The organism is Falsiroseomonas sp. CW058, assembly GCF_050563535.1.
In the GTDB taxonomy this organism is placed as follows: Bacteria; Pseudomonadota; Alphaproteobacteria; order Acetobacterales; family Acetobacteraceae; genus Falsiroseomonas.
Genome location: NZ_JBNXUO010000012.1, coordinates 54943 through 112613, shown reverse-complemented (window position 1 = coordinate 112613; position 57671 = coordinate 54943). Strand labels below are relative to the sequence as shown.

The following is a 57671-nucleotide window of genomic DNA, read 5'->3' as shown; positions in this document are numbered from 1 at the left end:
GCGCGACATTGGCCAGCAGTTCCTGCAGCGCGCCGAAGGGGCAGAGCCAGCCGCAGAAGACCCCACGCCCCCAGAAGATCAGCGCCGCTGCCACGCCGCACCACAGCAGGAAGATCAGCGGCGCGGTCAGGAAGTAGTCCCAGCTGAAGCCCGTCAGCAGCGAATTGGTGAAGGTCAGGACGTTGACGACCGAGAGTTGCGCATTCGCGTACCAGCCGAGCCAGACCAGCGTCCACAGCAGGAAGCCGCGCCGCACCCAGCGGTACAGCGCCGGGCGCCGCACCAGCTGGTCCTGGAAGAAGAAGATGCCGGTGAGGATGAGCAGCGCGACGATGGTCACCGCGACATCCCAGGTCTTTGCCCGCCAGATGCGCTGCCACAGCGGCTCCTCGATGTCGCCCTGCACCGCCGTGGCGGCCCCCGCGCCGGCCGGCGGCGCCGGCGCGGCAACGGGCTGCGGCCGCACCAGGTAGGGCTCCGGCAGGCGGTAGCCCAGTTCGAAGGGCAGGAAGGCCTTCTCCCGCACGCTGATCGACCGCTGGACGAGCAGCTGCAGCTGCCACGGCTCCGTCACGTCCAGCTCGAAGTCGCGCGGCACCACGAAAAGGCCGATCTCCGGCAGGCGCGGCGCGCCCGCCGCCTCGATCGCGCCGAGCCGGGTGTGGTCGTGGTCGCGGAAGCGCAGGGTCCGGCCGTCCTGCTCCACCGCGATGCGGTCGAAGATGCCGCCGCGCACATAGCCCGATCCCTTGAAGGAATAGGCGCCCTCGCCCGCCACCAGGATCGCCTGCTGGCCGGGGGCGAGCCGCGCGGCAAGCCGCTGGTAGCCGGCATCGCCGAGCAGGCTGCGCCCGATGGCCGGCACGCTGACCGGCGCGGCGTAGAGGTCGATGAAGGTCTCGTCCGGGTCGCCCGGCTCCGGCATCGCGGCAGCGGCGTCGTTGCCGCTGCGTTCGAAGGCGGCATTCACCTCGCCGGTCGAGAGGTGCAGCCGCCGCACCGATCCGTCGCCGACCAGCGCCTCCCAGTCCCGCACCTCGCCGGCATCGGGCGCGAGTGTCGCAGCTTGCGGCACGGCCGCAGCGACGCCCGCGGCGGCAGGGCCGAGCCGCCCGGCGCGGATCAGCCGCACGGCGGAACGCACCACGCTGTCGGCCATGACCAGCACCGTCACCGTGGCGCCGCTGACGATGTCGGCCTGCGGCGGCCGCATCTCGCCCCGCGCCACCGCGGGCATGGATGCGCCGATCAAGCGGTTCATGGAGTCGACCACGCGGCGTTCCGGGATGCCGATCAGCACGATCGGCTCCTTGTGGTCCACCAACCGGATGCCGCGGATCACGCCGTCCATGTCGGCTGCGACCAGCATGTGGATGGGCTTGCCGGAATAGCCGGTGGCGTCCGTGACGTCGCTGTTGAGCCACACCCACCCGACCTGGCGCCCCGCGGCAAGGGCGGGCGCCATCGGCGGCTCGCCTTGCGGCGGCCCGAGGCTGTCGGCACCCGGCATCACCTCGCCCGCAGGCTGGTCGCGCAGGAAATCCGCAAGCCGCGCAGCCCCGGCGGGACCGGCGATGCCGAGGATGAGCAGCGCGACGAGAAATGCGCGCAGGAGCCCCCCGGCCACGCGACGCGGCAACGATACCCCCGCAACGCAGGGCAGCGCGTGGTCGAACAGATCGCCTTCCTCGGCCTCAGCGGCCCCGTGGTCCCTTGGCCGGCGGCGCGCCTCGCCCCCGACGGACCCCCGAACGCGGGCGGTGGTGGAGCGTTGCCGCCCGCGTGATCCCGATCGCAAATTAAATGGAGCCGACCGATGTCGCTGCTGAAGGCCGAACCGCCGGACGCCGTGCGTTCGCTGCCGGAACTTTTCGCGCTGGCCCATGCCATGGAGGAGGAGGCGGCGACGCGCTATGCCGCGCTCGCCGACAGCATGGAGGCGATGGGCCTGGCACGCGTCGCCGCCGTGTTCCGCGACCTGGTGGAGGAGGAACGCGGCCACGCCCACCATGTCGACGAATGGTCGCGCGGCGTGACGGGCAGCGGCCCGAGCCCCGCGCAGCTGCGCTGGACACCGCCCGAGACGATGGACGAGGACGAGGCCCGCGGCTTCGCCTCCTCCCACCTCGCCAGCGCCTACCGGGCGCTGTCGATGGCGGTTCGGAACGAGGAACGCGCCTTCGCCCTGTGGACCTACATCGCCGCGCGTGCGGAAAGCCCCGAGATCCGGCGCGCGGCGGAGCGGATGGCGGAGGAGGAACTGCGCCACGCCGCGCTGCTGCGGCGCGAACGCCGCCGCGCCTTCCGGGAGGACCGGCAACCCGGCGCGCCGCGCGGCCACCCCCTCGCCCGCGCCGCCGCCGCCGAGGCGCGGCTCGCCACGATCCTCGGGGCGCTTCCGGGCGACGGGACCCGGCTGGCCGCGGAGGCGCGGGCGATGGGAGAGGAGGCATCGGAACTGGCCGAGGAGGCCGGCGCCGCCGCTGCGCCGCCGCCATCCGGCACCGACGGGATCGAGGAGGCGCTCCGCCTCGCCGAGCAGGCCTCGGAGGCCTATCTGGATGCGGCCGATGCGGCGCGCGAGGACAGGCATCTCGGGCGGTTGCAGTCGCTGGCCGAACGGGCGATCGCGCGCATCGCCGTGCTGCGCCGGGAAAACGCCGGCGGCGTCCCGGCTGCGGGATGAACCCCGCCGCCGGCGGGCCGTTCTGCGGCGAGGCCGGGCGGTTGCCCGCCCCGGACACCGGAGCATCGGCGATGAGCATGGCTACCCGACTGGTCGCGGCCCTGGCCGCGGCGATGGCGACCGCGCCCGCGCAGGCCCAGACGGCACCCGGGGCACCGCCGGTCGCGACCGGCCGCACGGAGGAGAGCGCCGCGATGACCGGCACCGCCGGCCGGCGCGGATCGGAGATGGCGACCCGGCAGGAATTCCTGCGTCTGGCCGCATCGAGCGCGATGTACGAGGTGGAGACGGCGCGCCTGGCGCTCGAACGCTCGCAGGACGCGCGGCTGCGGCAATACGCGCAGGAGATGCTGGACGCGCACCAGCCGGCGATCGAGGAGCTTCGCCGCATGGTGCGCGACGAGGGCAGCCTGCGCGGCATGCAGCTGTCCGAGGAGCTGGGCGAGCAGCACCGCACCTGGCTCGACCAGTTGCGGCAGGCCCAGGGCGACAGCTTCCGCGGCCTGTATGTGCGCCAGCAGGTGCAGGCGCACCTGATCGCCGTGGACATGTTCCGCAACTACAGCCAGGCCGGAGACGACGAGGCGCTGAAGCGCTGGGCGGCGGATCGGCTGCCGCGGCTTCAGGACCACCTCCGCAAGGCACAGGCGCTGGACGCCTGACCGGACGGCCCGGCGCCGGCACGGGGGCAGGCGCGCCTTCCCGTCCCGGGCCGGGGGTTGCCGGCGCGCGTCAGCACCGGCAGGCGGGGGTCGCTCATGTTGACTTGATTGTCGACAATCTTGGTGGTTTTTTTGCTTACACGCTTGACGGCAGCAGTCGGGTCTTCCTACCCTTCCTGAAAATGCCGGCCCCGAACGGCAGGCGGCGGAAACCCCGTCGCATCCCGTGCGGGCCAGGCGGCAGGGAGGAGCGCGCGGCACATGATGAGGAGACGTGCAGTTCTCGGCGGCATCGCCGCAGGCCTCGCCACCCCCGCGCTGGGCAATGCGAACTGGCCGCATGACCGCATCACCATCGTCACCTCCCTTCCTGCGGGAAGCACCGTCGACGTGGTCTCGCGCATCATCGGCGACCACTTCACCCAGATCTGGGGCAGGCCGGTCATCGTGGACAACCGCGGCGGCGCCAACGGCATCATCGCCTGCGAGATCGTGGCGCGGGCGCGGCCGGACGGGCTGACGCTGCTCGGCACCTCCGCGATGACGCATGCGGCGAACCCGGCGCTCTACGACCGCCTTCCCTACGACCCGATCCGCGACTTCATGGCGATCGGGCGCTTCAGCCGGGCCTCGCCCTTCGCGCTGATGGTCAACCGCGGGCTCGGCACGCCGACGCTGCGGGACTTCATCGCCCGGCTGAAGCGCGAACCGGGGCGGCACAATTTCGGCGCCGGCACCGTGCCTGCCCGCATCGCCTCCGAACTGTTCAAGCAGGAAGCCGGCGTCGAGATCGAGCATGTCGGCTACCGAGGCAACCAGCAGGCCTTCCCCGACCTGCTGGAAGGCCGCATCTCGATGATGTCGGTCGACGTGGTGGGCGCCAAGCCGCTGGTGGAACGCGGCACGGTCGATTCCCTGGTGCAGACCGACGCGCCGCGCCATCCCTCGCTTCCCGGCATCCCGACCTACGAGGAAGCGGGGCTGCCCGGCTTCCGCTTCACCACCTGGTCCGGCTTCTACGTCCCCGCCGCCACGCCGCCCGACATCGTCGCCAGGCTCGGCGAGGGCATGCAGGCCGCGCTCGACGACCCCGACACGCGGGCGAAGCTGGATGCGGCCGGCGCGCTGCGCGGACCACGCTTCACCCCGGCCGAGTTCCAGGACTTCACGGCGCGGGAGATGGAACACTGGGGCCGCATCATCCGCCAGGCCGGCATCCGCCTTCAATAAGGCCGCGGGGGAAGGAGATCCTGTGCTCACGCTGACGGAAGACAGGGCGAAGGCCTGGCTGCGCGCGCGCGGGCTGCCGGTGCCGGCGGGCCAACCCGCATCCGACCCGGAGGCGGCGGCCCGCGCGGCGGAAGCCCTGGGCGGCGCCGTCGCCGTGAAGGCGCTGATCCCGACAGGCCGGCGCGGCAAGGCCGGCGCCGTGCGGCTGGTGGACGGCCCGGACGCCGCACGCGACGCGGCGCGCGCCCTGCTCGGCACCGAGGTGCTCGGCCACCCCGTCGCGCAGGTCTATGTGGAGGCGCGGGCGGAGATCGCGGAGGAGCTGTACCTCGCCTTCACCCTCGATGGCCTGCCGCCGCGCGTGCTCGCCAGCCGCCAGGGCGGCGTGGAGATCGAGGAGGTCCACCGCCGCGCGCCGGAGGCGGTCGTCCAGGCGGAGGTGGATCCGCTGCGCGGCCTCCAGGTCTGGGAAGCGGTCGACCTGTGGGACCGCGCGGGCATCGCCGGCGCGGCGCTGCTGCCGCTCGCGCAGCTCACCGTCGCGCTGTGGGAGGCGTTCCGGGATGCGGACGCGACGATGATGGAGGTCAATCCCCTCGCGCTCGACCACGCGGGGCGGCCGGTGCTGGTGGGCGCCATGCTCGGCGTGGACGAGAGCGCGCTGCCCCGCCATCCCGAATGGGAAGGGCTCGACGACGGCAGCCTGATCAGCGCCTGGCGCGGCTTCAACGCGCGCGAGCGTGCGGTGGCGGAGGCGAACCGGCGCATCAGGGGCGGCGCGATCCGGTACACCGAGGTGGAGGGCGACATCGGCTTCGTGGTCGGCGGCGGCGGTGCGGGGCTGCTGCAGCACGACCTGATGCTGGCCCTGGGCGGCCGCCCCGCGAACCACACCGACACCAATCCCGGCCCCGGTGCGCGGGAGAAGCTGAAGACCGTGGTGCATGCCGTGCTCGACAACCCCGCGACCCGCGGCATGCTGTTCAGCTTCAACCACCAGCAGCTTGCGCGCTGCGAGGCGAAGATCGAGCCGCTGGTCGAGGCGCTGCTGGAACGCGGCGTCGACCTGGCCCGCTTCCCCGTCGTCGTCCGGCTTTGCGGACCGGGCGAGGCGGAAGCGCGGGCCATCGCCGCACGGGCCCCGGGCCTGCACTACATGCCGCCGGGAAGCTCGCTCGACCGCGCCGTCGCGCGGATCGTCGAGCTGACGCGGCAGGACGCGACGGAGCAGCGGCCTTGAGCATCCTGATCGACGAGACGACGCGGGTCCTGGTCCAGGGCCTGACCGGCGCGCAGGGCCGGCGCGACACCGAATTCTGCATGGCGTACGGCACGCGCATGGTGGCCGGCGTGACGCCGGGCAAGGGCGGCGCGGAGGTGCTCGGCGTGCCCGTCTTCAACACCGTCCGCGCCGCGCTCGCCAGCCGCCCGGCGGACGCGGCGGTGATCTACGCCCCGCCGCTCGCCACCCGTGACGCGGCACTGGAAAGCCTGGATGCCGGGCTGAAGCTGCTGGTCGTGCTGGCGGAATTCGTGCCGCGCCACGACACCGCCGTCATCGCCGCCGCGGCCCGCGCGGCGGGGGCGGTGGTGGTGGGCTGCAACACCAACGGCATCATCTCCCCCGGCCGCTCCAAGCTCGGCGGCATCGGCGGCGAACGGCCGGAGGAGGTCTTCCTGCCAGGGCGCATAGGCATCGTCTCGCGCTCGGGCGGCATGTCGGCGGAACTCGGTCTCACGCTGAAGGCGGGCGGGCACGGGGTGTCCACCTGCATCTCGATGGGCGGCGACGTCATCCCCGGCACGCCGATGGCCCGCCATGTCGAGCTGTTCATGCGCGACCCCGGCACCGATGCCGTGGTCATCTTCGGCGAGCCCGGCACGGACAACGAGCGCGGCGTGGCGGAGATGCTGCGCGCCGGGCGCTGCCCGAAGCCCGTCGTCGCGCTGCTCGCGGGGGAGTTCCAGGAACGCTACCCGCCCGGCGTCAGCTTCGGCCATGTGGCGGCGATGATCGCGAACGACGACGACCGCGTCTCCGCCAAGCGGCGGATGCTGCGGGACGCGGGCGCGCATGTGGTGCGGCGGCTCGACGAGATCGCGCCGCTGCTGGACCGCCTCCTGCCGCGAGGCGGCGGCATCGCGGCACTGGAGCGCAGCCATGGATGACGAGACCGGACCCGCGCCCGACGCCGCCGGATGGGCGCCGGAGTTGGAGGAACTGCGCCGCCGCCGCGCCGCCGCGGAGGCGATGGGCGGGGAGGAGGCGGTGGCGCGCCAGCACGCGCTCGGCAAGCTCGACGCGCGGGAACGCGTCGCCGCGCTGCTCGACCCCGGCACCTTCCGCGAGATGGGGCGCCTGACGGGCAAGGGCGCCTATGCCGAGGACGGGACCCTGAAGGGGTTCGTGCCGTCCAACGCCATCATCGGCACCGGGCGGATCGACGGGCGCAAGGTGTCCGTCTCCGCCGACGACTTCACCATACGCGGCGGGTCGTCGGAATCCACCATCTCGGAGAAGTGGATCTACGCCGAGCGCCTGGCCTTCGAGATGCGGATGCCGCTGGTCCGGCTGGTGGACACCGCGGGCGGCAGCGTGAAGCTGCTGGACCAGCAGCAGAGCACGAAGATCCCGGGCTACCCGACCTGGCCGGTGGTGCCGCTGCTCTCGGCCGTGCCGGTCGTCGGCGTCGCGCTCGGCGCCTGCGCGGGCCTCGGCGCGATGAAGGTGCTCGCGTCCCATTTCTCGGTCATGGTCCGCAACACCAGCCAGGTCTTCGCCGCCGGCCCGCCGGTCGTGAAGCAGGCCTATGGCGTGGACATCGACAAGAACGACCTCGGCGGCTACCGCGTCCATTCGCGCCGCAGCGGCATCGTCCACAACGACGCCGCCGATGAACGCGAGGCGCTGGCCCAGGTGCGCCGCTTCCTCGGCTACCTGCCGCGCCACGCCTGGGAAGCCCCGCCGCGCATCGCGGCGACCGACGATCCGGGCCGGTCCGAGGCATGGCTGCGCGATGCCATCCCGCGCGACCGCCGCAAGACCTACGACCCTCGGAAGATCCTGGACGCCGTGCTCGACCAGGGGTCCATCTTCGAGATCGGGCGCCACCACGGCGGCTCCATCATCACCTGCCTCGCCCGCCTCGCCGGCATCCCGGTGGGCGTGATGGCGAGCGACCCGCGCGTGGCCGCCGGCGCCATGACCGCCATCGCGGCGAACAAGGTGGAACGCTTCATCGAGCTCTGCGACACCTTCCACCTGCCGATCGTCAACCTGGTCGACCAGCCCGGCAACATGACGGGGCTGGAGGCGGAACTGGCCGGCACGCTGCTCGGCGCGCTGCGGGTGCTGAAGGCGACGGAGCGGAGCGGGGTGCCCTGGGTGTCCGTCATCCTCCGCCGTGCCTTCGGCCTGGCGGGCGGGCTGCACGGCCGCAAGCACGGGACCGACGGGCGGTCGATCAACCACCGCTTCGCCTGGCCATCGGCCCGCTGGGGCTCCATCCCGATCGAGGGCGGCGTCGCCGCCGCCTACCGGCGCGACATCGCCGCCGCGCCCGACCCGGCCGGGCGGCGGGCGGAGCTGGAGGAGCACTACAACCGCCTCGCCTCCCCCTTCCGCACGGCGGAGCGGTTCGGGATCGTCGACGTGATCGACCCGGCGGAGACGCGCGCCCTGCTCTGCGACTGGGCGGAGGATGCGTGGGAGGTGGTGGTGGCGGGGGTTGCCGGACGCCCGCCCCTCAGCCCCCGCTGAGCGGGGCCGCGCGGGGCGGCTCCACCTCCCCCATCGCGACGCGGCGCACCCCTGCATCCGTCCCGAGCAGGAGCGCCCCGTCATGGTCGAGGCCGACCAGCCGTCCCCGCAGCAGGCCGCCGTCGTGCCGGACGGCCATCTCCCGCCCCGCCCCGCCCGCGCGGTCGACCCAGGCGGACCGCAGCGGGTCGAAGCCGTCCCGCCAACGTTCCATCCAGCGCCCCACCGCGGCGACCACCACCGGCAGCGCCGCCGCCGGCTTCACCACCCTTCCGCGCGCGGCCAGCGATGTCACGGGATAGGGTGCCTCCGGCGGCGCCGCGGCGAGGTTCAGCCCAATGCCCATCACCAGCCAGCCCAGCATCCCGCCCGCGGCCCCGGCCTCGCAGAGGATGCCGCCGAGCTTGGCGCCGTCGAGCAGCAGGTCGTTCGGCCATTTCAGCCCCGCCCGGCCCGCCCCGGCCAGCAGGGCATCGACCGCATCGGCGGCGGCAAGCGCCCCCACGAAGCCGAGTTCCGGCGCGCGCGCCAGCGGCACCGCGGGGCGCAGCAGCAGCGAGACATGCAGGTTGCCCGGCAGGCTCTGCCAGGTGCGGCCGTGGCGGCCCCGGCCGGCATGCTGCGTCCCGGCCCAGACCACGGTGCCGTGCGGCGCGCCGGCGGCGGCCAGGGCCTTCGCCTCGTCGTTGGTGGAGCCGACCGCGCCGCGGGCATCGAGCCGGAAGCCGTCGGGCAGCCTCACAGCACGAAGGCGCTGTAGTGCTCGAGGGCGAGCCGCGCGCTGCGCAGCTGCGCGCGCTTGCACGCCTCCGCCGCGTCGGGGTCGCGCGCGGCGAGCGCGGCCAGCACGGCGCGGTGCTCGGCCAGCGCCTCGCGCGGGCGGTTGGTGACCAGGACGAGGCGCCGCATCACCGCCGCCGTCCGGTCGTAGAGCGGCGCCAGGGTCGCGGTCAGCACCGGGTTGCGCGCCTCCTCCAGGATGCGGGTGCGGAGCCGTTCGTGGCGGGCGACATAGCCGGTCGCGTCCCCCGCCTCGACCAGCGCCTCGGTCGGCGCGCCGAACAGCTCGACCAGCTTCCTCCAGCTTCCCGGCGCGGCGTTCTGCGCCGCGAGCCGGGCGGCCATCCCCTCCAGCGCCTCGCGCACCTCGAACAGGTGGCGCAGCTCGCCGAGGGTCGCGCGGCGCACCACCGCGCCGCGGTTGGGCCGGCGCTCGACCAGGCCGCGTTCGTCCAGCATGGCCAGCACTTCGCGGATCTTGGCGCGGGAGGTCGCAAATTCCGCGGCGAGGCTCATCTCCACCAGCGGCACGCCCGGCGCGATGTCGCCCTGCACGATCCGCCGGCGCAGCACCTGCAGGATATGCGCGGCGCTGGCGGCGGGATGGCCGTCCGGCTCGGCCGGGGCGCCCTCATGCGGGCTGGTGGTCGCGGGGGTCTTTCGCTCCATGCCCGGGGTACTAGGCCAGAGACCCAGCATTGTCAACAATGTGGTCGACTATACTGCATATCGTGTTGACGACGAGATCGGCCGATGCTCTCCTGCACCCGCCGGACCGCAAGAGCCCGGCAGGGAAGAAGGAAACGTCCCCCTTGGCCGAGCCATGCGCCGCATGACCGCCACGCCGGCCGCACCGCCGGCGGCGGAGCCCCGCTTCCGCCGGGTGCTCGTCGCCAACCGGGGCGCGGTCGCGATGCGCGTCATCCGCGCGCTGCGCAGCCTCGGCATCGGCGCCGTCGCCGTGCATTCGGATGCCGATGCCGGCGCCCCCTGGGCGGAAGCCGCCGATGCGGCGCGGCGGATCGGCCCCGCCCCGGCGCGGGAAAGCTACCTCGACCAGGATGGCCTGATCGCGGCCGCCATCGCCGAGGGATGCGATGCCGTCCATCCCGGCTACGGCTTCCTGTCCGAGAATGCGGGTTTCGCGCGCCGCGTGCGCGCGGCGGGCCTCGCCTTCATCGGCCCCGATCCCCGCTGGATCGAGGCGATGGGGGAGAAGACGCAGGCGCGCGCGCTGATGGCCGCGCATGGGATGCCGGTGGCGCCCGGATCGCCGCCGCTCGGCCCCGACCCGGACGAGGCCGCCGCGGCGGCCGCGGCCATCGGTTACCCCGTGCTGGTGAAGCCCGCTTCGGGCGGCGGCGGCATCGGCATGGTCGCCGCGAAGGACCGGGCGGCGCTGCTGCAGGCGGTGGAGCGTGCGCGGTCCGCCGCCGCGCGCAGCTTCGGCGAGGCTACGATCTACCTCGAGAAGCTGCTGGAGCGCCCGCGCCATGTCGAGATCCAGCTTCTCGGCGACCGCCACGGCGCGGTGCGGCACCTGTTCGAGCGCGACTGCTCCCTCCAGCGCCGCCACCAGAAGGTGATCGAGGAGGCGCCGGCCCCCGGGCTGCGCCGCGAGGTGATCGACGGCCTCGCCGGGCGCACGGCGGCGATGCTGGCCGCGCTCGGCTACGACAACATCGGCACGGTCGAGATGCTGATGGGCGCTGATGGCGGCTTCGCCTTCCTCGAGATGAACACGCGGCTCCAGGTGGAGCATGCGGTGACGGAGATGGTGCTCGGCCTCGACCTCGTCGCGGCGCAGATCCGCGCCGCCGCGGGCGTCCCGCTCTCTGCCATCCTGCCGGACGGCCTCGCGCCGCGCGGCCATGCGATGGAGGCGCGCATCTACGCCGAGGACCCGCGGACCTTCTTCCCCTCCCCCGGCACGCTGGCGCGCTTCCGCCTGCCCGCCGGCACACCCGCGCTGCGCATCGAAACCGGCTATCGCGAAGGAATGACCGTGACGCCGCATTACGACCCGCTGCTCGCCAAGGTGATCGCGCATGGCGGCGACCGCGCCGCCGCCATCGCGCTGCTGGCCGACGCGCTCTCGGCCTGCGAGGTGGAGGGGCTGAAGACCAACATCCCCTTCCTGCTGCGCGCGCTCGTCGATCCCCGCTTCGCCGCCGGCGAGGTCCATACCGGCCTTGCGGCCGAACTCCAGGGCTGAGGGGGCACGGCATGGCCATGGACGACCTCCTCGCCGACTACGCGGCCCGGCGCGAAAGGGCGCTCGGCATGGGTGGGCCGGAGAAGCTGGCCAGGCGCCGGGCGGAGGGGAACCTCAACGCGCGCGAAAGGCTGGACCGGCTGCTCGATCCCGGCAGCTTCCACGAACTCGGCCTCTTCGCGCGCGGCATCCGGCCGGAGGTCGCGGACCGCACGCCGGCGGATGGCAAGATCGCCGGCTTCGGCCGGATCGACGGGCGGCCGGTCGCGGTGGTGTCGAACGACTTCACCGTGCTCGGCGCCTCCTCCAGCGCGATCAACGGCAAGAAGATGCGCCATGTGAAGGAAACCGCGTCCCGCCAGGGGATGCCGGTGATCTTCCTGGGCGAGAGTTCCGGCGCGCGCATGCCCGACCGCATGGGCGCGGCGGGCCGCGCCATGCTGGGCCAGGACCCCTTCGAGTACCGCCGCCTGCGGGAGACGCCCTGGGTCTCCCTCCTGCTCGGCGCCTGCTACGGGTCGTCCACCTGGTACACGGTGCTGTCGGACTTCGTGGCGATGCGCAAGGGCGCGCTGATGTCGGTGGCGAGCAACCGCGTCACCTCCGCCGCCATCAACCAGCCCGTGGACCCGGAGGCGCTGGGCGGCTGGAAGCTGCATGCCGAGGTGACGGGCCTGGTGGACGTGGTGGTGGACACGGACGATCAGGCGCTCGACGCCGCGCGGCGCTTCCTGTCCTACCTGCCGTCCCACCACGGCGAGGCACCGCCGCGGGCGCCGGTGCCCGAAGGATCGGACGCGGCGGCGCGCGGCGTGGCGGAGCTGGTGCCGCAGCAGCGCACGAAGGTCTACGACATGCGCCGCGTCGTCGCCGCGATCTCCGACCTCGGCAGCGTGCTCGAACTGAAGCCGCGCTTCGGCAGGTCCGCCGTGACGGCGCTGGCGCGGCTGGGCGGCCGGCCGGTCGGCTTCATCGGCAACAACCCGATGTTCAAGGGCGGCGCGATCGATGTCGACGCCTGCCGCAAGATCACTTCCTTCCTCGTGCTCTGCGACAGCTTCCACATCCCGGTCGTCTTCCTGGTGGACCAGCCCGGCTTCCTGATCGGGCAGGAAGGCGAGAACCGCTGGGCACCGGGGCGCATCATGAACTGGCTGAATGCGCTGTCGCAGGTGACGGTGCCGAAGGTCTCGCTGGTGCTGCGGAAAAGCTACGGGCAGGCCTATCTGAACATGGGCGGCGGGCGGAATTCGGATGTCGTCGCCTGCTGGCCCACCGCCGATCTCGGCTTCATGGACCCCGCCGTCGGCGTCAGCGTGCTGCACGGCGTCCGGCGCGAGGACGACCCCGAGCGTTTCGCCGCGCTGGTCGAGGAGCTGCGCCGCGACACCGAGGCCTGGGGCCTCGCCGCGCTCTACGAGGCGCATGCCGTGATCGACCCGCGCGACACGCGGGACTTCCTGTGCCGCACGCTCGACATCCACGCGCTGCGCCCGACGGCCGGCCTGGGCGAGCGCCGCCTGGCCAACTGGCCCACCAGCTTCTGAGGAACGACCCATGGCCCGCATCGAGGTGAAGTCGGAAATCTCCGGATCGGTCTGGAAGGTCCTCCTCCGCCCCGGCGACCGGGCGGAGGAGGAGGAGCCGATCATGATCCTGGAATCCATGAAGATGGAGATCCCCGTCATGGCCCCCGAAGCCGGCACGGTGCGGGAGATCGCGGTGCGCGAAGGCGATGCGGTGTCCGAAGGCAGCCTCGTGGCGGTGATGGAAGCCTGATGCCGGAAGGCGGCACCCGGGCGGCGGCCGATCCCGCGGCCGGCCCTCGCGACGCGCTGGACGAGGCCGCGGCCAAGCGGCTGCTCGCCGCCCATGGCATCGCCGTGCCGCGTTCCGCGGTGATCAGCGCCGGGGGAGATCCCGCCGCGGCGCTGGCCGGCCTTTCGCCGCCCTTCGCGCTGAAGGTCATGGCCCCAGGCCTGCTGCACAAGAGCGACGCCGGCGGCGTGCGGCTGCGCCTGCCCGACGCCGCGGCGGTACGCGCGGCGCGGGATGCGATGCTCGCCAGCCCCGTCATCGCCGCCCATGCCCCGCAGGCCTTCCTGGTGGAGGAGATGGCGCCGCCGGGGCACGAGGTGGTGGTCGGCGGCATGGTGGATGCGCGCTTCGGCCCGGTGGTCATGCTCGGCCTCGGCGGCATCTTCGTCGAGGTCTTCGCCGACATCGCCTTCCGCATCTGCCCGATCCGCCGGCACGAGGCGCGCGACATGCTGGAGGAGCTGAAGGCCCTGCCCGTCCTGCGCGGCGCCCGAGGCGGCGTCGCGGCGGACGAGGACGCGATCTGCGACGTGTTGCTGCGCCTCGGCGGCGCGGGGGGGCTGATGGCGGACCCCGCCCTCGGCATCCGGGAGATCGACATCAACCCGCTGATCGTCTCCGCCGCCGGCGCGGTCGCCGCGGATGCGCGCATCCTGCTGGGCGCGCCGCGATGAGCGTGCTGGACGCCTTCGCGCCGCTGTTCACACCGCGCAGCGTCGCCGTGCTCGGCGCCTCGCCGGGGGGCGGCGGGCTCGGCAACGCCTTCATCCGGCGGCTGCGCGCCTTCGGCTATGACGGCGCGATCTGGCCCGTGCACCCGTCCGCGGCCGAGGTCGAGGGGCTGCCAGCCTTCCGGAGCCTCGGCGAGACGCCGGGGGTGGTGGACTACGCCATCGTCGCGATCGGCGCCGAACGCGTGCCGGACGCCATCGCCGCCGCGCGCGGCCGAGTCCGCTTCGCGCAGGTGATGTCGAGCGGCTTCGCCGAGGTGGAAGGCGGCGCGGCGCTGCAGGACCGGCTGCTCGCCGCCGCCGCCGCGGCGGGCGTGCGCATCCTCGGCCCGAACTGCCTCGGCACCCATTCGCCGCGCGGGGGCCTGACCTTCTTCGACGGCGTCGATCCCACCCCCGGCAGCATCGGCATCCTGTCGCAGAGCGGCGGCCTCTCGCTCGACATCCTGCGGCGGGGGCGGGTGCGCGGGCTCGGCCTCAGCGCGCTGGTCACGATGGGCAACTGCGCCGATCTCGGCACCGCGGACCTGCTCGACTACCTGCTGGCCGATCCCGCCACGCGGGTCATCGGCCTCTACCTCGAGGATGCGCGCGACGCACGGCGCATCTTCGACCTGCTGCGCGCCACGCGCGGCGCGAAGCCGGTGGTGCTGCTGAAGGGCGGCCAGACGCGCGAAGGGCAGCGCGCCGCGGCGTCCCACACCGGCTCCCTCGCCTCCGACCACCGGCTGTGGATGGCGATGGCGCGGCAGGCGGGCGTGGCCATGACGGACACGCTGGACGGCTTCCTCGACGCGCTGCTCGCCTTCCAGCTCCTCGCGCCGCGCGCGGACAGCCCGCTGCGGCGCGTCGCGCTGTTCGGCAATGGCGGCGGCACCAGCGTGCTGGCCACCGACGCCTTCGTCCGCCACGGCTTCGACGTGCCGCCCTTCGGGGGTGAGGCGCAGGCGGCCCTGGGGCGGCTGAAGGTGCCGCCGGGGTCGAGCCTGGCCAACCCCATCGACGTGCCGGGCAACGCGCTGCGGCTGGAGGAGGGGCGCGTCGCGGAGGGCATCCTGCGCGCCGTCTACGCCCATGCGGCGCCGGACGCCGTCGTGATGCACCTGAACATGCCGGTCCTGCTCGGCTACGCGGAGGTGGACCTGCTCGGCTCCCTCATGGCCTCCGCCCTGCGGGTGCGGGCGGAACACCGGGGGGGCGGGCATTTCGTACTGGTCCTGCGCTCCGACGGGGACGCGGCGACGGAGGAGCTGCGCCGCACCTATCGCACACGCGCGCTGGCGGCCGGCATCCCGGTCTTCGACGAACTGCCGGCCGCCGCCGCGGCGCTCGCCGCGCTGCGTGCGCATGAGGCGTTCCTGGCGCGCGAGGCCCTGGCGCGGGACGCGCCGGACTGAAACGGCGCGGGACGCGCCGGACTGACGGATGACGAAGCACACGGGGGAAGCGATGCACAGGCGGACACTCCTCGACATCGCGTGGTGCGCCTCGGCCGCCGGCGCGCTCGCCGCGCCGGCCAGGGCGCAGGCGCCGGAGGCCTGGCCGGCGCGCGCTCTCCGCCTCATCGTCCCCTATCCCGCCGGCGGGACGAACGACCAGGTCGCGCGACCCTATGCCGACTTCCTGCGCCAGCGCATCGGCCAGGCCGTCGTGGTGGAGAACCGCCCGGGCGCGCAGACCAACATCGGCAGCGAGGCCGGCGCCCGTGCCGCGCCGGATGGCTACACGCTGCTGTTCGGCCAGGCCTCGCTCGCCATCAACGCGGCCGCCGGTCCCTTCCCCGGCTTCGATGCGCTGACCGCGCTCGCCCCCGTCGGCGGCATCGGCCGCATCCCCTACGTGCTCGCGACGCGCCCGGCCTTCCCCGCCCGCGACCTGCGCGAGGCGATCCTGCTCGCCCGGCGGGAGCCCGGGCGCTACACGGTGGCGAGCGCGCAGCTGGACTTCCAGGTGGCCGCGATGAACCGCCGGTCGAACATGGAATTCGAGCATGTCGGCTATCGCGGCGGCGCGCAGGCGACGACCGATGCCATCGCCGGGCGGGTGGACACGGTCTTCGCGCTGACCCCCGTGCTGCTGCCGCACATCCAGGAAGGGCGGCTGCGCGCCCTTGGCGTCACCGGCCCGCGCCGCGCCGCGCTGCTGCCGGGCGTGCCCACCTTCCTCGAGACGGGGGAGTCGCAGGTCAGCGCCGTGAACTGGTTCGGCATCTTCGTCCCCGCCGAGACGCCGCGCCCCATCGTGGAGCGGCTGGCGGCGGAGACGCGCGCCTTCGCCGAGGACGCCGGCGTGGTGCAGCGCCTGGCCGCCATCGGCGTCGAGATCGAGCCTTCGACGCCGGAGGAACTCGGCCGCACCCTCGCGGGGGAGACGGCCGCCTACCGGCAGATCGCGCAGGAGATCGCCTGGCGGCCCGTTGGCGAACGCTGACGCGGCGGCACGGTCACATGTCGAGGAGTGGCGGAAGCCCCCGGCCCGCTTGCGCTAGGCTCGCCGCCAGACACGGTCACGGCTCTCGGGAGGAGCGGATGGACAAGGACGACAAGGCGGGTGGAGGGCAGGCCCTGCCCGGACGCCGCGCGCTTCTGCGCGGCGGGGCGCAGGCCGCGGCGGCTTCCGCGGCGCTCGCACCCGTGGCGGCGCTGGCCCAGGGGGCGGCATCCAACCTGCCGCCCAACGTGCCGGAATGGATGCGCGTCCAGGGCCGCCCCACCATGTCGCCGCCCTATGGCCTGCCGTCCCGGCACGAGGCGAATGTGGTGCGCCGGGCGCGCGAACGGTCCCCGACCGACACCGCGGCCTCCAGCCGCACGCCCATCCAGGACCTGCAGGGGATCATCACGCCGAACGGGCTGGTCTTCGAACGCCACCATGGCGGCGTGCCGGACATAGACCCCGCGCAGCACCGCCTGATGCTGCACGGCCTGGTGGAACGGCCGCTGATCTTCACCATGGATGACCTGCGGCGCTTCCCTTCGGAATCGCGGATCCACTTCCTCGAATGCTCGGGCAATTCCTCCTCCGAATGGCGGCGCTCGCCCATCCATTCGGTGCAGCTCGCGCACGGGCTGATCAGCTGCTGCGAATGGACGGGCGTGCGGCTGCGCACCCTGCTGGAGGAAGCGGGCGTGAAGCCCGGCGCGGCCTGGCTGCTGGCGGAAGGCGCGGACGCCGCGGCGATGACCCGCAGCATCCCGCTGGAGAAGGCGATGGACGACGCCATGGTCGTCTACGCCCAGAACGGAGAGGCCCTGCGCCCCGAGCAGGGCTACCCCATCCGGCTCGCCCTGCCCGGCTACGAGGGCAACATGTGGATCAAGTGGCTGCGCCGCCTCGAACTCGGCGAGCGTCCCTTCCAGACGCGGGAGGAGACGTCGAAATACACCGACCTGATGCCGGACGGCACGGCGCGGCAGTTCACCTTCGTGATGGAGGCGAAGTCCCTCATCACCCACCCCTCCTCCGACCGCCCGCTGCGGGGGGCCGGGTTCCACGAGGTCTCCGGCCTCGCCTGGTCCGGCCATGGCCGCATCGCGCGGGTGGATGTCTCGACCGATGGCGGGGAAAGCTGGCGGCCGGCGGCCCTGCAGGAGCCGGTGCTGCCGCGCTGCCTGACGCGCTTCCGCTTCGCCTTCGACTGGGACGGCCGCCCCTGCGAATTGCAGAGCCGCGCGGTGGACGAGACCGGCTACGTCCAGCCGACGCGCCGCCAGCTCATCGCGGCGCGCGGGACCGAAAGCCTCTACCACTACAACGCGATCCAGGGCTGGAAACTGTCCGCCGCCGGGGAGATCACCAATGCGAATGCATGAAGGCTGCCTGCTCGCCCTGGCCTTCGTCGCCGTCGCCGCGCTTCCCGCCGACGCGCAGCGCCGCTTCGGCTTCGGCACCCCCGCGACGGAGGCGGAGATCCGGGGCTGGGACATCGACGTGGCGCCCGACGGCAGCGGCCTGCCGGAAGGGCGCGGCAGCGTGCGCGAGGGCGCGGCGATCTTCGCCGAGCAATGCGCGTCCTGCCACGGCGAGGCTGGACAGGGCGGGCAGATGGACAGGCTGGCCGGCGGCCAGGGCTCGCTGACGGCCGCGCGGCCGATCCGCACCATCGGCAGCTTCTGGCCCCACGCCACCACCATCTACGACTACGTGAACCGCGCGATGCCCTTCAACGCGCCGCAGTCGCTCGCGCCCGACCAGGTCTATGCCGTCACCGCCTACCTGCTGAACATCAACGGCATCCTGCCCGGGGATGCAGTGCTGGACGCGCGCAGCCTGCCCGCGGTGCGAATGCCCAATGCCGGCGGCTTCACCGGCCCGGACCCCCGACCCGACATCGCCAACACCGCCTGCGAACGGAACTGCGGCGGCCGCTGATACGATCGGTCGAATGCTTCGACCGATCGCATGCTTTTCCTGTACCCTCAATCGCCGGGCGCCGGCATCCGCCGGCTGGGCTTCGCGGCACCTGCCGCGGCGGCCATTCGGCCGCTCGGCCTGCTGCGCAGGCCGGGTGGGTCAGTGCATGACGCCGGGGGGACGCGGCGCCTACGCCGGGTCCGCGCGCGGCCCCGCGCCCGGGCGGGCGCGGACGACGGTGACGCTGCACGGCGCTTCCGAGGCGACTTCCGCGCTGACGCTGCCCAGCACCTTGCGGCGCAGCGAATTGGTGCGCGCGCCCATCACGATGTGGTCGATGCCGTTCACCCGCGCATGTTCCAGGATGGCCGCGGCGGGGTTCACCGCCTCCAGCACATGGAAGGTCGCGCGGCCTTCGGGCAGGCCGAGCGGCTGCGCCCAGTGGCGCAGCTCCACCAGCCGCTGGAGGTGCTTGTTCCGCCCCTCCTCGTCGAGCGTGGTGTCGAGCGCGATGCGGTTCTGCCGCAGCACGTTGAGGCAGGCGAGCCGCGCGCCCGGCAGCGTCGCCAGGATGTGGCCGACGGTGACGCGCAGCGCCTCCTCCAGCACCCGGTCCGCGCCGAGGTCGACGGCCACCGCGACGATCGGCGCCGCGTCGATCTCCTCCGCCGGGTCGGCGCGGCGGAAGCTCGGCCGGTGGTCCGGGTGGAAGCGGCGCTGGAAGGTCCTGGCCCATCCGTCCTGGCTTTCCTTGCGCGCCCGCGCGGTGAGCGCGACGCTGTCAGGGTTGCGCAGGTCGTAGGCAAGCTGCGCGGCGGTGGGGTGGCGCCGTTCCGGCAGCACCTCCAGGCAGCGCAGGATGATCTCCTGCAGCCAGTCGGGGCAGTCCCGGCGCAGCTTCCGCGGCGGCTGCGGGTCGCGCCACAGCCGGCGCTTCAGGCCTGACAGGCGCTGCGGGTCGCCATGGGGCCGCGTGCCGGTCGTGAAGAAATACAGCATCGCGCCGAGCGCGAAGAGATCGCTGCGCGGCTCGCTGCGGATCCCCATCACCTGTTCCGGCGCCATGTAGGGCGCGGTGCCGTAGGGCAGGCGGAACTCCTCCTCCATCAGGTCGGGCAGCTGGGCGTGGCGGGACAGGCCGAAATCGATCAGCACCGCCTCCCCGCTCTCCCGCGTCAGGATGTTGGAGGGCTTCACGTCCAGGTGCACCAGATGCTGCCGGTGCAGCGCATCCAGCGCATCCGCCACGCGCGCGCCGATCTCGGCCACGCGCTCCACCGGCAGGGGCAGCTTCTCCACCAGCGGCAGCAGGCTCGCCCCCGCGATGCGCTCCATCACCAGGTAGGGCTGCACGTCGAAGCCGCCGGCCGCGACGAAGCGCGGCACATGCGGCCCCGACAGGCGCGGCAGGATCATCTGCTCCATCTCGAAGGACACGATGGCGGCCGGGTCCTCCCCCTCCGCGATGCGCGGCACCTTCATCAGCATGGGCAGGTCGTGGTCGGGATGCGTCACCTCCCACAGCGCCGCCATGCCGCCGACATGCACGGCGGCGCCGATGCGGAAGCCGTCGATCTCCTCGCCTTCGGTCAGCCTCGCTTGCGCCACCGCTCAGCGCCCCCGGTAGAGGCGGGAGGCCAGCACCTCCGGCAGGCCGGCGTCGCGGATCTTCTCGGCCGCCGCCTCCACGTCGTAGGGCACGCGGTGCAGCGTCAGGCTGTTCGCGGCCACGTCCAGCATCGCCCAGGCCGCCGCCGGGTCGCCGTCGCGCGGCTGGCCGACGGCGCCGAGCACGGCCAGCCACCGGCGCGGCCGGGTGAAGGGCACCGGCGCATCCGTCACCGGCCGGAAGCTCACCAGCTTGGCCGCCGCGGTCAGGCCGTAGAGCGCGGGAACATGCACATGCCCGCACAGCACGACGCGCGCGGACACGGCGTCCAGGCTGCGGCGCGCGTCCTCGGCGTCGCGCACGTAGTGCCAGCGGGCGGGGTCGGCGGCATCGGCATGGACGTAGAGCCGGTCCTCCTCCTCCACTTCCAGCGGCAGGGCGGCGAGATAGGCCTTGCGGCCCTCGTCCAGCACGCCGCGGGTCCAGGCGGCGGCGGCGGCGGCATCGGGCGTCATGCCGCCGCGGTCGGCCACCGCGGCCTCGTCATGGTTGCCCTTCAGGACGATGGCGCCCTGCGCCGCAAGTTCCCGCGCCCGGTCCACCACCCAGGCCGGATCGGCGCCGTAGCCCACCAGGTCGCCGAGGATGACGATGCGCTCCGCCCCGCGGCGCGCGGCGTCGCGCAGGCAGGCCTCGAAGGCCTCGCGGTTGGCATGGATGTCGGTCAGCAGCGCGATACGCATGGCGGCTCCTCCGCCCCGGCCGTGGACACCCCCGGCCTTGCTTGCCGCGGACTAAAGCAGGGCTTCATGCGCCCGGATAGGGGCCGAGCCGCGCGGCGAAGCGGCGCGCGCAGTCGAGCCCGAAGGGCGTGGGCGCGAGCGCGGGCGGGCGCTCCACCACCTCCGGCAGCCCCATCCGCCAGCCGGTCATGCGCTTGCCGTAGCAGAGGAACATCGCGACCCCCTGCATGGCGAAGGCGATCATCGGCAGGATGCGGGCGTATCCAGCCTCCGCCGCGTCCTGCTCGCCGGCCGCCATCAGGTCGAACACGCGGGCCTGGATGTCGGCGCATTCCGGCGCCGGGATCATCCCCGCGCAGCCCGCGCGCAGGCAGTCCGGCAGTTCCAGCCCGGCGCGGCCGTTGAAGACCGTCAGCCGCCCTTCCGTCACCTCGACCAGGCGCTGCACGTCCACCGCGCTGTCCTCGGCCTTGACGAGGGTGACGTTGGGATGCCGCCGCGCGAGCGTCGCCACGCCCGCCGCCGACAGGCCGACGCCGATATAGGCCGCGGCGTTCTGGATGCCGAGCGGGATGGCGCTGCGCCGCGCGACGAGATCCGCGACCCGCCCGTACCACGCGATGTACTCGGCTTCCGGCAGGCCGCGCACCGGCGGCGGCTGGAGGATGCACCAGGCGGCGCCGAGCGCCGCGGCATCCAGCACGAAGCGCGCCGCCTCCTCCGCCGTCGCCTCGGCCACGGTGACGGCGAGCGGCACGCGGCCGGCGATCTCCTCCGCGCTCCACCGCACCACGTCGCGCTTCTCGGCCGCATCGAGCTTGTTCACCTCGGTCGCGAGGCCGAGCACCGCGAGGCCATGCGCGCCACCCGCCAGGCAGCAGCGGACCTGCCGGCGCATCGCCTGCTCGTCCAGCCGGCCATCGGCGCCGAAGAAGGCGTAGAGGATGGGGTAGATGCCCCGGAAACCCGTGCTCATGCGGTCCCCTCCAGCGCGCGGATCGCCCGTTCGGCCAGCACGTCGGGCGGGGCGTCCACATCGAGCATGATGGCGCCTTCCTCCGGCGCCGGGGGCTCCAGCGTCGCGAACTGGCTGGCAACCAGGCTCGGCGGCATGAAGTGGCCCTCCCGCGCCGCCTGCCGCGCCGCGACCAGCGCGGCATCGCCATGCAGGAACAGGAAGCGCGCCCCGGGCGCCGCCGCGCGCAGCCGGTCGCGATAGGCGCGCTTCAGGGCGGAACAGGTCACCACGCAGCCGCGGCCGCGATGGGCGGCCAGATGCGCGCCGATCGCGTCCAGCCAGGGCCGGCGGTCGTCATCCGTCAGCGGCTGCCCCGCGCTCATCTTCGCGATGTTGGCCGGGGGGTGGAAGTCGTCCGCGTCGCGGAAGGACAGGCCGAGCCGCCCGGCCAGCAGCGTGCCGAGGGTGGACTTCCCCGCCCCGCTGACCCCCATGACGACCAGCAGCGGCGCGGTCATCTCGGCTCCAGGTGGCCGCCGAAGGCGTTGCGCATCGCACTCAGCGCACGGTCGGCGAAGGGTCCGTCCTGGCGGGAGCGGAAGCGCGCGTAGAGCGCGGCGGACAGCACCGGCGCGGGCACCGCGCTGTCGATCGCCGCCTGCACCGCCCAGCGCCCCTCCCCGCTGTCGCCGACCCGGCCGGTGTAGCCCGAAAGCTCCCCGTCCGCCGCCAGCGCCTGCGCCGTCAGGTCCAGCAGCCAGGAGGCGACGACGCTGCCGCGGCGCCAGGCCTCGGTGATGTCGGGCACGGGCAGGTCGAGGCGCTGGTCCTCGGGCAGGCGGTCGCTGCCCGCCTGCTGGAGCAGTTCCAGCCCCTCCGCCATGGCCTGCATCATCCCGTACTCGATGGCGTTGTGGACCATCTTGGTGAAGTGCCCGGCGCCGTTCGGCCCGCAATGGACGTAGCCGCGCGGCGGGCGCGGGTCGCCCGCCGGGTCGCGCCCCGGCGTGGGCGCCGCCGTCCCTTCCCCTGGAGCCAGCGCGGCGAGGACCGGATCCAGCCGCGCGACCTGCGCCTCCGGCCCGCCGATCATCAGGCAGTAGCCGCGCGCCAGCCCCCAGACCCCGCCCGAGGTGCCGATGTCGAGGAAGTCGATCCCCTTCGCGCGCAGCATCGCGGCGCGGCGGATCGCGTCCTTCCACATGCCGTTGCCGCCATCGATGGCGACATCGCCCGGCGCGAGCAGGCCGGCGAGTTCCGCCAGCGCGGCCTCCGTCGCCTCCCCCGCCGGCAGCATCACCCAGACGGTGCGCGGCGCCTCCAGCCGGCGCACCAGGTCGGCAAGGCCGGACGCGCCCTCGGCCCCTTCCGCCGCCAGCGCGGCGACGGCGGCGGGGTCGCGGTCCCACACCACCGCGCCGATGCCCGCCCGGGCCAGCCGCCGCACCAGGTTGCCGCCCATGCGGCCCAGCCCCACCATCCCGAGCCGCATAGGGCCATCCTTCCTCCGCCGCCGCCCATCCGCCGGGCAGGGCCGCCAACAAGGCCCCCAGGATGCGGGCGGCCGCGCGCCGGGACAAGCCGCGTGGGCCGCGTGTCAGCCCTTCCGCCGGATCGCCATCAGCACGCGTTCCGGCGTGGCGGGCAGGTCCAGCGCCTCCACCCCGATCGCGTCCTTCAGCGCGTTCCAGACGCTGGTGGCCAGCAGCAGCGGCGGCTCCCCCACCGCCTTCGAGCGGAAGATCGTCTCCGACCGCGCCGGCGCGCCTTCCAGCAGGCGGACGTTGAAGGCCGGCGGCACGTCGCGGCTGCCCGGGATCTTGTAGGTGGAGGGGCCGACGGTGCGCAGCCGCCCCTGCACGTCCCACCACAGCTCCTCGCAGGTCAGCCAGCCCATGCCCTGCACGAAGGCGCCCTCGATCTGGCCGCGGTCCACCGCCGGGTTCAGGCTGCGGCCGCAATCCTGCACGATGTCCGTGCGCAGGCAGCGATGCTCGCCGGTCAGCGTGTCCACCACCACCTCGCTCACCGCGGCGCCGTAGGAGAAGTAGAAGAACGGCCGGCCGCGCATCCTCTCCCGGTCCCAGTGGATGTCGGGCGTGCTGTAGTGCCCGGTGGCCGAGAGCGAGACGCGTTCCAGGAAGCAGAGCTTCGCAAGCTCGCCGAAGTCGAGGAAGCGGTTGGCGCCGACGCGCTCCGCCCAGGCGCGGTTGTCGGCGAAGACCACCTCGCCCGGCGCGATCCCCCAGCGCCGTGCCGCGACGCCGGCCATGCGGTCGCGGATCGCCGTCGCCGCATTGTGCGCCGCCCAGCCATTGAGGTCGCTGCCCGTGCTGGCCGCGGTGGCCGCTGTGTTCGGCACCTCGGCGGTGCTGGTGGCGGTGATGGCGACGCGGTCGAGGTCGACGCCGAAGACCTCGCACACCACCTGCGCGACCTTCACGAACAGGCCCTGCCCCATCTCCGTCCCGCCATGGTTCAGCCGGATGGACCCGTCGGAATACACATGCACCAGCGCGCCCGCCTGGTTCAGGTGCATGATCCCGAAGGAGATGCCGAAGGCCAGCACCATGCTGCCGAGGCCCCGCCGCAGCGTCGGGTGCGCGGCATTGAAGGCCGCGATCTCGCCCCGCCGGCGGTCCCATGCGGAATCGCGCCGCGCCTCGGCCCAGACGCGGGCGATGAGGTCGCCTTCCAGCTTCTGGCCATAGGGTGTCTCGTCGCCATTGCCGGGGATGCCGCAGAAGTTGCGCGCGCGCACCTCCTCGGGCGTCATGCGCAGGGCGGCGGCGACGCGGTGGACCACGTCCTCCATCAGCAGCGCGCCCTGCGGCCCGCCGAAGCCGCGGAAGGCGGTGTTGGAGACGGTGTTGGTCCTCGCCGCCAGCCCGGTGATCCGCACATCCGGCACGTCGCAGCAGTTCAGCGCGTGGGTCACCGCGCGGAACACGACGCCCGCCGACATGTCGAGGCTCCAGCCCCCATCCGCGGCCAGCAGCGCATCCAGCCCGAGGATGCGGCCGCTGGCGTCGAAGCCGGCGGTCCAGCGATACAGGAAGGGATGGCGCTTGCCGGTCGCGGTCATGTCGGCGCGGCGCGGCAGGCGCAGCTTCACCGGGCGGCCGGTGACGCGGGCCGCGATGGCGGCCGCGGCGGCCACCCAGCTCGCATTGCTCTCCTTGCCGCCGAAGCCGCCGCCCATCCGCCGGCAGGTGACGGTGACGCGGCTGTAGCCGCAGCCCAGCACGCGGGCGACGACATGCTGCACCTCCGACGGGTGCTGGGTGGAGGAGGTGACGGCCATCTCCCCATCCTCGCCCGGCGTCGCGATGGCGACCTGGCCTTCCAGGTAGAAATGCTCCTGCCCGCCGGCGCGGAACTCGCCCTCCATCCGGCGCGGCGCGGCGGCGATGGCCGCAGCGGCGTCGCCGCGCGCCAGCACCTGCGGGGGCACGACGTTGCGGCCCAGTTCCAGCGCGCGCTCGATCGTCAGCACCGGCTCCAGCGGCTCGACCTCGGCGCGCACCGCCTGCGCGGCGCGCAGCGCGGCGTCGCGGCTGGTCGCGACCACCATCGCCAGCGGCATCCCCGCGAATTCCACCACCGGGTCGGCGAACAGCGGCTCATCCTTGCCGATCGGGGCGATGTCGTTGACGCCCGGCAGGTCCCGCGGGCCGATCGCGGCGACCACCCCCGGCATGGCGCGCGCCGCCGGGAGGTCGAGCGAGACGACGCGCCCATGCGCCACGTCGGACAGGACAAGCGCGGCATGAAGCAGCCCCGGCACCTCGCCCATGTCGTCGGCGAAGCGCGCCTCGCCGGTCGCGTGCTTCAGCGCGCTGTCGTGCCGCAGCGCGGCGCCGGCTCCCTTGCGCGGCAGGCCCTGCGTGCCGTCCATCAGACCGCCTCCGCGAAAGCCGCGACCTCGGCCGGCAGGTCGGGGCGCGTGGCGCGCAGGTGCAGCCGGCGCAGCAGGCCCCCCGCCACCGCCAGGCGGTACTCCGCCGTGCCGCGCCAGTCGCCGAGCGGCGCGAGGTCCGCGGCCAGCGCCTCCGCCGCCGCCTCCACCGCCCCGGCATCGAAGGGGCGCCCCGCCAGCGCCGCCTCGGCGCGCGAGGCGCGGACAATTGTGGGACCGACGCCGCCGAAGGCCAGCCGCGCCTCGGCAACCGCTCCGCCGGCCATCCGCAGCCACATCGCGGCGCCCACCGTCGCGATGTCCTGGTCGTGGCGCTTGCTGACCTTCTCGCAGGCGAGGACCACGTCCGGGCCTGGCCGCGGCAGATGGACGGAAAGGATGACCTCATCCGCCGCCAGCGCGTTCCGCCGGTAGCCGGTCAGGAACCCGTCCACCGGCAGCGCCCGCACGCCGCGCACCGAGGCGACCCGCACCGTGGCACCCAGCGCGACCAGCGGCGGCAGCGCATCCCCGATCGGCGAGGCGGTGCCGAGATTGCCGCCGAGCGTGCCGAGCCCGCGGATCTGCCGCGACCCCAGCCGCGCCATCAGCGCCGCGAAGGGGGCGAAGCCGGCTTCCCGCCGCAACACCGGCAGCAAGTCGCCATAGGGCACGGCAGCCCCGACGGTCACGCCCGCCTCCGCCACCTCCACGCCGCGCAGCTCGGCGACGTCGAGCAGGCAGATCACCTCGGCCGGGACCTCCCGGTGGTCGGAGACGCGCAGGGACAGATCGGTGCCCCCCGCCAGCAGCCAGGCGGCGGGATGGGCGGCGCGCAGCGCCAGCAGCTCGGGCAGCGAGGACGGCAGGTGGAAGACCTGGCCCGGCGCCTCGAACCGCGCGCCGCCGCGGGACCGCGATGCGGGCGGCAGCGCGGGCGGCGCCGCGCCGTCATCGGCCAGCGCCGCGAAGACGTCGAGGATCGGGCGGTAGCCGGTGCAGCGGCACAGGTTGCCGGCCAGCGCCTCGTGCACCTCCCCGCCCTCGCGCGCATGGGCCCAGGCGGTCATCACGATGCCCGGCGTGCAGAAGCCGCATTGCGTGCCGTCGCTCTCGGCCATCGCGCGCTGGATGGGGTGCGGCGCGCCGTCGGGGCCGCGCAGCCCCTCCACCGTGCGGATCGCGCGACCATCCAGCTGGCCGAGCAGGGTGAGGCAGCCATTCACCGGGACGCGGCGGCCATCCGCCTCCTCCAGCACCACGGTGCAGGCGCCGCAGTCGCCTTCCGCGCAGCCCTCCTTCGTGCCGGTCAGCCCGCCGGCGCGCAGCCAGTCGAGCAGCGAGGCGGTGGGGGAGGTGCCGGGCGGCAGGCTCACCTGCCGCCCGTTGAGGACGAAGCCGATCGCGGTCATGGCGCCGAGTTAAGCAGACCCCGCGCCGCGGTCGAAGGGCCGTCGTCAGGTGAAGACGATGTCCCCCGCGCCCAGCGTCGAGACACCCTGGAGGAAGATCACGTCACCGGCGCCGAAGCTCAGCTCCAGCCCCGCCATGTCCCAGTAGACCTTGGCCGTCCGCACCACCCCCCCGGCGGTGATGCCGGACAGTTCCAGCCGGTCCGTGCCCGGGGTGAAGTCCACCACCCAGTCCCAGCCATCGCCCCGGGCATAGGCCACCGTGTCCGCGCCGGCGCCGAGCGTCAGCCCGTCATGGCCGCGGCCGCCGGACAGGCGGTCATTGCCCGCCAGGCCCTGCAGGTCGTCGCTGCCCGCGCCGCCGTTCAGCGTGTCGGCCCCGGTGCCGCCCTTCAGCCAGTCGTCGCCCACGCTGCCGTTGACGAGCAGCCCGGCCGGCGGGGGCGGTGGCGGTGGCGGTGGCTGGGTGGTGCCGCCGCCCCAGGTGACGTCCGCGGCGCGGAATGCCGTGACGCCCTGGAGGAAGATGCTGTCCCCGGCGGCCAGCCGGATCTCGGTGCCCGCCATGCCCCAGTAGGTCTTCGCCGCGATCACCGCCTCGCCGGCCGCGTAGCCCTGCATCAGCAGGCGGTCCGTGCCCGGGGTGAAGTCCACGATCCAGTCCACCCCGTCGCCGCGCGCGAAGACCACGGTGTCGGCGCCGGCGCCGAGGGTCAGGCCGTCATGGTCGCGCCCGCCCGCCAGCACGTCGTTGCCCGCGCCGCCCTGGAGGTCGTCGGACCCGGCCCCACCGGTCAGCGTGTCGGCACCCGCGCCGCCCTTCAGCCAGTCGTCGCCAGCCGTGCCGGGCACCACCATGTCGATGGCGGTGCCGCCCGAGCCCGGCGGCAGGGCGAGCCCCCCGGCCGCCACCCAGATCGGCAGGCCCTGGTCGTCATAGACGGCATTGCCGCGCGCGCTGCCATCCGCGCCCGTCAGCCGCCCATAGCCATGCGCGTAGAACAGCCGCCCTTCCGCGGGCAGCGCCGCGGAGAAGGTCAGCAGCAGCGTGTCGGCATCGACGATCGACGCCGCGGTGGCCTGCATCGCCCCGCCGTCGAGCCGCACCGTCCAGCCGAGGCCGGAGGCCGCATCGGCATCGAGCGCGCGGAACCCGCCGGCGGCGTCGTGCAGCACGTCGATGCGCAGCTGGTTGGCGCCCACCCGCGTGGCGGCGACGACCTGCGGTCCCTCATCGGCGATGTTCCCGCCCGCGAGGGCGACCGGCGAGCCCGCCTTCGCATATTGCGCGAAGGCCTCCGCCACCGCGCGCGCGCTCCTCAGCGCCGTCTGCATCGCGTCCTGGGCGTCGATGTGCCCGCCGCCATAGGCGCCGGCGAAGTCGCCATCCATGTCCACGTCCTGGATGCGGGCGGCGATCGCGGCGTGGAAGCCGGCATCGGCGGCCAGCTGCTCCATCCCGCGGCGGATCGCCTGGGTGCCCTCATCCGTGCCGAAATAGTCGGGGTTGCCCCAGTAGGGCATGGCCGACACGAACAGGTAGGGCGTGGTCGCCGCGCCCTGGCCCAGCGCGGCGCGCAGCTGCGCCGCGTCGAAGCGCACGGCGGAGACCCATTCCTCCGTCGTCAGGTCGAAGCGCGTGCTGTCCGATTCGCTGTGCAGCCACAACACCGCGGTCGGGTCGTCGCGCCGCGTCGCGGGAAGCCCGCGCGCGGTGGCCAGGATCGACTGCTCCAGCTCCGCCAGGTCCCAGCCCTGGCGCCAGTCGCCGTTGCGCGGCAGGAGCCAGTCGCCGATCAGCCTGGTGCCGCCGAAGGCGGTGGCGGCGCCGTCCGACCCATCGCTGTCATAGACCAGCCGCACCCGGTCGTTGACGCCGTCGAAGCCCAGGAGACGCTGCACCTCGCTCACCAGGGCGGGGCCGGCGCCGCCTTCGTATTCCATGAGGAACATGGCGTTCGACTGGCCACGCACGAGCAGGTTCAGATCCATGGCCGACCTCTGGATGGGGTTGGTTGGAGGCACCGGGTGATGCGGGCCGCGCCGCAGGGTGGCGCCCGCCGGGAGCAAAGTTATTCCAATAACGTATGTAGTATAATGTCGATCCGGCGCACATTGGCGTGCACCACATCATCCTGGCGTCATCGGCAACCCCGGCGCCGATGCCGCGCCCGCGCCGGAAGGGGCAATCAAGCGAAGACGAAGTCGGTGGCGGCGATCCTCGCCGAGACGCCCTGGAGGAACATCTCGTCGCCGCCGCCGAAGTCGAGGTCGAGCCCGACCATGCCCCAGCGCGTCTCGACCGTCTGCACCACCTGGCCGGCGGTGATGCCCTCCAGCCGGATCTTCTCGACACCCGGCTGGAAGTCCACCACCCAGTCCGGCCCGTCGCCGCGGGCGAAGGCGAAGGTGTCGATGCCCGCGCCGCCGGTCAGGCCGTCATGGTCCCGACCGCCGCGCAGCAGGTCGTTGCCGCCGAGGCCCTGCAGGTCGTCCGACCCCGCCCCGCCCGAGATCGTGTCCGACCCCGCCCCGCCCTGCAGCACGTCCGCGCCGGCGGTGCCGTTGAGCACCAGCCCGCCCGATGCGGGCGGCGCGGTGGAGGCGCGGAAGCTGCCGGACAGGCCGAGCTGCGCCGCGGTGACGAGGCCGATCCCTTCGAGGAACAGCGTCTCGCCACCCGGCAGGGTGAGCCGCAGGCCGGACACCCCGCCCTCGGTCGTCACCGCCGCGGTCACCTGGTCGGTCGTGACATTGGTCAGCCGCACCCGGTCGGTTCCGAGGGCGAAGTCCGTCACCCGGTCCGCGCCTTCGACCGGGCCGAAGAACACGATGTCGAGCCCGCTGCCGGTGGAGATCACGTCGTCCCCCGCCTGGCCGCGCAGGTGGTCGTTGCCCGCGCCGCCCGAGAGAATGTCCCCCCCGCCGCCGCCGAGCAGCATGTCCGCCCCGTCCCCGCCCAGCAGCGTGTCGTCGCCGAGCCCGGCATTCAGCGTGTCGTTGCCGCCATTGCCGGACAGGCTGTCGCCGAGGTTGCCGCCGCGCAGGCTGTCATTCCCCGCGCCGCCGCTCCGCGTCACGCCGGACGGGCCGGGCGGCGGAGGCGGCGGCGCGGTCATGCCCGAAGGCACGAGCCCGTCGGCCGCGACCCAGATCGGCAGGCCCTGATTGTCGTAGACCGCATTGCCCCGGCCCGCGCCGTCCGCGCCCCAGAGCCGGCCATAGCCGTAGCCGTAGTAGAGCTTCCCATCGGCCGGCAGCGGGCCGGAAAAGGTGACGAGCAGCGTGTCGGCATCCTCGATGATCACGCCGCGGCCATTCACCAGCCCGCCCGAGCCGACGACGGTCCAGCCGATCCCGCCCGCCGCATCCGGATCCAGCGCCTGGAAGCCGGTGGCGTTGTCGTGCCGGACATCGACGCGGAGCTGGGTGGTGCCCACGGGCGTGGCGCGCACCACCTGCGGCCCCTCGTCGGCGATGTTCCCGCCCGCCGCCGCGACCGGGGAGCCGGGCTTCGCATAAGGCGCGAAGGCCTCGGCGACCGCGCGCGCGCTGCGCAGCGCGGTCTGCATCGCGTCCTCGGCGTCGATGTGGCCGCCGCCGTACTGGCCGGCGGCGTCGCCATCGACATCCGTGTCGATCATCCGGGCGGCGATCGCGGCGTTGAAGGTGGCATCGGCCGCGAGCCGCTCCATCCCCTGGCGGATCGCGTTGTGGCCCTGTGTGGTGCCGTAGTAGGGCATGGCCGAGATGAACAGGTAGGGGATCGTCCCCGCGCCCTGCCCGAAGGCGGCCCGCGTGGTCGCCGCGTCGAAGCGCACGGCGGACATCCACTCCTCCGGCGTCAGGTCGGCGCGGGCGCTGTCGTATTCGCTGTGAAGCCACAGGACCGCGGTCGGGTCGTCGCGCTGGGATGCGGGAAGCGAGGCGATCTCGTTCAGCAGCGCCTGTTCCCGCCCGGCGACGCTCCAGCCCTGCCGCCAGTCGCCATTGCGGGGAGCGAGCCAGTCGCCGATCAGGGCGGTGCCGCCGAAGGCGGTGCCGCTGTTCCAGTCGTACCAGTCATAGACGATGTTGACGCGGTCGTTGACGCCATCGAAGCCCAGCAGGCGCTGGACCTCCTGCTGAAGGGCCGCCTGGCCCGCCCATCCGTTGCTGTCCATCATCAGGATCGCGTTGGACTGGCCGCGGACGAGCAGGTTCAGATCCATGCCGGCATCTCCGGTGCAAGGTGCTGGCACCGGCCAGGGCACGGTGCCGGACGGCGCGGAACCGCCGCCCGAAATATTATCTGGATGTATACATCCGCTAAGTCACCGCACGAGCGGCGAGGCAGCCCTAACATTTTCGTTCAAACCCCTCCCCCGGTCGCAGGCGCTGCGCGGGCCTTCGCGCGGCGGGCGAAACAGGGGCGGCGCGGCCCGTCAATGCGGGTCGTCGCCCCGCGGCTGCGCCAGGCCGAGGAAGCTCGACGCCAGGCGGTGCAGCCCGCGCAGCGGCACCGGCAGCCAGACCGGCCGGTGGGCGGCCTCGTGCCCGACCTCGTAGGCGGCCTTGTCGATCAGGAACAGCTCGAGCGCCGCCGCCGCACCCGCGGGCGCCGGCCCGGCCTCCGCCTCCCAGGTCGCGCGGTAGGCGTCGAGGAAGGCGGCGCCGGCGGCCTCGCGCCAGGCGGCGATCAGTTCGGCCCGCCGGCCGGTCGGCGCCGCGGTGGCGGTGCCGCTCTCCTCCGTGGCGGCGGCGACGGCGGCGGCGTAGTCGAAGCTGCGGAGCAGCCCCGCCACGTCGCGCCACGGGCTGCCCTTCGCGCGGCGCGCCGCCAGCGGCCGGCCGGGCTCGCCCTCGAAGTCGAGGATCACCGCGTCGCCCGGCGCGACGAGCACCTGGCCGAGGTGGAAGTCGCCATGGATGCGGGTGGCGACCAGCCCCGCCGGCGCGGGCACCCGCGCGCGGATGGCGGCCAGCAGCGCATCGCGCTGGCCGACCAGCCGTGCCGCCATCTCCGCCTCCGGCCCCGCCGGCACCGCGCCGGGCCGCGCCAGCAGGTCCAGCGCCCGGCCCACCCCTTGCGCCGCCTCCTCCGCCCAGCGTCGCGCGGTCGCGGCGTCCACCGTCTCCGGCGCGAGGTCCGGCTCCTCCGCCGGGCGCGCCAGCAACAGGTGCATCTGCGCCAGGCGCCGGCCGATCGCCTCGGCCAGCGGCAGGTAGCCGGCCAGGGGGGCATCGGGCGCGGCCTCGGTCAGCGCCGTCTCGTCCACAGTGCGGGCCAGCCAGTCCAGCGTCCAGGCCCAGGCATCGCCCTGGTTGCGGGCGAAGGCCTGCAGGATCATCAGCGTCTGCGGCGGCTGGCCATCGGCGCCGATGCGCCGCACCTCCCCCAGCAGCGCCGGCGTGCCGGCATAGCCCATGCAGGTCAGGTGCCGCGCCATCTCGGCTTCCGGATGGGGGCCGGGCAGCACGCGGCGGAACAGCTTCAGCACCACCGCCTCGCCCAGGATGACGGAGGTGTTGGACTGTTCGGAGCCGAGCCGCCGCACCTCGGCCGCCGCGGGCAGCGCCAGCGCGGCCAGCGCGGCCGAGCCCTCGAAGACGATCTCGCCCTCGGGCGTCGCGATGCGGCGGCCGTCGCGGCAGGCGGCCAGCACGGCATGGGCGAAGCCGTCGGTCGCCGCGGCGTCGGTCAGCAGGCCGACCCGCGCCCCCTGGCGCAACCGCGCGAGGGCAAGCTGGCCGGCGGGCTTCGCCGCCTCCTCCTCGCCGATCCGCGCGAGCGGCACGGCCCAGCGTTCGCCGCCCGCCTCCACCTCGGCCAGCAGCAGCGGCAGGGGCGCATCGGGCATCGGCGTGGCGAAGGCGAAGCGCGCCCCCCGCGCGCCGCCCTCGCCCGGGGCGAACCAGCGGCGGCGCGGCAGCCATTCGGGCAGCACCTCCCGCTCCAGCACGGCGCGGGCCTCCGCGGTCAGCCAGCCGGCGCCGGCGCGGGCGACCAGGGTGCGGAATTCCGGCAGGGGCTCCGGCGCGGGGACGTGCCAGGCCGGCAGCGCCGCGCCGGGCTGCGCCAGCACGAACCAGTGGAAGCCGTAGGGCGGCAGCGTCAGCAGGTAGGGCAGCGCGCCGACCGGCGGGAAGGAGGTGCCGCCCAGCATCTCCACCGGCACCCGCCCCGCCAGGGCCGACAGGTCCAGCTCCACCGCCTGCGCCGCGCGGGAGAGGTTGAAGACGCAGAGCACCGCCTCCTCCTCCCACTCCCGCAGATAGGCCAGCACCTTGCGGTTGCCGGGGTAGAGGAGGCGCATCGCGCCGCGGCCGAAGGCGCGCGTGCGCTTGCGCACCGCCAGCATCCGCCGCGTCCAGTTCAGCAGGCTCGACGGGTCGCGCAGCTGGCTTTCGACATTCACCGCCTGGAAGCCGTAGAGCGGGTCCTGGATGGGCGGCAGCACCAGGGCTGCGGGGTCGGCGCGGCTGAAGCCGCCGTTGCGGTCGGGCGACCACTGCATCGGCGTGCGCACCCCGTCGCGGTCGCGCAGGAAGATGTTGTCGCCCATGCCGATCTCGTCGCCGTAGTAGATGACGGGCGTGCCGGGCATGGACAGCAGCAGCCCGTTCATCAGCTCGATCCGCCGCCGGTCGCGCTCCATCAGCGGCGCGAGGCGGCGGCGGATGCCGAGGTTGATGCGCGCGCGCCGGTCGGCGGCATAGACCTGCCACAGCGTGTCGCGTTCGCTGTCCGTCACCATCTCGAGCGTCAGCTCGTCGTGGTTGCGGAGGAACACCGCCCACTGGCAGCCCTCGGGGATGTCGGGCGTCTGGCGCAGGATGTCGGTGATGGGGAAGCGGTCCTCCTGCGCGACGGCCATGTACATCCGCGGCATCAGGGGGAAGTGGAAGCACATGTGGCATTCGTCGCCGGCGCCGAAATACTGCTGCACGTCCTCGGGCCACATGTTGGCTTCCGCCAGCAGCATCCGGTTGGGGTAGCGCTGGTCCAGCTCGGCGCGGATGCGGCGCAGGATCGCATGCGTCTCGGGCAGGTTCTCGTTGCTGGTGCCCTCGCGCTCCACCAGGTAGGGCACGGCGTCCAGCCGCAGCCCGTCCACCCCCATGTCGAGCCAGAAGCGCATCACCCGCAGCACGGCCGCCATGACGCGGGGATTGTCGAAGTTCAGGTCGGGCTGGTGGCTGTAGAAGCGGTGCCAGTAATAGGCCTTGGCGACCGGGTCCCAGGTCCAGTTCGAGGTCTCGGTGTCGCAGAAGATGATGCGCGTGCCGTCGTAGCGGCGGTCGTCATCCGACCAGACATAGACGCTGCGCTCGCGCGAGCCCGGGGGGGCGCGGCGCGCCGCCTGGAACCAGGGGTGGTCGGCGCTGGTGTGGTTGATGACGAGTTCGGTGATGACCTTCAGGCCGCGCGCATGGGCCGCGGCGACGAAGCGGCGGAAATCGCCGAGCCGGCCGTAGTCCGGGTGGACATCGGTGTAGTCCGCGATGTCGTAGCCGTCGTCGCGCCGGGGCGAGGGATAGAAGGGCAGCAGCCAGATCACGTCGACGCCGAGCCCGGCGATGTGGTCCAGCTTCGAGACAAGGCCGGCGAAGTCGCCGATCCCGTCGTCGTTGCCGTCCATGAAGGACTTCGGGTGCAGCTGGTAGATGACGGCGTCGCGCCACCACAGTGGCTCGCGCCCCGCGTCGTCCTGCCCTCGTCCAGCCGCCAAAGGTGCCTCCCGCCCCGCTCCGACCGGGCGGAACGCCGGGTTGCCGGGGATGTTCCGGCCGGCCCGCGCGTGGGACGGAGGGGGTGGAGGGGCGCCCGGGACAACCAGGGGAGTGGCTCGCGCCGGGATGCCGCGTCGCAAGCGTGGCGTAGCATCGCCACCGCCGGCACACGCGCAAGATTCGGAGACATCAAAGCAACCCCGGCGCGATAGACGCCGTCGGGCGGGATCAGGTCAGCGGTTTGGGACGATGCCCGGAATCAGGGATTCGGAAAGCCGATGAAGACATAGCCGACCTGGCGGATGGTCACGATGCAACGTTCCCCCAGCTCTGGAGCCAGCTTCTGGCGGAGATGCAGCACGGCATTGTCCACCGCCCGGTCGCCGGTGCGGAACGGGCGGCGGAAGACGGTCTGCGTCAGCGCCTCCCTCGTCATCACCTCGCCCGGCTGGGCGGCCAGCGCCGCGAGAAGGTCGAATTCCGCCGTGGTCAGGTCCACCACGGAACCGTCCGGCCGCACCAGGCGGCGCTCCACCGGCTGCAGCCGCCAACGGTCGCGCCGCGGCGCCTGCGGGGCGGCATTGCCGGGCCGGCGGATGCGCGCGCGCAGCCGCGCCACCAGCTCGCGCCCCGACACCGGCTTCACCAGGAAGTCATCGGCGCCGAGCTCGAGCCCGAGCACGCGGTCCGTCTCCTCGCGGTTGCCGGTCACGATCAGGATCGGCGCATCGGTGCGCGCCCGCAGGTCGGGCAGGTGCGGCAGCGTGTCGACCGGACCCAGCCGCTGGTCGAGGATCACCGCGTCAGGTCGCTGCGTGTCGAGGATCGCCAGCGCCGCGGGGTAGGAATTGGCGACAAGCGTCCGAAGCCCGTAGCGCGCCAGGTAGGCCGCCATCTCGTCCGTCAGCTCCCGCTCGTCGTCCGCCAGCAGGACCAGGGGTGTGAGGGAAGCGGCCTCGGACCCCGCATCCTCCGTCCGCGTCTCGCGAGCCGCGACGCCGCGCGGCGCCGTCGCCGTCCTGGTCACCACGTCCAGTCTCCCCACACGCGGTCGTCTCCGCAAACGGAGACCTTCCCCGACACAGGCTGTAGCCGACGACCGGGGGCGACGTCGAGCGGCAGTCTCAGCTTATGCGAGAATTCTTCATACGACACTCGACACCACGGCGACAGGTTAACCGGTCATTAACCACTCCGCCTTCGGGGCGGTCCGCACGGCGCGGCCCCGCCCCCCTTCCAGGACGGGAGTTGGGACCATGAACCTGCCACTCGGCTTCGCGACGACCTCCGACCAGACCACCCCCGCCGCGGCCGCCCCCGGCACGCGCCAGCTGCTGCTCGACGCCACCACGCTCTCGACCCCGGTCGCGCCGCGCCTCGCCGTCCTCGTCGTCGACGACGAGGAGGAGGTGCGCGACGAGTTGGCCGAGATGCTCGAACGCCGCGGTATGGCCGTGCTGACCGCCAACTCGGCGCAGGCCGCGCTCGGCGTGCTGCGCGGGCGGGCGGATGTGGGCGCGCTGGTCACCGACATCCGCATGCCGGGGATGGACGGGCTGACGCTGGCCGAGCACGCGCTGGACGGCCGCGGCCCGGCCGAGGCGCTGGAGGTCGTGCTGGTCACCGGCTACGTGACGCCCGGCTACAGCCTCGCGGCGAACCGGCTCGGCGCCTTTGGGATGCTCCAGAAGCCGATGCGCGGCGCCGAGCTGGGCCGCATGCTGGAGGAGGCGCTGGACCGCGCCGCCGCCCGGCGCCGCGCCGCCCTCGTGCTCGTCCGGCCCGACCCGCTGCCGGCGCCGCCGCTGGTCCGCAGCCCGGCCGAGGCCGCCGAGGCGCTGCTGCACACGCTGTCCCAGCGCCTCGCCGGCCCCGGCGCCGCGCTGGAAGCCACCGCGCGGGAGATGCGCGAGCCGCTCGCCGCGCTGCTGGAGGCCGGCCCCGCCGAGCCGACCGACCAGGCCGAGACGCGCCGGCTCCTCGCCCTGGTGGACGACCTGCTGGAGGTGGCGGCGCTGGAGGCCGGGACGCTCGCGCCCGACATCGCGCCGATCTCCGCCCACGGCCTGCTCGGCGCCCTCTGCGCGCGGCTCGACGCGCTCGGCCTCCGCTGCGGGCGGCGCATCATCCTCCAGCCCGAGGCCGACCCGGCCTTCCTGCTCGACACCGCGCGGCTGGTGCGCGCCGTGGCGCTGCTGGCCGCGCGGGCGCTGCGCGACTGCGACGGCGCGGCGCAGGCCGAGGTGTCGGTGGATGCGGGCGGCGGCCAGGCGCGGATCGACCTGACCATCCGCCCCGTCCGGCCGGTGGGGGGTGATGCCGGGGAGCCCTCGCCCGGCCAGCTCCTGCCGGTCTCGATCGCGCGACGGATGGTCGCGCTGCAGGGCGGGCGGCTCGATGCCTGGACGCTGCCCGAGGGCGGGCTCCGCGCCCGCCTGCTGATCCGCGGCGCCTGACCGCACCGCCCGCCTTCCCCTTCCGACCCGACCCGAACCACGCCAAGGATCCCGCGCCATGCTCGCCGAATGCATCGCCGCGCCGATGATCGATGCGAATGCGGAAGAAATCCGCGCCCCCTCCGCGCTCCGCCGGCGCGGGCTGCTCGCGCTTTCGACCGCCGCGCTCGTCGCCACCCCCGCCTGCGGCGCCGCCAGCACGACCGGGGCCGAGGCCACCGGGCCCGACAACCCGGCCGCGCAATGGGCGGCCTTCCGCGACCGCTACGTGACGCCGGAAGGCCGCGTGCTCGACACCGGAAACCAGGGCATCTCCCACAGCGAGGGCCAGGGCTACGCGATGCTGTTCGCCGAGGCCTTCGACGACCGCCCGACCTTCGAGCGCGTGTTCCACTGGGCGCGGCGCAACCTGCGCCGGCCGGACGGGCTGCATTCCTGGCGCTTCCGCCCGGGCAGCCGCAACCCGGTGGAGGACCCGAACAACGCCACCGACGGCGACCTCTACATCGCCTGGTCGCTGCTGCGCGCCGCCGACCGCTGGGGCGAGCCGGAATGGCGGCGGGAGGGGACCCGGATCGGCGAGGCGATCCTGCAGAAGCTGGTCCTGGAGGTGGGCGGCCGCACCGTGCTGCTGCCCGGCGCGCAGGGCTTCGTCCATCCCGACCGCGTGGTGGTCAACCCGTCCTACTACGCCTTCCCCGCGCTGTTCGCGCTGTCCCGCGCCGTGCCGGACCGCGCCTGGCAGCGGGTGATGGGCGACGGCGTGACGATGCTGCGCAACATGCGCTACGGCCGCTGGGGCCTGCCGGCGGACTGGGTGGAGATGGGGCGCACCCATGCCACCGCCGCCCTCGTGCGGCCGGCGGCCGGCTGGCCGATGCGCTTCTCCTTCGACGCGGTGCGGGTGCCGCTGCACCTGGCCTGGGCCGGCATGACGGATGAGCCGGCGATGCGCGCCGCGGCCAATTTCTGGAACGACCCCAGCCTGCCGATGCGCCCGGCCTGGGCCGACCTGCGCAGCGGCCAGGTCGCCCCCTACTCGGCCCCCGCGGGCATCGAGGCGGTGGCCGAGGTCACCACCGCCACCGGCTGGCAGCGCGGCCTGGCGCGCAACCTGCCGAGCGTGGCGCGCAGCCCCGACTACTACTCCGCCGCCCTCGCGCTGCTGTCGCGCATCGCCCTGCGGGAGAACCCGCGGAACCTGCTGGCCGATGCGACGCCGCCCGCCCCGCCCCCGCCGCCCGCCAACACTGCCGTCGCCGCCTTCCGCCGGCTCTGGGCGCGGGCGTGACAGGGCCGGCCCGGGCCCGGCTTGACCCCGCGCCGGGCGCAACCCAGGGTTCGCCGGACCCTTCCCGCGCCGGAGACACGATGTCCGCCTTCACGCCCCGCCGGCCGCTGCGGGCCCTGTTCGTCCACCAGAACTTCCCCGGTCAGTATGCCCACCTTGCCCCGGCGCTGGCGCAGCGGCAGGGGGTGCAGGTCTGGGGCGTGGGCGAGAAGGAAGGCTACGCCGCGCCCGGCGTCCGCTACGTCGCCTATGGCGCGCCGCGCGGCGCGGGGGAGCAGACGCACCGCTACCTCCGCCCCTTCGAGGCGGCGACCCGGCGCGGCCAGCACATCGCCAACCGCCTGGTGCAGCTGCGCGACAAGGAAGGGCTGAACCCGGACATCATCGTCTGCCATCCCGGCTGGGGGGACGGGCTGTTCCTGAAGGATGTCTTCCCCCGCGCCCGGACGCTGTTCTACTGGGAATTCTACTACAACTCCCACGGCCAGGACCTGGGCTTCGACCCCGCCCAGCAGGTCAGCCTGGACGACGCGGCGCGGGTGCGGACCCTGAACGCGACGCAGCTCGTCTCGCTCCAGGGGGCGGATTGGGGCGTCAGCCCGACGCGCTGGCAACGCAGCCGCTACCCCGCCTGGGCCCGTGCCCGCATCACCTGCCTGCATGAAGGCGTGGACACCGCCCGCTGCGCGCCCCGGGCCGGTGCCGTCTTCCGCACGCCCGAAGGGCGGGAGTTCCGCCAGGGCGACCCCGTGATCTCCTATGTCGCCCGCAACCTCGAACCCTATCGCGGCTTCCCGAGCTTCATGAAGGCGCTCGCCCTCATGCAGCGGGAAAGGCCGGACCTGCACGCCGTGGTGGTCGGCGGGAACGAGGTGTCCTACGGCCGCAAGCCCGAAGGCGCGCCCGACTGGAAGACGAAGGTGCTGGCCGAGATGGAGGGGCAGCTCGACCTCTCCCGCATCCACTTCACCGGCCGCGTCGCCCATGACGCGCTGCACGACCTGTTCCGGGTCACCCGCGCGCATGTCTACCTGACCTACCCCTTCGTCCTGTCCTGGTCGATGCTGGAGAGCATGGCCTGCGGCGCCGTCGTGGTGGGCAGCGACACGCCGCCGGTCGCGGAGGCGATCACCCATGGCGAGACCGGACTTCTGGTCCCCTTCTTCGAGCCCGAGAGGCTGGCCGCGACCGTGCTCGGCGTGCTCGCCGACCCCGAGGGCCACCGCCACCTCGGCGAGGCCGCGCGCGCCAGCGTCATCGCCCGCTACGACCTGGCCCGGATCTGCCTGCCGCGCCAGCTCGACCTCGTGGAACGGGTGGCGGCGGGCCTCGACCCCGCCCCGGACCCCGAGCCCTGATCGAGGGGCATCGCCAAACCGGAACCGGAACGCGGCTTCCGCCACTCTCTACCTTGGATTATGGAGACGACATCGTTTCTCGCCTGGAAGGGGGCAGTCCGATGCCGGACGATCTGCGGGCAGCGGGGATTGAGTTGCGCCGGGCGGGCAATGTGGAGGCACGCGGCCTCGGCATAGACGGGCCCCTGCTGCTCTCGGTCCGCCGCTTCGTCGATGCGCGCGGCGCCTTCATCGAGACCTACAACCGGCGGGACTTCGCGGCGGTGGGCATCGAGGACGACTTCGTGCAGGACAACCAGTCCCTGTCGGTCGCGCCCGGCACGGTGCGCGGCCTGCACTTCCAGGCCCGGCCGCATGCCCAGGCGAAGCTGGTGCGGGTGCTGCGCGGGCACATCATGGATGTCGCGGTCGACATCCGCGCGGGCTCTCCCACCTTCGGCCGCCATGTCACCGCCGACCTGACCGGCGAGAACGGCCTGATGCTCTACATCCCCGCGGGCTTCGCCCATGGCTTCGTCACGCGGGCGCCGCACACCGAGGTCGCCTACAAGGTCAGCGCGCTCTACGCGCCCGACTGCGACCGCGGCCTCGCCTGGGACGACCCCGAGCTCCACATCGACTGGGACCTGGACCCCGCCCGCGCCGTGCTGTCCGACAAGGACCGGCGCTGGCCGCGGCTGGCCGATCTGGGGCCGGTCTTCTGATGCGCATCCTCGTCGCCGGACGCGAAGGCCAGGTCGCCCGCGCGCTGGTCGCGCGGCTCGCGCCCGACGGCCACGAGGTGACGGCGCTGGAGCCGCCGGAGCTCGACCTCACCCGGCGGGAGGGGATCGCCGCCGCGGTGCGCGCGGCGCGGCCCGCGCTGGTGGTGAACGCCGCCGCCTATACCGCGGTGGACCGGGCGGAGGACGATGCGGCCCTGGCCCACGCCGTGAACCGCGACGGCGCCGGCTGGCTGGCGGCCGAGGCCGCGGCCATCGGCGCGCCCTTCGTGCATTTCTCGACCGACTACGTCTTCGACGGGCGCAAGGGCGCGCCCTATGTCGAGACCGACGCCCCTTCCCCCCTCGGCGTCTACGGGGCCAGCAAGGAAGCCGGGGAACGCGCGGTGCTGGCCGCCAACCCGCGCAGCGCCGTGCTCCGCACCGCCTGGGTGTGCAGCGCGGACGGCGCCAATTTCGTGAAGACGATGCTGCGCCTGGGGGCGGAGCGGGACGAGCTGCGCGTGGTGGCCGACCAGCACGGCGCCCCCACCTTCGCCGCCGACCTGGCGGAGGCGGTGGCGCGGATGATGCCGCGCCTCCTCTCCGCCCCGGCGGGCGACGAGGCCTTCGGCCTGTTCCACCTCTCCGGCGCGCCGCACACCACCTGGCACGACTTCGCCGCCGCCATCCTGGACGGCGCGGCGGCGCGCGGCCGCCCGCGGCCGAGGCTGGTGCCCATCGCCACCGCCGACTACCCGACGCGCGCGGCGCGCCCGGCGGATGGCCGGCTGGACTGCACGCGGATCGGGCGGGTGCACGGCATCGCCCCCGCCGACTGGCGCGACTCGCTCGCGCGCTGCCTGGATGCGCTTGTCGGCCCGATCGCGGCCCCGAAGGAGTGACCCGATGAAGGGCATCGTGCTCGCCGGCGGCGCCGGCACGCGGCTGCACCCGGCGACGCTCGCCGTCTCGAAGCAGCTGCTGCCGGTCTACGACAAGCCGATGGTCTACTACCCGCTGTCGGTGCTGATGCTGGCCGGCATCCGGGAGATCATGCTGATCTCGACGCCGCACGACCTGCCGCTGTTCCGGCGCCTGCTGGGGGACGGCAGCGCCTGGGGCCTGCGCATCGAGTACCAGGTGCAGGAACGGCCCGACGGCATCGCCCGCGCGCTCGTGCTGGCCGAGGACTTCCTGGCGGGAAGCCCGAGCACGCTGGTGCTGGGCGACAACCTGTTCCACGGCCATGACCTGCAGGAGCGCCTGGGCGAGGCGCGTGAGGCCACGGCCGCGGGCGGCGCCACCGTCTTCGCCTATCGCGTCGCCGATCCCGAACGCTACGGCGTGGTGGAGTTCGACGGCGACGGCCGCGCGCTGAGCCTCGAGGAGAAGCCCCGCGCGCCGCGGTCCCACTGGGCGGTGACGGGGCTGTATTTCTACGACGGCCGCGCGCCGGCGCTGGCCCGCGCGCTGAAGCCCTCGCCGCGCGGCGAGCTGGAGATCACCGACCTCAACCGGGTCTACCTGGAGGAAGGGTCGCTCCGCGTCACCCAGCTCGGCCGCGGCTATGCCTGGCTCGACACCGGCACGCATGACAGCCTGCTGGAGGCCGGCGAGTTCGTCCGCGCGATCGAGAAGCGGACCGGCCAGAAGGTCGCCGCGCCGGAGGAAGTGGCCTGGCGGATGGGCTTCATCGACGCCGCGGCGCTGCGCGCGCTGGCCGCGCCGCTGCGCAACAGCGGCTACGGCACCTACCTCGAAGGGCTGCTGGCGCGCGAGGACGGGCGATGAACGACGGGATGAACGCCGACGACGCCGACCGCCGCGCGCGGGAGATCGAGGCGCTGCGCGACAGCGGCATCCTCGACGCCGCCTGGTACGTCGCCCACAACGCCGATCTCGGCCATTCGGGCGAGGACCCGCACGCGCACTATGTGGACCGCGGCTGGAAGGAAGGCCGGGCGCCGAACTTCTACCTCGACCCGCGCTGGTACCTGGACAGCAACCCGGACATCCGCGGCGCGGGCTTCGACCCGGTGCTGCATTACCTGCTGCATGGCGACGCCGAGGGACGGCGGCCGGGCCCCTTCTTCGACAATGCCTGGTACCGCGCCCGACACGGGCTCGGCCCGCAGGACAAGGCGCTGGCGCACTACCTGGCGCACCGCCAGCACGGCGCCTCCCCCATCCCGGAATTCGACGCGGAATTCTACCTCGCGACCTATCGCGACGTCGCGCGTGCCGGCGCCGACGCCTTCGACCACTACGTCACCATCGGCTGGCGGGAAGGGCGCGAGCCCGGGCCGGACTTCGACAGCCGCTACTATGTCCGGCGCCACATGGACGGCGCGGCGGAGGAAGCGCCGCTGCTGCACTGGCTGCGCCACCGCCACGACCCCGGCGTGCATCCCCGCATGCCGCAGGAGACGCCGACCATCCCCCGCCAGGTGCGGCGCAACACCCGCCCCGGCGACGAGTTCGAGGAACCGCGCCCCCTGCCGGACGGCGCGAAGCCGCGCGCCAAGGTGCTGGCCTACTACCTGCCGCAGTTCCACGCCATCGCGGAGAACGACGCCTGGTGGGGCACGGGCTTCACCGAATGGACCAACCTGGCGCGCGGCCTGCCACGCTTCGCCGGCCACTACCAGCCGCGCGTGCCGCGCGACCTCGGCCATTACCACCTGGGCGGGCCGGATGCGGGCGCGGCCGTGATGCGCCGCCAGATCGACATGGCGAAGCGCGGCGGCGTGCACGGCTTCATCTTCTACTGGTACTGGTTCAACGGCCACCGCCTGCTGGAGAAGCCGGTGGAGGCCTTCCTGGCCGACCGCACGCTCGACATGCCCTTCGCGCTGATGTGGGCGAACGAGAACTGGACCCGCCGCTGGGACGGCGCGGCCAACGACGTGCTGATGAGCCAGGACTACCGCGCGGAGGAGGAAGGCGCGCTGATCGCCGAACTCGCCCGCCACTTCGCCGATCCCCGCTACATCCGCGTGGCGGGGCGGCCTGTCATCACCATGTACCGCGCGTCCCTCGTCCCCGACACGAAGGACGCGGTGGCTGGCTGGCGCAGGCGCTTCCGCGAGGAGCACGGGGAGGATCCGGTCTTCGTCATGGCGCAGTCCTTCGACGACGAGGACCCGCGGCCGCTCGGCTTCGACGCGGCCATCGAGTTCCCGCCCCACAAGCTGGCCAAGCGCACCGCGCCGATCAGCGCCAGCCTCGACTACCTCGACCCCGACTTCAGCGGCACCGTCTTCTCCTTCGACGAGGTGGTGCGCGCGAGCCTCGACGAGCCGGAGCCCGACTACCCGCTCATCAAATGCGCGGTGCCGGGCTGGGACAACGACCCGCGCAAGCAGGGCAACGGCACGGTGGTGATCCACGGCGCGAAGCCCGCCACCTACGAGGCCTGGCTGGCGGAGCTGGTGGAGCGCGCGGCCCGCACCCCCTTCTTCGGCGAGCCGCTGGTCTGCGTGAACGCCTGGAACGAGTGGTGCGAGGGCGCCTATCTCGAACCCGACCTGCATTACGGCGCCGCCTTCCTCAACGCCACCGCCCGCGCCGTGACCGGCCGGCCGGCGGCCGAGGCGCCGGCCCTGCTGGTCGCCGCCGCGGATGCGGAGGAGGACGAGGCGGCGCGCCGCCTGCTGGCCGTGCTGACCGCGATCCGCCGTCGCACCGGCCTGCGGATCGAGGTGCTGCTGCTCGCCGGCGGACCGCTGGAGGAGGAATACGGGCGGCTCGGCCACCTCACCGTCGCGGCCGACATGCAGGCGGCGGGCATCGCGCTCGACGCCGCGCGGGCGGGCGGGGTGCGGCGGGCGGTGATGACGCTGGCCGCCGCCGGGCGGCTCGCCGCTGCCGCGGCCGCGCGGGAGATCGCCTGCACCGTCCTGCTGGCCGAGATGCCGGGCGAGATCCGGGCGCGGGAAAGGCTGCCCGGCCTGCGCGCGCTGCGCCATGCCGACGCTATCCTCGCCCCCGCCGCCGCGGTGGTGGAGGCGGTCGCCGCCGAATTCGGCTTGCCGGCAACGCCGAGGCCCGTGGTGGTGGAACCCGGCCTGCCCGCCCCGCCCGCCTTCGACGCCGCGGCGCGCGACGCAACGCGCCGCGACCTCGGCCTCGGGCCGGAGGCGCGGCTGCTGCTCGGCGCCGGGCCGGGCGACCTGCGGCACGGGATCGACCTGTTCCTGCAGCTGTTCCGGCGCCTTCGCGCACGCGATGCGGCGGTGCGCGCGGTCTGGGTCGGCGCGCTCGACCCGGCGGTGCGCGCCTGGATGGGCGCCGAGCTCGCCGAGGCGACGCGCGAGGGGCTGCGCGTGGTGGAACACCTGGCGGCACCGGGGGCACTGCATTCCGCCGCCGACGTCTTCGCCCTGACCGCGCGCGAGGCCGCCTTCCCCCTGGTGGCGCAGGAAGCGATCGCGACAGGGCTGCCGGTGGTGGCCTTCGCCGGCGCCGGCGGCGGTGCCGGCCTCGCCACGGCCTGCGGCGGCCATGCCGTGCCGCTCGGCGATGTCGAGGCGATGGCTGGGTGCTGCGCCGCCCTGCTTGCCGCGCTGGCCACCGCCGCCGAACGCGCGGGGCGCCAGGCTGCGGCGGCGGCGCGCTTCGCCTTCGAGCCGGCTGCGGAGGCGATGCTGGCGCATCTGCTGCCCGACCTGCCCGACATCGCCGTGGCGGTGCCGGGCGCCGGGGCGGGCCGGCTGCTCGCGACCCGCCTCGATCCGGTGTTCCGCCAGGACATGCCGCTGCGCGAGGTGGTGCTGCTGGACGAGGCCGCCGATCCGCGTGTGGCGGCAGGGGCGGCGGAGGGTGCCGCACGGTGGCAGCGTGTGCTGCGCCGGGTGCCCGGCCCGGCGGGCGGGGACTGGTCCGCCCAGGCGCGGGCGGCGCTGGCGGCAAGCCCGGCCGCCTTCGTCTGGCTGGTGGACCGCGACGCGATTCCAGGCGGCGCCTTCCTGCGCCGGGCCGCCGCCGCGCTCGCCGGGGCACCGGGCAAGGGCTTCGCCCGGGCCGGCACCCCGGCAGGCGCCGTGCTCTGGCGGCGGGAGGCACTGGCCGCCGCCGCCCTGCGGCCCGCGCCGTCGCTGGACGCGCTCTGCGCCGGTGCCGAAGGCGTGCTGCTGGCGGATGTTCCGCTGCTGCGTCACCCGCCCCTGCCCACCATGCGTGAGGGGGCGGCGCCGCCTGCGGCGCCCGCCGCCCCGGCCGGTGCCAGGGTCCGGCGGGCCGTGATGAAGCAGGGCCGCCGCCGGCAAGGGGAATGAGACCCGGACCCGTTTCCCGGACCCGAGCTCGGGAAGGGTCCGGGCGGGTTGCGCTCCCCTGGATCGGGGCCGGAATGCAGGACTGCCGTCCGTGGTCGCGGCTCCGATCACCCGGACGTGAAACGTTTACAATCCTATCGCCTTCGGGTTGCGTGGTGTCGCCCCCGTGCGCCCTGACGGCGATTTCGGCCACACCCATGCTGGAGTCGGGGGTTGCCCGCAGGTCACCAACCAGTGCGGGAAGCAAGACTCTTTCGGGACAGTCTCAGGCGATCATCTGCCGGGTGCTGTAAAATCAATAACTTAATCCGGCCCCGCACGCCAAACCAGGGTTCGGAACGGATTCATTTCGGTTGACTCGCGTGTCGTCTTATTCCTAATACTGCCGCCACGGAAACGGGCAGCCCGAGCGGCGGCGGCCCTGCTGGAGGTGGTGATGTCCGGCTTCGCTTCGATCTATGGCGGCAGCGGTGATGATGGGCTGGCCGGGACGTCCGGGCGTGACTTCATGGTCGGCCATGGCGGCAACGACCTGATCTCCAGCGATGGCGGCGACGACGTCGTGCTGGCCGGCGAGGGCCGGGACACCGTCCATGCCGGCGGCGGGGACGACCTGGTGCTCGGCGGCGGCGACGCTGACAGCATCTCGGGCGCCGGCGGCCACGACACCCTGCTCGGCGGCGACGGGGATGACAGCATCATCGGCGGCGGCGCGGGCGATGTGATCGGCGGCGATGCCGGCAATGACGAGATGACCGGCAACGGCGGCAGCGACACCTTCGTGTTCTCCGACGATTTCGGCCACGACCTCATCATCGGATTCAGCATCGGCAGCGACACGCTGCAGATCGAGGCCGGGATCAACGGCACCGCCGTCGCCGGCCCCGCCGACCTGCTCCCCTTCCTCAGCGCCGACGCCTTCGGCAACGCCGTCATCACCCTCGGCGGCGACACCATCACCCTCCAGGGCCTGACGGTCGGCGACGTGACGGCGAATATCGGAAATATCGTCAGCATCGTCTGAGTCTGGTATACGCCGCGCGGTGAGCGCCAATCATCCCTCAGCCAGGCCGGCCGCGAACGCGGTCGGCCTTTCTCATTCCAACTGGTGGCTGCGCCTCGGCAGGGAGGTGCTGGTCGCCATCCTGCCCGGCCGCGCCGCAGGCGGGGGTGCCGCCGAGTTCCGGCTGGATGGCGGAATCCCCTTCCGGCCGATCTCGCAGCTCTCCCTTCCGGACGGCGCCGGACCCGGCGTCCTGCTGCTGCTGCGCGCCGCCGCCGAAGGCGCGCTCGAGATCCGGATGGATGGGGCGGAGTGGCAGCCGCTCGGCCCGGCCCGCCCACCCCACCACCTCGGCGAACTCGCGGCCGCGGCGCCCCGCCTGCTCGCGCTTGTCGCCAACAAGGCCGCGGGCCCGCTGCGCGCCTCGGCCGATCCCGGATTCCTCCGCGCCCTGCTCGGCATCGCCGAGCCGCTGGCCCAGCCCGCGCCGGACGGCATGCGCCCCCTGGTCGGGCTCGCGCAGGGGCGGCAACTCTGGCGGGTGGATGCGGGCGGCTGGCTGCTGACCGCGGCGGGCCTCTCCCGCGTGCCGGAGCCCGAGGCGGGCCTCGCCCCGCTGGCCGGGGCGGCGTCCGGCGGGATCCTGCTGCGGGCCGACGCCCCGCCCCTGCGCCTCGCTGCCCTCGCCCAGCCGCCGAGCCTGGTGGAGCTGGCGCGGCAGGGCAACGCCGCGCCGATCGGCCTGCTGCGCCAGGCCTTCGCCGCGCTGCGCCGCCACACCGCCGAACCCTGGTGCCGCGATTCGATCCGCGACGCGCAGGTGCTCGCCATGGCGCCGCCCCGCGCGGCGGCCGAGCCGAGCAACGCCGTCGCCGGCTCGATCGACCGCGCCCTGTCGGACCATGGCGGCGGGGTCTTCTGCTTCGGCTGGCTGCACGACCCGCTGCGCCTGATCCGCGGGCTCACCCTGCGCGGCCCCTTCGGCCCCGTGCCGGTCCCGCCGGAGGCGATCTTCCGCGTGACGCGGCCCGACATCGCGAAGCGTTTCGAACAGGCGCCCTTCGGCGGCCCCGATGCGCGGCCGGGCTTCGTCGTCCATGTGCCCGATGCGGGCCCCGGCCCCGTCGCGCAATGGCGGCTCGAGGTCGCGCTCGGCTCCGGCGATGCCATCGAACTGGTCGCGGGCCCGGCCCTGATCCCCGCCGCCCAGGCGCGGGAGGCGGTGCTGCGGAGCGTCAACCCGCTCGAGGTCGGACCCGACCTGCTCGACCGCTGCATCACCCCCGCGGCCGAACGCCTGCACCGCGCCGCGAGCGCCGAGCCGGTGGGACAGGAGGTGATCCAGATCGGCGACCGCCCTCGGGACCCGCCCGTCTCGGTCGTCATCCCGCTCTACCGCAACCTCCGCTTCGTCCGCCACCAGGTCGGCGCCTTCGCGCGCGACCCGCTGCTGCGCGACAGCGAGATCATCTACGTCCTCGACAGCCCCGAGCAGCGGGGCGAGGCCGAACACCTGCTGCGCGGCCATTGCGGCCTGGCCGGCCTGGCGGTGACGCTGGTGACCCATGCGCGCAACGCCGGCTACGCCACCGCCTGCAACAGCGGCGCCGCCGTCGCCACCGCGCCGGTGCTGCTGCAACTCAATTCCGACGTCGTGCCGGACCAGCCGGGCTGGCTGCAGCCGATGCTCGCCCATCTCGCCGCCGATCCCCGCATCTCATGCGTCGGGCCGAAGCTGATGTTCGACGACGGGTCGCTCCAGCATGCCGGGCTCTACTTCGCCCGCGGCCCGGGGAATGACTGGTTCAACTGCCACTACTTCAAGGGATTCCCCCGCCACTACCCCGACGCCAACCGCGCGCGGCGGGTGCCCGGCGTCACCGGCGCGGCGATGCTGATGCGCCGCTCTGCATGGGACGAGGTCGGCGGCTTCCACGCCGACTACATCGTGGGCGACTACGAGGACAGCGACCTCTGCCTGCGCCTGCGGGAAGCAGGGGGCGAGATCCTCTACGAGCCGAAGGCGGAACTGTATCATTTCGAGCGCCAATCCATCGCGCAGCATGGCGGCTATGCCGGCACGGTCGCGGCCGCCTACAACCGCCGCCTCCATCATCGCCGCTGGGCCGACCGGATCGAGGTGCTGATGCGCGATTTCCCCCAGATGGGCGAGACCTTCGCGGCCGCCTGACATCGCCCCGCACGCGCATCGAATGCGATCAATTTCAACTTTTCAAGGTCGCGAAATCTTGACCTGACCGCGCATTTCTCCGCGGAACCTGCTAGACAGTGCCATCATGCGCGTCCTGGTCTTCTGCCACAGCCACCCCGACCTGCAGCCCGGCGGAACCGAGGTCGTCGCGCGTGGCCTGTTCCGCGAGCTGCGCGACCGCCACGGGGTGGAGGGTCTGTTCCTCGCCGCCGTTACCTCGCAGCACCGGGAACGCCGCCCCGGCACGCTGTTCCAGTCCACCGGCCGGCAGCCGGACGAATTGCTGGTCTGGCTCTCGCATTTCGACCGCTACCACCTGGCGCAGCTCGACACCTGGGGCATGGCGGAACTCGCCCCCTTCGTCGCGAACTTCCGGCCGGACGTCATCCATTTCCACCACCTGCTCTATTTCGGGCTGGAGACGCTGGACCTGGTCCGGCGGGTGGCGCCGCAGGCCAAGGTCGTGGTGACGCTGCACGACTTCTTCGCGATCTGCCCGCAGGAAGGCCAGCTGCTGACCGCCGACGGACGGCTCTGCCAGGGCCCCACGCTCGATTCCTGCAGGCGCTGCTTCCCCGGGCGCGGCACCACCGACCTCGTGCTGCGGGAATTGTCGGTGCGGGGCGCCTTCTCGGGCGCCGACCTCATCCTGTCACCGTCCGAGTTCCTGAAGGGCCGCTTCGTGGCGGCGGGCTGGGACGCGGCGCGCTTCCGCGTGGTGCGCAACGGCATCCCGGGCGGCCCCTCCGCCCCCCACCGCCCGCTGCCGCCGCAGGGCCGGCGCGACCGCTTCGGCTTCTTCGGCCATGTCAACCGCTTCAAGGGCCCGATGGTCGCGCTCGACGCCTCGGCGCGGCTGTCGAAGGCCGGCGTCGCGCATGAACTGGCGCTGCATGGCGGCACCGCCTACCAGCCGGACGAATTCCTCACCGACTTCAAGGCCGCGCTGGAGGCCGCGCCCGATGCGCGCCACCACGGGCTCTACAGTGCCGAAGACCTGCCGCAGCGCATGGCAGGCGTGGACTGGGTGGTGATGCCGTCCATCTGGTGGGAGAACGCGCCGCTGGTCGCGATGGAGGCCTTCCGGCACCGCCGCCCGGTCATCTGCGGCAATGTCGGCGGCATGGCGGAATCGGTGCGGGACGGCGTAGACGGCCTGCATTTCCCGATCGGCGACGGCGCCGCGCTCGCCGCGACGATGCGGCGCGCCGCGACCGAGCCGGGGCTGTGGGAGGCGCTGGTGGCGAATATCCGCCCGCCCCGTTTCCTCGACGACGCCGCGGCGGAGCACCTCGCGATCTATCGCGACCTGCTGGCGCGGCCCGCCGCCCCGCCGCCGGCGAAGGCGGACCCGCTGCGTGGCGCCGCGGCGGAGGAGGTGCGACGTGTCCGGGCAGGCTGAGGCGCGCATGGCGCAGGGCATCCGCGGCTTCGTGGACGGCGTGACCGGCAACGGCATCGATGGCTGGGCCTTCGAGCCCGCGCACCCGACCGAGCGCGTGGTGGTGGAACTCCGCCTCGACGGGCAGACGGTCGCCACCTCGGTGGCGGACCGGCACCGCACCGACCTGGTGCGCGCCGGGGTCGGCGACGCCTTCCACGGCTTCCGCTTCCCGCTGAAGCCCGCCTGGGCGGAACGCCGGGCCGAGTTGCAGGTGGTCGCCCGCGGCGCCGCAGGCGAGGAGACGGTCCTGCCGCTGTTCCGCCGCGGCGCGCCGGAAGCCGGCGCCGCGTCGCCCGCGGCGCCGAGCCCGCAGGTGATGAAGGCGATCGAGCAGCTGGTGGCCGGCCAGCGCGCGCTGGAGGGCCGGCTGTCCGACCTGGCCCTGCGCGTTTCGGCCGAGCCGCTGCCCGCGACGCTGCCCCATCTTCCCCCCGCAGAGCCGGCCGAGGCCGAGGCGCGGCTCGCCGCGCTCGAAGGCTGGGTCGCGCGGCTCGACGAGAGGCTGGCCGAGATCGGGGCCGTACCGCCGGCCGGCGCGGCGCCGCAGGCCCGTGGGCTCGACACCTGGCAGACCGTGCTGCTCGCGCTGCTCGCGGTGTTCGGCGTGGGCGGGCTCACCGCCCTCGCCCTCGCCCTCGCGCTCTGACCCGCATGGCGGCGCGGAACCCCCTCCGGACGCGGGGTGGGCCGGATGCCCGGGCGGGCGCGCCGGAGACGCCCGCGCAGGAACTGATCGCGGTGGTGCGCGACGAGGTGGGCGCGGCGGCGCGGCTCACCCTCGCGCTCGGCGTCGTGCTCGCCTTCGCGACCTTCGGCGTCACCGCCTCCAAGCTCGTCATCTGGCAGACCGTCATCCCGACCGGGAATGCCTGGACGCTGGCCGGGCTGATCGTGCTGTTCAGCATGGCGCTCTGCATCTTCGTCGCGCTCGACCAGCTGCGCGAACTCGGGCTCATGGCGATCGCGCGGCGGCTGGCGCAGCGGCTGGCGGGGCCGCTGGTGCTGGTGGTGGCGCAGCAGCCCGGCCGGTCCGACATCGCCGCCCAGCAGGCGCTGCGCGACGTGGAGGAGCTGCGGCGCGACCTCGCCGGGCCGGTGCTGACCTCCATCGTCGATGCGGTGCTGGTGCCGTCGATGGTGCTGCTGCTGCTGTTCTTCCACTGGGCCTTCGCGGCCTGGGCGCTGGGCTTCGCCGTGCTGGCCGCGCTGCTGAGCCTGCTCGGCGACCGGCTGATGCGGCGCACGCTGCTCGCCTCCAACGAGGCGCATGCCCGCACCTCCGGCCTCGTCGCGGATGCGATGCGCTGCGCCGAGGCGGTGGAGGCGATGGGGCTGCGCGGCGTGCTGGCCGCGCGCTGGCAGGACCGCATCGCCGACAGCGCCGAGGCGCTGGGCCGCGCGCAGGCGGGCGGGCGGTGGATCAGCGCGGCGCTGTCGGCCGTCAGTGGCATCGCCACGGGCGGCGCGCTGATCGTCGGGACGGCGATGATCTCCTACGGCATCAATGTCGGCTTCGGCATGGTCCTGGCGATGCTGCTGACGGGCAAGATCATCTCCCCCTTCGCGCGGCTCGGCGCGGCGATGCACGAATGGGGCGCGGCGCTCGCCGCGTGGCGGCGCCTGCAGGGGCTGCTCGGCCCCGATGCGCCCCGGCCCGAGGGCATCGCCTTCCCCTGCCGCACCGCGCGGCTGACGCTGGAGCGCGCGACCTGGGCGCCGCGGGGCGCGGCGCGCGCGCTGCTGCGGGACGTCAGCCTGGTGGTGGAGCCGGGGCAGGTGGTCGCCATCGCGGGCGGCGCAGGCGCGGGCAAGACGACCCTGCTGCGCCTGGCGGTGGGCATGATCCAGCCGATCGCCGGCGGCTGCTTCCTCGACGGCCACGCCACGGCGCAGTGGGAACGGGAGGATTTCGCCCGCCATGTCGGCTACCTGCCCCAGGACCCGCTGCTGACCGACGGCACCGTGGCGGAGGCGATCGCGAGGCTGGGCGAGCCCGACATGGCCGCCGTGATCGCCGCCGCGCGGCTGGCCGACGCGCATGGCCTGGTCACCGCGCTGCCGCATGGCTACGCGACCCGCATCCGCGCCGAGGGCCCGCTCTCGGCCGGGCAGCGGCAGCGCGTCGCGCTCGCCCGCGCGCTCTATGGCGGCCCGCGGCTGCTGGTGCTGGACGAGCCCGCGGCCTTCCTCGACGCGGAGGGGGAGGCGCGGCTGGTACGGCTACTGCGGCTGCTGGCGGCGCAGGGCACGGGCGTGCTGCTCACCTCCCACCGGCCGGCGCTGCTGGCGGCGGCGCATCGCGTCATGGTGCTCCGCGGCGGGCAGCTGGCGAATGCGCAGGCCGGGCCGGGCGGCCCCGCCGCGCTGCCGCCGCCCGGGATGCGCGCCGCATGATCATCCCCGGCACCCGCGCCGCCGGCGTCGCCGAGGCGCTGCGCCGCGCGCCCGCCTTCTCCGGCGTGCTGGCGACCGCGCTCGGCCTCTCCGTCGCGCGGCAGGCGCTGGCGCTGGCGACGCCGCTGCTGACCATGCATGTCTTCGACAGCGCCGCGGAATCGGCCAGCCTCGACACGCTGGCCGTGCTCACCGTAGCCTTCGTGGTCGCCCTGCTGATGAGCGCGGTGATGCGCGCCGTCCGGGCCGCGCTGATGTCCGCCATGGCGGACGACCTGTCGCGGCGGCTCAGCCTCGATGCATTGCAGGCGGCGGTGCGCAGCGCGCTGGCCGGCAGCCGCAAGCCGGGCCTCGCCGCGCTGCAGGACACGGCGGAGCTGCGCCGCTTCCTCGGCGGCGGCACGCTGGCCGACCTGTTCGACATGGTGGCGGTGCCGATCGTGCTGACCGTGCTGTGGATGCTGCACCCGGTCTATGCCGTGGTGACCGCCGCCTGCTGCGCGCTGATCGGGCTGCTCGGCCTGGTGCTGGACCGCACGACGCGCGGCATGGTCCGCAGCGCGTCGGACCGGCAGTTGCAGACCATGGGGGAATTGCAGGGGCGGCTGCGCCAGGCGGATATGCTGGAGGGGCTCGGCATGCTCGCCGCCGTGGTGCGGCGCTGGCAGCCAGCGCAGGCCACCGCCCTGCGGGAGGCCGACCACGCGCAGGCGCGCGCCCGTGCGGTGCGCGGGCTGACGGAATTCGCCGCCTATGCGGCGCAGGGGCTGACGGTGGTGGTGGGCGTGGTCCTCGCGCTCGGCGACCAGGCCTCGCCGGGCAGCATCGTGGCGGCGATGATGCTGGCCGGCACCGCGGTGCAGCCGATGGCGCGGGTGGTGCTGGCCTGGCGCGAATGGGCCTATTCCGCGCTGGCCTGGCGGCGCCTGCAGGAACTGTTCGTCGACCACGCCGCGCCGGAACCCCTGCCCGCGGACCCGGACGGGGTCGAGGGGCTCTGGCTGCGCGAGGTCGCCTGGACGCCGCCGGGCGCGACCCGCCCGGTGATCGGCGGGGTGTCGCTGCATTGCGCGCCGGGCAGCCTGACGCTGGTGGTCGGGTCGAACGGCGCGGGCAAGTCCACGCTGCTGCGCCTCGCGCTCGGCCTGCTGAAGCCGGAGGCGGGGCAGGTCACGCTCGACGGGCAGGACACCCACCATGTCGACCGCGAGGAGATCGGCCCGCGCATCGGCTACCTGCCGCAGGACGTGCAGCTGCTGGACGGCAGCGTGCTCGACAACATCGCGCGCTTCGGGCCGCGCGCGGCGGAGACGGCGGTGGACGCGGCCCGGCTGGCCGGCGCGCATGACATGATCGGCCGCCTGCCGCAGGGCTATGCGGCGGAGGCCGGGCCCTCCGGCACGCTCAGCCAGGGCCAGCGGCGGATGATCGGGCTGGCCCGCGCGCTACACGGCGCGCCGCGCCTGCTGGTGCTGGACGAGCCGGAAGCCGGGCTCGACCGTCCGGGGCGGGACGCGGCGCGCGCCGCGGTGCTGGCGGCACGGGGGGCCGGCGCCGCCTGCCTCGTCGTCAGCCACGACCCGGCGCTGTGGGAAGGCCAGGTGGACCAGGTGCTGCACCTCGAGAAGCGGGGCGGGTGGTCGGTGACCGTGGCCGCGCCGATGGCGGACGGATGATGACGACAGCCAGGCTCGCGGGGCCGAAGCCCATCCCGCTCAACTTCGCCGAGGCCGAGGCCGCGGCCTCCACCCCCGGCGTGCGGCAGGTGATGCGGGCGTCGCTGCTGCTGCTCGTCCTCGGCTTCGGCGGGCTGCTGGCCTGGGCGGCGATCACGCCGATCGAGCGCGCTGTGGTCGCGCGCGGGACGCTGGTGGCGGAAGGGCGGCGCAAGTCCATCATGCTGCCGGAGCCCGGGGTGCTGCAGCAGCTGATGGTCCGCGAAGGCCAGCGGGTGGAGACGGGGCAGGTGCTGGTCCGGCTCGATCCCACGGTGGCCGAGGCCGCGGCCGCGCAGGCGCGCGCCGCGTTGCGCACCGCCTCCGTCCGGGTCGCGCGGCTGCGCGCCGAACAGGCCGACATGCGTCGCTTCGACATCCCCGCCGACATCGCCGCCGCCGCACGGACCGACGTCGCACTCGCCGCCATCCTGGGCGCCGAGCAGCGGCTGTTCGCCGCGCGGTGGGAGACCTTCGACGGCAATGTCGGCGTCTTCCAGCGCCGCACGGGCGTGATCCGCGAACAGCTCCAGGCCGCCGGCGCGCAGCGCGGCTCCGCCGCCAGCCGCCTCGCCTCCATCCGCACCGACCTGGCGGGCCAGCGGCCGCTGGCCCAGCAGGGCTTCGCGCTGATGAGCCGCGTGCGGGAACTGGAGCGGCTGGAGGCGCAGACGCTCGGCGACATGAACAGCTTCGCCGCGCAGGAGGCGCAGTACCGCCAGGCCATCGCCCAGGCCGAGCTGGAACTGTCGGCCTTCCGCCTCCAGCGCGCACAGGACATCGCGCGCGACCTGCAGGACGCGCAGCAGCAGATGGTGGACGCCGAGCAGCGCGTGCTGGCGGCCGAGAATGTCCGCGCCCGGCGGGACCTGATCGCGCCCGAGCCCGGGATCGTCACCGACATCCGCTTCGTCACGCCCGGCAGCAGCATCTCGGACGGCGTGCCGGTGCTGGACCTGCTGCCGGTGGACGACCGGCTGATCGTGGAGATGAAGGTCGCCCCCACCGATGTCGAGCAGCTGTCGGTCGGCAAGCGGCTGAACATCCGCCTTTCCGCGCTGCGGACGCGGACCACGCCCCTGCTGCACGGCCATCTCACCTACGTCTCGGCCGACCAGCAGGCCGACCAGCAGGGCAACCCGTTCTTCCTCTCGCGCGGCGAGATCGATGCCGGGGAGCTGGCGCGCATCCCGGGCCTCGCGCTCAATGCCGGGATGCCGGTGGAGGTCTTCGTGCTGGGCGAGACGCGCAGCGCGCTGAACTACCTCGTCGCGCCGATCCGCGACTCCATGCGCCGCGCGCTGCGCGACTGACCGCCCGCCCGACCCTCGCCCGCGGGGAGGGTTGGGTGCGGCGGCCGCGCCGGGCCATCATCCGCGCCGATCCGCCACAGGTCCACGCATCATGACAGACCCCCGCATCGCCATCGTCGGCGCCGGCCCCGTCGGCCTGGTCCTCGCGCTCCGCCTCGCCACGCTCGGTATCCCCTCCACCGTGCTGGAAGCCGCGCCCGACATCTCGGAGGAGCTTCGCGCCTCCACCTTCCACCCGCCGACGCTCGACATGCTGGACGGCCTCGGCCTCGCCGCGCCGCTGGTCGCGCAGGGGCTGGTGACGCCGACCTGGCAGGTGCGCCGGCACGAGGACGGCGCGCGGGCGGTCTTCGACCTCAGCGTGCTGCGGGACGACACGGCGCACCCCTACCGGTTGCAGGCCGAGCAGTGGAAGCTCTCCCGCCTCGTGCTCGCGCAGCTCGCGCGGGACCATCCGGGCACGGTCGAGATCCGCTTCGGCGCCGAGGTCGCGGAGGTGGTGCAGGACGCCGACGGCGTGACGCTGCGCGGGGCGGGTTTCGACCCGCTGCGCACGCCCTTCGCGGTGGGATGCGACGGGGCGCGCAGCGTGGTGCGGCGCGCCATGGGGCTCGACTTCCCGGGCGACACCTACCCCGAGACGACGATCCTCGCGACCACCCCCTTCCCCTTCCGCGAGGTCTTCGAGGGGCTGTCCAACGTCAACTACGTGTGGACCCGCCACCCCGCCTTCAGCGGCACCTTCAGCCTGCTGCGCGTGCCGGGGAAGTGGCGCGCGAGCCTCTATCCCGCGCCGGGCGAGAGCATCGAGGCGGCGCTGGCGCCGGAGGCGGTGGAGCGGAAGCTGCAGGCGATCCACCCGAAGCCCACGCCCTACGAGGTGCCCGACCTCCGCCCCTACCGCATCCACCAGCGGATCGTCGCCAGCTACCACCACGGGCGGCTGCTGCTGGCCGGCGATGCGGCGCACCTGAACAGCCCCTCGGGCGGGATGGGCATGAATGGCGGCATCCACGACGCGATGGAGCTTGCCGCGACCCTCGCCCCCGTCTGGCGTGGCGAGGCGGATGCCGCGACGCTCTCCCGCTACACCCGGCGCCGCCGGCCTGTGGCGGAGCGCGAGATCATCGCCCAGGCCGACCGCAACCGCGCGAGGATGCGGGAGGCGGACCCCGGGCGCCGCGCGGCGATGCTGGCCGACCTCCAGGCCATTGCCGGGGACCCGGCGAAGGCGCGGGACCACCTGCTGCGCTCCTCGATGATCGCGGGATTGCGTGCCGCGGCGGCGGTGGAATAGGCCCGGGCAGCCCTTCACCCGACCGTCACAAAACTGTAAAAGCAGCGCAATGCGGGCCGGGTACGTGCCCGCGGGCAACGCTTCACGGGGAGAGGACAACCCATGTTCCGCCGCATGCTCATGGCCGGCGCCGTCGCGCTCGGCCTCGCCGGCGCCGCGCCGGCGCAAGCCCAGGCACCGATCGAGATCCAGTTCTGGCACGGGCTGACGCAGCCCAATGGCGGCCTGCTCGAGCAGATCGCCACCGACTTCAATGCCAGCCAGACGCGCTACCGCGTCGTGCCGTCCTTCCGCGGGTCCTACCCCGAGACGATGGTGGCCGCGATCGCGGCCTTCCGCGCCAACACCGCCCCGCACATCGTGCAGATGTTCGAGGTCGGGACCGGCACGATGATGGCCGCGGGCCGCGCCATCAAGCCGCTGCACGAGATCATGGCCGAGACCGGCGTGCAGATTCCCTTCGACGACTACCTGCCTGCGGTGCGCGGCTACTACGGCCTGCGCGACGGGCGTATGATGTCGATGCCCTTCAACAGCTCCACCGCGGTCGCCTTCTACAACAAGGACGCCTTCCGCCGCGCCAACCTGAACCCGGACCAGTTCCCGCAGACCTGGGCGGGGGTGGAACAGGCCGCGCGCG

At 73.9% G+C, this 57671-nt stretch carries 44 protein-coding genes (2 of these 44 only partly in view); 30 read left to right on the top strand and 14 right to left on the bottom strand.

What is annotated here, in order from left to right; genetic code table 11:
• On the bottom strand, positions 1 to 1627 hold the 5' portion of the coding sequence (locus ACK8OX_RS12090; protein WP_430664350.1) for a 4Fe-4S binding protein. Its footprint begins 608 nt before the window's first position; 1627 of the gene's 2235 nt are visible here — the first part of the coding sequence; it begins with the start codon at positions 1625 to 1627; its stop codon lies beyond the left edge, outside the window.
• A 189-nt stretch (positions 1628 to 1816) separates the two neighbouring features.
• Between ACK8OX_RS12090 and ACK8OX_RS12085 the strand changes: the two genes are divergently transcribed.
• The 6 genes from ACK8OX_RS12085 to ACK8OX_RS12060 all read left to right on the top strand — a co-directional run bounded on the left by ACK8OX_RS12085 (position 1817) and on the right by ACK8OX_RS12060 (position 8338).
• A complete protein-coding gene (locus ACK8OX_RS12085) occupies positions 1817 to 2686 on the top strand; it encodes a ferritin-like domain-containing protein (protein WP_430664348.1) in 870 nt (289 codons plus the stop codon).
• 71 nt (positions 2687 to 2757) lie between these two features.
• Positions 2758 to 3348, top strand: a complete 591-nt coding sequence (locus tag ACK8OX_RS12080; protein WP_430664347.1) for a DUF4142 domain-containing protein — start codon at positions 2758 to 2760, stop codon at positions 3346 to 3348.
• A 261-nt stretch (positions 3349 to 3609) separates the two neighbouring features.
• On the top strand, positions 3610 to 4578 hold the full coding sequence (locus ACK8OX_RS12075) for a Bug family tripartite tricarboxylate transporter substrate binding protein (RefSeq protein ID WP_430664346.1): 969 nt from the start codon (positions 3610 to 3612) through the stop codon (positions 4576 to 4578).
• Between the two features lie 22 nt (positions 4579 to 4600).
• On the top strand, positions 4601 to 5818 hold the full coding sequence (locus tag ACK8OX_RS12070; RefSeq protein ID WP_430664345.1) for an ATP-grasp domain-containing protein: 1218 nt from the start codon (positions 4601 to 4603) through the stop codon (positions 5816 to 5818).
• Positions 5815 to 6747 (top strand): succinate--CoA ligase subunit alpha, encoded by a 933-nt coding sequence (locus tag ACK8OX_RS12065; protein WP_430664344.1) that lies wholly within the window; start codon positions 5815 to 5817, stop codon positions 6745 to 6747. Before ACK8OX_RS12070 ends, ACK8OX_RS12065 begins: the two co-directional genes overlap by 4 nt.
• Positions 6740 to 8338 (top strand): acyl-CoA carboxylase subunit beta, encoded by a 1599-nt coding sequence (locus ACK8OX_RS12060; protein ID WP_430664343.1) that lies wholly within the window; start codon positions 6740 to 6742, stop codon positions 8336 to 8338. Before ACK8OX_RS12065 ends, ACK8OX_RS12060 begins: the two co-directional genes overlap by 8 nt.
• On the opposite strand, the gene ACK8OX_RS12055 is transcribed toward ACK8OX_RS12060, so the two are convergent.
• Positions 8325 to 9080 (bottom strand): biotin--[acetyl-CoA-carboxylase] ligase, encoded by a 756-nt coding sequence (locus tag ACK8OX_RS12055; RefSeq protein ID WP_430664342.1) that lies wholly within the window; start codon positions 9078 to 9080, stop codon positions 8325 to 8327. The genes ACK8OX_RS12060 and ACK8OX_RS12055 overlap by 14 nt on opposite strands.
• Positions 9077 to 9787: a GntR family transcriptional regulator gene (locus ACK8OX_RS12050; protein WP_430664341.1), complete on the bottom strand. Its 711-nt coding sequence runs from the start codon at positions 9785 to 9787 to the stop codon at positions 9077 to 9079. Before ACK8OX_RS12050 ends, ACK8OX_RS12055 begins: the two co-directional genes overlap by 4 nt.
• A 163-nt stretch (positions 9788 to 9950) precedes the next feature.
• Here ACK8OX_RS12050 and ACK8OX_RS12045 point away from each other — a divergent pair, with 163 nt between their 5' ends.
• From ACK8OX_RS12045 to ACK8OX_RS12010, 8 genes are all read left to right on the top strand, one after another.
• Positions 9951 to 11333, top strand: a complete 1383-nt coding sequence (locus tag ACK8OX_RS12045) for an acetyl-CoA carboxylase biotin carboxylase subunit (protein WP_430664340.1) — start codon at positions 9951 to 9953, stop codon at positions 11331 to 11333.
• An 11-nt stretch (positions 11334 to 11344) separates the two neighbouring features.
• Positions 11345 to 12880 carry an acyl-CoA carboxylase subunit beta gene (locus tag ACK8OX_RS12040; RefSeq protein ID WP_430664339.1) on the top strand — a complete coding sequence of 512 codons (1536 nt, stop codon included), beginning with the start codon at positions 11345 to 11347 and terminating at the stop codon, positions 12878 to 12880.
• Between the two features lie 10 nt (positions 12881 to 12890).
• Positions 12891 to 13112, top strand: coding sequence for a biotin/lipoyl-binding carrier protein (locus tag ACK8OX_RS12035; protein ID WP_430664338.1), 222 nt, complete (start codon positions 12891 to 12893; stop codon positions 13110 to 13112).
• Positions 13112 to 13825, top strand: a complete 714-nt coding sequence (locus ACK8OX_RS12030; protein WP_430664337.1) for an acetate--CoA ligase family protein — start codon at positions 13112 to 13114, stop codon at positions 13823 to 13825. Before ACK8OX_RS12035 ends, ACK8OX_RS12030 begins: the two co-directional genes overlap by 1 nt.
• A complete protein-coding gene (locus ACK8OX_RS12025; protein WP_430664336.1) occupies positions 13822 to 15279 on the top strand; it encodes a CoA-binding protein in 1458 nt (485 codons plus the stop codon). Before ACK8OX_RS12030 ends, ACK8OX_RS12025 begins: the two co-directional genes overlap by 4 nt.
• A 28-nt stretch (positions 15280 to 15307) precedes the next feature.
• Positions 15308 to 16312 (top strand): tripartite tricarboxylate transporter substrate-binding protein, encoded by a 1005-nt coding sequence (locus ACK8OX_RS12020; RefSeq protein ID WP_430664334.1) that lies wholly within the window; start codon positions 15308 to 15310, stop codon positions 16310 to 16312.
• A gap of 98 nt (positions 16313 to 16410) precedes the next feature.
• Positions 16411 to 17694, top strand: coding sequence for a sulfite dehydrogenase (gene soxC, locus ACK8OX_RS12015; RefSeq protein WP_430664332.1), 1284 nt, complete (start codon positions 16411 to 16413; stop codon positions 17692 to 17694).
• Positions 17681 to 18253 carry a c-type cytochrome gene (locus ACK8OX_RS12010; RefSeq protein ID WP_430664331.1) on the top strand — a complete coding sequence of 191 codons (573 nt, stop codon included), beginning with the start codon at positions 17681 to 17683 and terminating at the stop codon, positions 18251 to 18253. The genes soxC and ACK8OX_RS12010 overlap by 14 nt, the downstream gene beginning before the upstream one ends.
• A gap of 171 nt (positions 18254 to 18424) precedes the next feature.
• Here ACK8OX_RS12010 and ACK8OX_RS12005 read toward each other — a convergent pair whose 3' ends face one another.
• The 11 genes from ACK8OX_RS12005 to ACK8OX_RS11955 all read right to left on the bottom strand — a co-directional run bounded on the left by ACK8OX_RS12005 (position 18425) and on the right by ACK8OX_RS11955 (position 35598).
• Entirely contained in the window at positions 18425 to 19843 is a 1419-nt protein-coding gene (locus tag ACK8OX_RS12005; RefSeq protein ID WP_430664330.1) for a serine/threonine protein kinase, read from the bottom strand.
• Between the two features lie 3 nt (positions 19844 to 19846).
• Positions 19847 to 20587, bottom strand: a complete 741-nt coding sequence (locus ACK8OX_RS12000; protein ID WP_430664329.1) for a metallophosphoesterase family protein — start codon at positions 20585 to 20587, stop codon at positions 19847 to 19849.
• Between the two features lie 64 nt (positions 20588 to 20651).
• Positions 20652 to 21563 (bottom strand): dihydrodipicolinate synthase family protein, encoded by a 912-nt coding sequence (locus tag ACK8OX_RS11995; RefSeq protein ID WP_430664328.1) that lies wholly within the window; start codon positions 21561 to 21563, stop codon positions 20652 to 20654.
• Positions 21560 to 22063: a gluconokinase gene (locus tag ACK8OX_RS11990; RefSeq protein WP_430664327.1), complete on the bottom strand. Its 504-nt coding sequence runs from the start codon at positions 22061 to 22063 to the stop codon at positions 21560 to 21562. Before ACK8OX_RS11990 ends, ACK8OX_RS11995 begins: the two co-directional genes overlap by 4 nt.
• Complete coding sequence (gnd, locus tag ACK8OX_RS11985; protein WP_430664326.1) at positions 22060 to 23037, bottom strand: phosphogluconate dehydrogenase (NAD(+)-dependent, decarboxylating); 978 nt, start codon at positions 23035 to 23037, stop codon at positions 22060 to 22062. The genes ACK8OX_RS11990 and gnd overlap by 4 nt, the downstream gene beginning before the upstream one ends.
• A 105-nt stretch (positions 23038 to 23142) precedes the next feature.
• Complete coding sequence (gene xdhB / locus ACK8OX_RS11980; protein WP_430664325.1) at positions 23143 to 25443, bottom strand: xanthine dehydrogenase molybdopterin binding subunit; 2301 nt, start codon at positions 25441 to 25443, stop codon at positions 23143 to 23145.
• Positions 25443 to 26855, bottom strand: a complete 1413-nt coding sequence (locus tag ACK8OX_RS11975) for an FAD binding domain-containing protein (RefSeq protein ID WP_430664324.1) — start codon at positions 26853 to 26855, stop codon at positions 25443 to 25445. Before ACK8OX_RS11975 ends, xdhB begins: the two co-directional genes overlap by 1 nt.
• Positions 26856 to 26900: 45 nt before the next feature.
• Positions 26901 to 28847: a calcium-binding protein gene (locus tag ACK8OX_RS11970; RefSeq protein ID WP_430664322.1), complete on the bottom strand. Its 1947-nt coding sequence runs from the start codon at positions 28845 to 28847 to the stop codon at positions 26901 to 26903.
• 197 nt (positions 28848 to 29044) lie between these two features.
• Positions 29045 to 31066 (bottom strand): calcium-binding protein, encoded by a 2022-nt coding sequence (locus ACK8OX_RS11965; protein WP_430664321.1) that lies wholly within the window; start codon positions 31064 to 31066, stop codon positions 29045 to 29047.
• A gap of 213 nt (positions 31067 to 31279) precedes the next feature.
• A complete protein-coding gene (gene treS / locus ACK8OX_RS11960; RefSeq protein ID WP_430664319.1) occupies positions 31280 to 34567 on the bottom strand; it encodes a maltose alpha-D-glucosyltransferase in 3288 nt (1095 codons plus the stop codon).
• Positions 34568 to 34827: 260 nt separating this feature from the next.
• Complete coding sequence (locus ACK8OX_RS11955) at positions 34828 to 35598, bottom strand: response regulator transcription factor (RefSeq protein ID WP_430664318.1); 771 nt, start codon at positions 35596 to 35598, stop codon at positions 34828 to 34830.
• Positions 35599 to 35824: 226 nt separating this feature from the next.
• Here ACK8OX_RS11955 and ACK8OX_RS11950 point away from each other — a divergent pair, with 226 nt between their 5' ends.
• The 16 genes from ACK8OX_RS11950 to ugpB all read left to right on the top strand — a co-directional run.
• Positions 35825 to 37024 (top strand): response regulator, encoded by a 1200-nt coding sequence (locus tag ACK8OX_RS11950; RefSeq protein ID WP_430664317.1) that lies wholly within the window; start codon positions 35825 to 35827, stop codon positions 37022 to 37024.
• A gap of 58 nt (positions 37025 to 37082) precedes the next feature.
• The gene (locus ACK8OX_RS11945) at positions 37083 to 38315 is read left to right on the top strand and encodes a glycosyl hydrolase family 8 (protein WP_430664316.1); all 1233 of its coding nucleotides are present in this window, start codon (positions 37083 to 37085) and stop codon (positions 38313 to 38315) included.
• Positions 38316 to 38395: 80 nt separating this feature from the next.
• Positions 38396 to 39673, top strand: a complete 1278-nt coding sequence (locus ACK8OX_RS11940; protein WP_430664315.1) for a glycosyltransferase family 4 protein — start codon at positions 38396 to 38398, stop codon at positions 39671 to 39673.
• A gap of 101 nt (positions 39674 to 39774) precedes the next feature.
• Complete coding sequence (gene rfbC / locus ACK8OX_RS11935; RefSeq protein ID WP_430664314.1) at positions 39775 to 40377, top strand: dTDP-4-dehydrorhamnose 3,5-epimerase; 603 nt, start codon at positions 39775 to 39777, stop codon at positions 40375 to 40377.
• Positions 40377 to 41279: a dTDP-4-dehydrorhamnose reductase gene (gene rfbD / locus ACK8OX_RS11930; RefSeq protein WP_430664313.1), complete on the top strand. Its 903-nt coding sequence runs from the start codon at positions 40377 to 40379 to the stop codon at positions 41277 to 41279. Before rfbC ends, rfbD begins: the two co-directional genes overlap by 1 nt.
• A 4-nt stretch (positions 41280 to 41283) precedes the next feature.
• Positions 41284 to 42168, top strand: coding sequence for a glucose-1-phosphate thymidylyltransferase RfbA (rfbA, locus tag ACK8OX_RS11925; protein ID WP_430664312.1), 885 nt, complete (start codon positions 41284 to 41286; stop codon positions 42166 to 42168).
• An 8-nt stretch (positions 42169 to 42176) separates the two neighbouring features.
• The gene (locus ACK8OX_RS11920; RefSeq protein WP_430664311.1) at positions 42177 to 45653 is read left to right on the top strand and encodes a glycoside hydrolase family 99-like domain-containing protein; all 3477 of its coding nucleotides are present in this window, start codon (positions 42177 to 42179) and stop codon (positions 45651 to 45653) included.
• A gap of 436 nt (positions 45654 to 46089) precedes the next feature.
• The gene (locus ACK8OX_RS11915) at positions 46090 to 46677 is read left to right on the top strand and encodes a calcium-binding protein (RefSeq protein WP_430664310.1); all 588 of its coding nucleotides are present in this window, start codon (positions 46090 to 46092) and stop codon (positions 46675 to 46677) included.
• Between the two features lie 19 nt (positions 46678 to 46696).
• Entirely contained in the window at positions 46697 to 48847 is a 2151-nt protein-coding gene (locus tag ACK8OX_RS11910) for a glycosyltransferase (RefSeq protein WP_430664308.1), read from the top strand.
• A gap of 106 nt (positions 48848 to 48953) precedes the next feature.
• The gene (locus ACK8OX_RS11905; RefSeq protein ID WP_430664307.1) at positions 48954 to 50270 is read left to right on the top strand and encodes a glycosyltransferase family 4 protein; all 1317 of its coding nucleotides are present in this window, start codon (positions 48954 to 48956) and stop codon (positions 50268 to 50270) included.
• Positions 50254 to 50958 carry a hypothetical protein gene (locus ACK8OX_RS11900; protein WP_430664306.1) on the top strand — a complete coding sequence of 235 codons (705 nt, stop codon included), beginning with the start codon at positions 50254 to 50256 and terminating at the stop codon, positions 50956 to 50958. The genes ACK8OX_RS11905 and ACK8OX_RS11900 overlap by 17 nt, the downstream gene beginning before the upstream one ends.
• Positions 50959 to 50963: 5 nt before the next feature.
• Complete coding sequence (locus ACK8OX_RS11895) at positions 50964 to 52706, top strand: ATP-binding cassette domain-containing protein (protein WP_430664305.1); 1743 nt, start codon at positions 50964 to 50966, stop codon at positions 52704 to 52706.
• Positions 52703 to 54382, top strand: coding sequence for an ATP-binding cassette domain-containing protein (locus tag ACK8OX_RS11890; RefSeq protein WP_430664303.1), 1680 nt, complete (start codon positions 52703 to 52705; stop codon positions 54380 to 54382). The genes ACK8OX_RS11895 and ACK8OX_RS11890 overlap by 4 nt, the downstream gene beginning before the upstream one ends.
• Positions 54379 to 55734, top strand: a complete 1356-nt coding sequence (locus tag ACK8OX_RS11885) for an HlyD family type I secretion periplasmic adaptor subunit (protein WP_430664302.1) — start codon at positions 54379 to 54381, stop codon at positions 55732 to 55734. Before ACK8OX_RS11890 ends, ACK8OX_RS11885 begins: the two co-directional genes overlap by 4 nt.
• A 91-nt stretch (positions 55735 to 55825) precedes the next feature.
• The gene (locus ACK8OX_RS11880; protein WP_430664301.1) at positions 55826 to 57031 is read left to right on the top strand and encodes an FAD-dependent oxidoreductase; all 1206 of its coding nucleotides are present in this window, start codon (positions 55826 to 55828) and stop codon (positions 57029 to 57031) included.
• Positions 57032 to 57133: 102 nt separating this feature from the next.
• Positions 57134 to 57671, top strand: partial view of a sn-glycerol-3-phosphate ABC transporter substrate-binding protein UgpB gene (gene ugpB, locus ACK8OX_RS11875; protein WP_430664300.1) — the beginning only. The gene runs 815 nt beyond the window's last position; 538 of the gene's 1353 nt are visible here — the first part of the coding sequence; the start codon lies at positions 57134 to 57136; the stop codon falls past the right edge of the window.

Excerpts from the sequence above, each read along its gene's own strand:
- xdhB (WP_430664325.1), bottom strand. The coding sequence starts at position 25,443 with ATGGACGGCACGCAGGGCCTGCCGCGCAAGGGAGCCGGCGCCGCGCTG.
- ACK8OX_RS11915 (WP_430664310.1), top strand. The coding sequence starts at position 46,090 with ATGTCCGGCTTCGCTTCGATCTATGGCGGCAGCGGTGATGATGGGCTG.
- gnd (WP_430664326.1), bottom strand. The coding sequence starts at position 23,037 with ATGCGGCTCGGGATGGTGGGGCTGGGCCGCATGGGCGGCAACCTGGTG.
- ACK8OX_RS12030 (WP_430664337.1), top strand. The coding sequence starts at position 13,112 with ATGCCGGAAGGCGGCACCCGGGCGGCGGCCGATCCCGCGGCCGGCCCT.
- ACK8OX_RS11995 (WP_430664328.1), bottom strand. The coding sequence starts at position 21,563 with ATGAGCACGGGTTTCCGGGGCATCTACCCCATCCTCTACGCCTTCTTC.
- ACK8OX_RS12020 (WP_430664334.1), top strand. The coding sequence starts at position 15,308 with ATGACGAAGCACACGGGGGAAGCGATGCACAGGCGGACACTCCTCGAC.
- rfbD (WP_430664313.1), top strand. The coding sequence starts at position 40,377 with ATGCGCATCCTCGTCGCCGGACGCGAAGGCCAGGTCGCCCGCGCGCTG.
- soxC (WP_430664332.1), top strand. The coding sequence starts at position 16,411 with ATGGACAAGGACGACAAGGCGGGTGGAGGGCAGGCCCTGCCCGGACGC.
- rfbC (WP_430664314.1), top strand. The coding sequence starts at position 39,775 with ATGCCGGACGATCTGCGGGCAGCGGGGATTGAGTTGCGCCGGGCGGGC.
- ACK8OX_RS11885 (WP_430664302.1), top strand. The coding sequence starts at position 54,379 with ATGATGACGACAGCCAGGCTCGCGGGGCCGAAGCCCATCCCGCTCAAC.
- ACK8OX_RS11975 (WP_430664324.1), bottom strand. The coding sequence starts at position 26,855 with ATGACCGCGATCGGCTTCGTCCTCAACGGGCGGCAGGTGAGCCTGCCG.
- ACK8OX_RS12040 (WP_430664339.1), top strand. The coding sequence starts at position 11,345 with ATGGCCATGGACGACCTCCTCGCCGACTACGCGGCCCGGCGCGAAAGG.
- ACK8OX_RS12010 (WP_430664331.1), top strand. The coding sequence starts at position 17,681 with ATGCGAATGCATGAAGGCTGCCTGCTCGCCCTGGCCTTCGTCGCCGTC.
- ACK8OX_RS12050 (WP_430664341.1), bottom strand. The coding sequence starts at position 9,787 with ATGGAGCGAAAGACCCCCGCGACCACCAGCCCGCATGAGGGCGCCCCG.
- ACK8OX_RS11905 (WP_430664307.1), top strand. The coding sequence starts at position 48,954 with ATGCGCGTCCTGGTCTTCTGCCACAGCCACCCCGACCTGCAGCCCGGC.
- ACK8OX_RS11880 (WP_430664301.1), top strand. The coding sequence starts at position 55,826 with ATGACAGACCCCCGCATCGCCATCGTCGGCGCCGGCCCCGTCGGCCTG.
- ACK8OX_RS11950 (WP_430664317.1), top strand. The coding sequence starts at position 35,825 with ATGAACCTGCCACTCGGCTTCGCGACGACCTCCGACCAGACCACCCCC.
- ACK8OX_RS11940 (WP_430664315.1), top strand. The coding sequence starts at position 38,396 with ATGTCCGCCTTCACGCCCCGCCGGCCGCTGCGGGCCCTGTTCGTCCAC.
- ACK8OX_RS12035 (WP_430664338.1), top strand. The coding sequence starts at position 12,891 with ATGGCCCGCATCGAGGTGAAGTCGGAAATCTCCGGATCGGTCTGGAAG.
- ACK8OX_RS12085 (WP_430664348.1), top strand. The coding sequence starts at position 1,817 with ATGTCGCTGCTGAAGGCCGAACCGCCGGACGCCGTGCGTTCGCTGCCG.
- ACK8OX_RS12075 (WP_430664346.1), top strand. The coding sequence starts at position 3,610 with ATGATGAGGAGACGTGCAGTTCTCGGCGGCATCGCCGCAGGCCTCGCC.
- ACK8OX_RS11970 (WP_430664322.1), bottom strand. The coding sequence starts at position 28,847 with ATGGATCTGAACCTGCTCGTGCGTGGCCAGTCGAACGCCATGTTCCTC.
- ACK8OX_RS11945 (WP_430664316.1), top strand. The coding sequence starts at position 37,083 with ATGCTCGCCGAATGCATCGCCGCGCCGATGATCGATGCGAATGCGGAA.
- ACK8OX_RS12080 (WP_430664347.1), top strand. The coding sequence starts at position 2,758 with ATGAGCATGGCTACCCGACTGGTCGCGGCCCTGGCCGCGGCGATGGCG.
- ACK8OX_RS12025 (WP_430664336.1), top strand. The coding sequence starts at position 13,822 with ATGAGCGTGCTGGACGCCTTCGCGCCGCTGTTCACACCGCGCAGCGTC.
- rfbA (WP_430664312.1), top strand. The coding sequence starts at position 41,284 with ATGAAGGGCATCGTGCTCGCCGGCGGCGCCGGCACGCGGCTGCACCCG.
- ACK8OX_RS11990 (WP_430664327.1), bottom strand. The coding sequence starts at position 22,063 with ATGACCGCGCCGCTGCTGGTCGTCATGGGGGTCAGCGGGGCGGGGAAG.
- ACK8OX_RS12000 (WP_430664329.1), bottom strand. The coding sequence starts at position 20,587 with ATGCGTATCGCGCTGCTGACCGACATCCATGCCAACCGCGAGGCCTTC.
- ACK8OX_RS11890 (WP_430664303.1), top strand. The coding sequence starts at position 52,703 with ATGATCATCCCCGGCACCCGCGCCGCCGGCGTCGCCGAGGCGCTGCGC.
- ACK8OX_RS11920 (WP_430664311.1), top strand. The coding sequence starts at position 42,177 with ATGAACGCCGACGACGCCGACCGCCGCGCGCGGGAGATCGAGGCGCTG.
- ACK8OX_RS11965 (WP_430664321.1), bottom strand. The coding sequence starts at position 31,066 with ATGGATCTGAACCTGCTCGTCCGCGGCCAGTCCAACGCGATCCTGATG.
- ACK8OX_RS11895 (WP_430664305.1), top strand. The coding sequence starts at position 50,964 with ATGGCGGCGCGGAACCCCCTCCGGACGCGGGGTGGGCCGGATGCCCGG.
- ACK8OX_RS12060 (WP_430664343.1), top strand. The coding sequence starts at position 6,740 with ATGGATGACGAGACCGGACCCGCGCCCGACGCCGCCGGATGGGCGCCG.
- ACK8OX_RS12045 (WP_430664340.1), top strand. The coding sequence starts at position 9,951 with ATGACCGCCACGCCGGCCGCACCGCCGGCGGCGGAGCCCCGCTTCCGC.